The organism is Clostridium boliviensis (genome assembly GCF_033342255.1).
Classification (GTDB): Bacteria; Bacillota; Clostridia; order Lachnospirales; family Lachnospiraceae; genus Lacrimispora; species Lacrimispora boliviensis.
Window position 1 is genome coordinate 1 of record NZ_JAWONS010000002.1, and the last position, 57671, is coordinate 57671.

General features: G+C 44.4%; 47 protein-coding genes and 1 riboswitch (1 of these 48 running past the window's edge). Of the genes, 11 read left to right on the top strand and 36 right to left on the bottom strand.

Annotation, left to right across the window (positions count from 1 at the left end):
* The 9 genes from RZO55_RS00010 to ssnA all read right to left on the bottom strand — a co-directional run.
* On the bottom strand, window positions 1-933 hold a 933-nt coding region (locus RZO55_RS00010; protein WP_318062252.1), incomplete at its 3' end, for a sensor domain-containing diguanylate cyclase.
* A 146-nt stretch (window positions 934-1079) separates the two neighbouring features.
* On the bottom strand, window positions 1080-1646 hold the full coding sequence (locus RZO55_RS00015; RefSeq protein WP_318062253.1) for a nucleotidyltransferase family protein: 567 nt from the start codon (window positions 1644-1646) through the stop codon (window positions 1080-1082).
* A complete protein-coding gene (yqeB, locus tag RZO55_RS00020) occupies window positions 1643-2458 on the bottom strand; it encodes a selenium-dependent molybdenum cofactor biosynthesis protein YqeB (protein WP_318062254.1) in 816 nt (271 codons plus the stop codon). Before yqeB ends, RZO55_RS00015 begins: the two co-directional genes overlap by 4 nt.
* A gap of 1 nt (window position 2459) precedes the next feature.
* The gene (locus RZO55_RS00025) at window positions 2460-3494 is read right to left on the bottom strand and encodes a molybdopterin-binding protein (RefSeq protein WP_318062255.1); all 1035 of its coding nucleotides are present in this window, start codon (window positions 3492-3494) and stop codon (window positions 2460-2462) included.
* Window positions 3491-4327, bottom strand: a complete 837-nt coding sequence (gene yqeC / locus RZO55_RS00030) for a selenium cofactor biosynthesis protein YqeC (RefSeq protein ID WP_318062256.1) — start codon at window positions 4325-4327, stop codon at window positions 3491-3493. The genes RZO55_RS00025 and yqeC overlap by 4 nt, the downstream gene beginning before the upstream one ends.
* Entirely contained in the window at window positions 4318-5748 is a 1431-nt protein-coding gene (hydA, locus tag RZO55_RS00035) for a dihydropyrimidinase (RefSeq protein ID WP_369293184.1), read from the bottom strand. The genes yqeC and hydA overlap by 10 nt, the downstream gene beginning before the upstream one ends.
* 96 nt (window positions 5749-5844) lie before the next feature.
* On the bottom strand, window positions 5845-8412 hold the full coding sequence (gene xdh, locus RZO55_RS00040; protein ID WP_318062318.1) for a selenium-dependent xanthine dehydrogenase: 2568 nt from the start codon (window positions 8410-8412) through the stop codon (window positions 5845-5847).
* Between the two features lie 16 nt (window positions 8413-8428).
* The gene (gene ygfK, locus RZO55_RS00045; RefSeq protein WP_318062257.1) at window positions 8429-11419 is read right to left on the bottom strand and encodes a putative selenate reductase subunit YgfK; all 2991 of its coding nucleotides are present in this window, start codon (window positions 11417-11419) and stop codon (window positions 8429-8431) included.
* A gap of 18 nt (window positions 11420-11437) precedes the next feature.
* Window positions 11438-12772, bottom strand: a complete 1335-nt coding sequence (gene ssnA / locus RZO55_RS00050; RefSeq protein WP_318062258.1) for a putative aminohydrolase SsnA — start codon at window positions 12770-12772, stop codon at window positions 11438-11440.
* A 320-nt stretch (window positions 12773-13092) separates the two neighbouring features.
* Between ssnA and RZO55_RS00055 the strand changes: the two genes are divergently transcribed.
* From RZO55_RS00055 to RZO55_RS00080, 6 genes are read left to right on the top strand one after another with little or no spacing between them, the layout of a single operon-like run.
* A complete protein-coding gene (locus tag RZO55_RS00055; RefSeq protein ID WP_318062259.1) occupies window positions 13093-13743 on the top strand; it encodes a helix-turn-helix transcriptional regulator in 651 nt (216 codons plus the stop codon).
* A gap of 57 nt (window positions 13744-13800) precedes the next feature.
* On the top strand, window positions 13801-15006 hold the full coding sequence (gene dpaL / locus RZO55_RS00060; protein ID WP_318062260.1) for a diaminopropionate ammonia-lyase: 1206 nt from the start codon (window positions 13801-13803) through the stop codon (window positions 15004-15006).
* A gap of 26 nt (window positions 15007-15032) precedes the next feature.
* Window positions 15033-16346, top strand: a complete 1314-nt coding sequence (locus RZO55_RS00065; RefSeq protein ID WP_318062261.1) for a YgeY family selenium metabolism-linked hydrolase — start codon at window positions 15033-15035, stop codon at window positions 16344-16346.
* 27 nt (window positions 16347-16373) lie between these two features.
* Complete coding sequence (ygeW, locus tag RZO55_RS00070) at window positions 16374-17570, top strand: knotted carbamoyltransferase YgeW (RefSeq protein ID WP_318062262.1); 1197 nt, start codon at window positions 16374-16376, stop codon at window positions 17568-17570.
* Window positions 17571-17587: 17 nt separating this feature from the next.
* Complete coding sequence (gene arcC / locus RZO55_RS00075) at window positions 17588-18532, top strand: carbamate kinase (protein WP_318062263.1); 945 nt, start codon at window positions 17588-17590, stop codon at window positions 18530-18532.
* A 23-nt stretch (window positions 18533-18555) separates the two neighbouring features.
* Window positions 18556-19881, top strand: a complete 1326-nt coding sequence (locus RZO55_RS00080) for a uracil-xanthine permease family protein (RefSeq protein WP_318062264.1) — start codon at window positions 18556-18558, stop codon at window positions 19879-19881.
* A 176-nt stretch (window positions 19882-20057) separates the two neighbouring features.
* Here the strand turns inward: RZO55_RS00080 and RZO55_RS00085 are convergent, their stop codons facing one another.
* The 7 genes from RZO55_RS00085 to addB all read right to left on the bottom strand — a co-directional run bounded on the left by RZO55_RS00085 (window position 20058) and on the right by addB (window position 32700).
* Window positions 20058-21425 carry an NCS2 family permease gene (locus RZO55_RS00085; RefSeq protein ID WP_318062265.1) on the bottom strand — a complete coding sequence of 456 codons (1368 nt, stop codon included), beginning with the start codon at window positions 21423-21425 and terminating at the stop codon, window positions 20058-20060.
* A gap of 22 nt (window positions 21426-21447) precedes the next feature.
* Window positions 21448-22728 carry an amidohydrolase family protein gene (locus tag RZO55_RS00090; protein ID WP_318062266.1) on the bottom strand — a complete coding sequence of 427 codons (1281 nt, stop codon included), beginning with the start codon at window positions 22726-22728 and terminating at the stop codon, window positions 21448-21450.
* Window positions 22729-22862: 134 nt separating this feature from the next.
* Window positions 22863-22958: riboswitch (purine riboswitch) on the bottom strand.
* 148 nt (window positions 22959-23106) lie between these two features.
* Window positions 23107-23343, bottom strand: coding sequence for a putative Se/S carrier protein (locus RZO55_RS00095; protein WP_318062267.1), 237 nt, complete (start codon window positions 23341-23343; stop codon window positions 23107-23109).
* Window positions 23340-24500 carry an aminotransferase class V-fold PLP-dependent enzyme gene (locus RZO55_RS00100; RefSeq protein ID WP_318062268.1) on the bottom strand — a complete coding sequence of 387 codons (1161 nt, stop codon included), beginning with the start codon at window positions 24498-24500 and terminating at the stop codon, window positions 23340-23342. Before RZO55_RS00100 ends, RZO55_RS00095 begins: the two co-directional genes overlap by 4 nt.
* Complete coding sequence (gene selD / locus RZO55_RS00105) at window positions 24497-25552, bottom strand: selenide, water dikinase SelD (protein ID WP_318062269.1); 1056 nt, start codon at window positions 25550-25552, stop codon at window positions 24497-24499. Before selD ends, RZO55_RS00100 begins: the two co-directional genes overlap by 4 nt.
* Window positions 25553-25577: 25 nt before the next feature.
* Entirely contained in the window at window positions 25578-29273 is a 3696-nt protein-coding gene (gene addA / locus RZO55_RS00110; protein ID WP_318062270.1) for a helicase-exonuclease AddAB subunit AddA, read from the bottom strand.
* Window positions 29233-32700 (bottom strand): helicase-exonuclease AddAB subunit AddB, encoded by a 3468-nt coding sequence (addB, locus tag RZO55_RS00115; protein WP_318062271.1) that lies wholly within the window; start codon window positions 32698-32700, stop codon window positions 29233-29235. The genes addA and addB overlap by 41 nt, the downstream gene beginning before the upstream one ends.
* Window positions 32701-32838: 138 nt before the next feature.
* On the opposite strand from addB, the gene RZO55_RS00120 reads away from it, so the two are divergent.
* Window positions 32839-33279: an FMN-binding protein gene (locus RZO55_RS00120; RefSeq protein ID WP_318062272.1), complete on the top strand. Its 441-nt coding sequence runs from the start codon at window positions 32839-32841 to the stop codon at window positions 33277-33279.
* Window positions 33280-33354: 75 nt separating this feature from the next.
* The gene (locus RZO55_RS00125) at window positions 33355-34737 is read left to right on the top strand and encodes an MATE family efflux transporter (RefSeq protein ID WP_318062273.1); all 1383 of its coding nucleotides are present in this window, start codon (window positions 33355-33357) and stop codon (window positions 34735-34737) included.
* Between the two features lie 134 nt (window positions 34738-34871).
* Here RZO55_RS00125 and RZO55_RS00130 read toward each other — a convergent pair whose 3' ends face one another.
* Together RZO55_RS00130 and RZO55_RS00135 are read right to left on the bottom strand one after the other, a co-directional pair.
* On the bottom strand, window positions 34872-35129 hold the full coding sequence (locus RZO55_RS00130) for an HPr family phosphocarrier protein (protein ID WP_318062274.1): 258 nt from the start codon (window positions 35127-35129) through the stop codon (window positions 34872-34874).
* Window positions 35130-35142: 13 nt separating this feature from the next.
* Window positions 35143-35328, bottom strand: a complete 186-nt coding sequence (locus tag RZO55_RS00135; RefSeq protein ID WP_318062275.1) for a hypothetical protein — start codon at window positions 35326-35328, stop codon at window positions 35143-35145.
* A 380-nt stretch (window positions 35329-35708) separates the two neighbouring features.
* Between RZO55_RS00135 and RZO55_RS00140 the strand changes: the two genes are divergently transcribed.
* Window positions 35709-36626 carry a calcium/sodium antiporter gene (locus RZO55_RS00140; RefSeq protein ID WP_318062276.1) on the top strand — a complete coding sequence of 306 codons (918 nt, stop codon included), beginning with the start codon at window positions 35709-35711 and terminating at the stop codon, window positions 36624-36626.
* A gap of 3 nt (window positions 36627-36629) precedes the next feature.
* Here RZO55_RS00140 and RZO55_RS00145 read toward each other — a convergent pair whose 3' ends face one another.
* Window positions 36630-37502 (bottom strand): YitT family protein, encoded by an 873-nt coding sequence (locus RZO55_RS00145; protein ID WP_318062277.1) that lies wholly within the window; start codon window positions 37500-37502, stop codon window positions 36630-36632.
* 421 nt (window positions 37503-37923) lie between these two features.
* On the opposite strand from RZO55_RS00145, the gene RZO55_RS00150 reads away from it, so the two are divergent.
* Window positions 37924-39333, top strand: a complete 1410-nt coding sequence (locus tag RZO55_RS00150; RefSeq protein WP_318062278.1) for a spore germination protein — start codon at window positions 37924-37926, stop codon at window positions 39331-39333.
* A gap of 42 nt (window positions 39334-39375) precedes the next feature.
* Here the strand turns inward: RZO55_RS00150 and guaB are convergent, their stop codons facing one another.
* The 7 genes from guaB to RZO55_RS00185 all read right to left on the bottom strand — a co-directional run bounded on the left by guaB (window position 39376) and on the right by RZO55_RS00185 (window position 48122).
* The gene (gene guaB, locus RZO55_RS00155; RefSeq protein ID WP_318062279.1) at window positions 39376-40830 is read right to left on the bottom strand and encodes an IMP dehydrogenase; all 1455 of its coding nucleotides are present in this window, start codon (window positions 40828-40830) and stop codon (window positions 39376-39378) included.
* A 287-nt stretch (window positions 40831-41117) separates the two neighbouring features.
* Window positions 41118-42770, bottom strand: a complete 1653-nt coding sequence (treC, locus tag RZO55_RS00160; protein ID WP_318062280.1) for an alpha,alpha-phosphotrehalase — start codon at window positions 42768-42770, stop codon at window positions 41118-41120.
* Window positions 42771-44180, bottom strand: a complete 1410-nt coding sequence (gene treP, locus RZO55_RS00165; RefSeq protein WP_318062281.1) for a PTS system trehalose-specific EIIBC component — start codon at window positions 44178-44180, stop codon at window positions 42771-42773.
* A gap of 143 nt (window positions 44181-44323) precedes the next feature.
* Window positions 44324-45037 (bottom strand): trehalose operon repressor, encoded by a 714-nt coding sequence (gene treR / locus RZO55_RS00170; protein ID WP_318062282.1) that lies wholly within the window; start codon window positions 45035-45037, stop codon window positions 44324-44326.
* A gap of 526 nt (window positions 45038-45563) precedes the next feature.
* Complete coding sequence (locus RZO55_RS00175; protein WP_318062283.1) at window positions 45564-46073, bottom strand: DUF6106 family protein; 510 nt, start codon at window positions 46071-46073, stop codon at window positions 45564-45566.
* A gap of 52 nt (window positions 46074-46125) precedes the next feature.
* Window positions 46126-47745: a chaperonin GroEL gene (gene groL, locus RZO55_RS00180; protein ID WP_318062284.1), complete on the bottom strand. Its 1620-nt coding sequence runs from the start codon at window positions 47743-47745 to the stop codon at window positions 46126-46128.
* Between the two features lie 86 nt (window positions 47746-47831).
* The gene (locus RZO55_RS00185) at window positions 47832-48122 is read right to left on the bottom strand and encodes a co-chaperone GroES (protein ID WP_097005136.1); all 291 of its coding nucleotides are present in this window, start codon (window positions 48120-48122) and stop codon (window positions 47832-47834) included.
* Between the two features lie 265 nt (window positions 48123-48387).
* On the opposite strand from RZO55_RS00185, the gene RZO55_RS00190 reads away from it, so the two are divergent.
* Complete coding sequence (locus tag RZO55_RS00190) at window positions 48388-48924, top strand: hypothetical protein (RefSeq protein WP_318062285.1); 537 nt, start codon at window positions 48388-48390, stop codon at window positions 48922-48924.
* Window positions 48925-48996: 72 nt separating this feature from the next.
* On the opposite strand, the gene bioB is transcribed toward RZO55_RS00190, so the two are convergent.
* The 10 genes from bioB to pdxR all read right to left on the bottom strand — a co-directional run.
* Entirely contained in the window at window positions 48997-49953 is a 957-nt protein-coding gene (gene bioB / locus RZO55_RS00195) for a biotin synthase BioB (RefSeq protein WP_318062286.1), read from the bottom strand.
* A gap of 27 nt (window positions 49954-49980) precedes the next feature.
* The gene (locus RZO55_RS00200; RefSeq protein WP_318062287.1) at window positions 49981-50520 is read right to left on the bottom strand and encodes a biotin transporter BioY; all 540 of its coding nucleotides are present in this window, start codon (window positions 50518-50520) and stop codon (window positions 49981-49983) included.
* Between the two features lie 114 nt (window positions 50521-50634).
* Window positions 50635-51462: a rhamnulose-1-phosphate aldolase gene (gene rhaD, locus RZO55_RS00205; protein WP_318062288.1), complete on the bottom strand. Its 828-nt coding sequence runs from the start codon at window positions 51460-51462 to the stop codon at window positions 50635-50637.
* 12 nt (window positions 51463-51474) lie between these two features.
* On the bottom strand, window positions 51475-52725 hold the full coding sequence (locus tag RZO55_RS00210; RefSeq protein ID WP_318062289.1) for an L-rhamnose isomerase: 1251 nt from the start codon (window positions 52723-52725) through the stop codon (window positions 51475-51477).
* A gap of 24 nt (window positions 52726-52749) precedes the next feature.
* Window positions 52750-53064 carry an L-rhamnose mutarotase gene (rhaM, locus tag RZO55_RS00215; protein ID WP_318062290.1) on the bottom strand — a complete coding sequence of 105 codons (315 nt, stop codon included), beginning with the start codon at window positions 53062-53064 and terminating at the stop codon, window positions 52750-52752.
* 25 nt (window positions 53065-53089) lie between these two features.
* Window positions 53090-54520: a rhamnulokinase gene (gene rhaB, locus RZO55_RS00220; protein ID WP_318062291.1), complete on the bottom strand. Its 1431-nt coding sequence runs from the start codon at window positions 54518-54520 to the stop codon at window positions 53090-53092.
* A gap of 266 nt (window positions 54521-54786) precedes the next feature.
* On the bottom strand, window positions 54787-55020 hold the full coding sequence (locus RZO55_RS00225) for a hypothetical protein (protein ID WP_318062292.1): 234 nt from the start codon (window positions 55018-55020) through the stop codon (window positions 54787-54789).
* 176 nt (window positions 55021-55196) lie between these two features.
* Window positions 55197-56186, bottom strand: a complete 990-nt coding sequence (locus RZO55_RS00230) for an AraC family transcriptional regulator (protein ID WP_318062293.1) — start codon at window positions 56184-56186, stop codon at window positions 55197-55199.
* Window positions 56183-57046 carry an MORN repeat-containing protein gene (locus tag RZO55_RS00235; RefSeq protein ID WP_318062294.1) on the bottom strand — a complete coding sequence of 288 codons (864 nt, stop codon included), beginning with the start codon at window positions 57044-57046 and terminating at the stop codon, window positions 56183-56185. The genes RZO55_RS00230 and RZO55_RS00235 overlap by 4 nt, the downstream gene beginning before the upstream one ends.
* A protein-coding gene (gene pdxR / locus RZO55_RS00240) for a MocR-like pyridoxine biosynthesis transcription factor PdxR (protein ID WP_318062295.1) crosses the window boundary here: on the bottom strand, window positions 57043-57671 show its final stretch. 814 nt of this gene lie beyond the right edge of the window; the window shows 629 of its 1443 coding nt (coding positions 815-1443); its start codon lies beyond the right edge, outside the window; it ends in the stop codon at window positions 57043-57045. The genes RZO55_RS00235 and pdxR overlap by 4 nt, the downstream gene beginning before the upstream one ends.

Sequence of the window (57671 nt, forward strand, 5' to 3'; positions counted from 1 at the left end):
ATCCTGGCTGCGGGTATTGCTCCGGAGTACAGCTGCAGCTTTTCTTATGTATTCATCTCCTGCCGAATGACCAAATGAATCATTGATCAGCTTCAGCCCGTTAATATCTGCCATGGTAATCACCAGGGGATAGTTATACTCCTGATCCAGAAGCCTCAGCTGTTCTTCAAAATATCTTCTGTTATACAGACCTGTAAGGGGATCATGATAGCTTAAATAATTCAGTCTCTGCTGCGCCAGTCTTCGCTCTGTTATATTATTAATTATCAGGGCAAGCTGGAATTGCCCCGGACAGAATACAATCACTTCATAGTATACATTCATCCTGTGCTGAAAACGTTCATAGCGGGCAGGTTCACCGGTTTTTACAGTCTTTACAAGCAGTTCCCATATGTCCGGCTCCAGATTGTCATGTATCTCACAAAAATATCTTCCAAGAACAGATTCTTCCTGGTCACACGCCAGTTCCTCATAGTATGGGTTTACATCAATGAGCTTATAGTGCCTGATATCGGTTTCATCCTCTCCCTTAAAGAGAGCCATTCCAAGCTGCATATGGGCAATGATTGTCCGGTATTTCTCTTCACTTTCCAACAGCTTCTGATCATAAAGGCCGATCTTTTCGTATTGCGTCTTCAATTCTTCATAACTTCTGCCCAGTTCTTCTTCAGCCAGACCTGCTTTATTTAAGAGTCTGATTATCAAATAATATAAAAATATGGTTGTACATAATACAAACATGACTCCCTTCATCATACTAAAAAGCATGACTGTGCGGAAATTACTGACAACAGCAGGAACCAATCTGTCAGAACTTAATATCCAGAACAAACTCAGCAGGAAATAAATGACACAGATCCTGATCCCTTCCTGCTTCAATTCCTTTCTGCTTTTACTTAACACAAGGAAATGTTCACTCAGCCTTTTCCACATAGCGCCCCTCCTTTGATGATTTTATTATACACGATTTTCATTATTCTGGAAACTAATAAGTGATTTTTTTCTATCATTGGATGAAATTGGAAATAAAAAAACACAGCCTTAAAAAGCCATGTCTTCCTACTTAAATATTCCCTGTTTTACCGGGGTCTGATATCTATATCCTGTAACTCTGCAGGGTCTGCTGCCTCTAAAAGAAACACATCAGACATATGGGCTCTTATAATTCTTTTTCCGCCTTTGTCACCCTTTAGTTCCATCAATTCCTTACGATACCTGCTGGAAAATAAGGCAGGATTGCCTAATTCTCCTTCGCAGCTTAAACAGGCAAGCCCTTTTTTGCTACCTTTAAATCCGCGCACCAGAGATTCTATGGTAGAGGAATGTAAATAAGGCTGATCACAGACTGCAAACAAAAAATCCGTGTCTTCATTTTCCAGTTCCTTTAAAGCCAGATGAATGGAATGTGAAATACCAAGTTTACTGTCTTTGTTTACAATGATTTTATATCCGGAATCCTTCATGTAATCCATTATCTCATCATACTGGGTCACAATCAGTTTTCTGGTAAACAAACCACCCGGAAGCTGATCAATTTCTTCTATAATACAGCGGTACATAGGCTTTCCATTCATTTCATAAAGCAGCTTATTGCCGTTAAACCGCAAGCTGTCTCCTGCTGCCAGAAGAATCAGTGTCATATTCATTGCGAAACCCTTTCTTTCTCAGTAAAACTCTTCTTTCTGAGGCTTAATACAGCCTCTAATACGCCTCCCCCTATAGCTGATGCCTTATCTGATATGGTATAACAGTATTGTGTCACCCCTCTGGGATCAATATCTCCTGATTTCATTCCGCTAAAGACAGTCACTCCATCCTGAAGCAGTCCTCTTACAACTCCCCCCACTTCAGCCAACACCGATAAATCATCCACATATCCAACCACATCATTTTGTTTTACAACTGTTCCAATGGTAACTGCAGGGTGAAATATCCCGTTTTTTACCGCACGGATAATCCGTTCCTTATCATAACCGCCTATAATTCCGGGAACTCCTGAATTGGGAAATGCACTTCCCTTCCAGATGCATCTGCCCAGGTCATGGCCCCGTTTTGTCTCTACCACTGCATGACAATCCACTCCTGCAGTAAAACCAGGTCCAACTCCTATGACAATGTCTGCATCCTTAATTCTTGTTCCCAGATTTTTTTTCGCTATGATGGCGTCTACTACTGCATCCGGATTTAATTCCTTACGGATGCGGCATTCTTCATCAATCACCACAGCCACCTGGTCCTTTGACCAGGTTTTCTCTATATCTTCCATGCTGGTGCATAACACACCGGTAACATTTTCCACCTCAACGCTGTTTTCGTAAACAGCTCTGGAAAATGCCACAGTCCGTCTTACTGTGGTCGGCACCGGAAGTTCCGTCATTACTACTGAAAATCCGCAGCGGTGCAGACGGCAGGCAATTCCGGAAGCCAGATCACCGGCACCTTTAATCAATATTTTCATCCTACCAGCCCTTCCCAAATCCGCAGTTTGGATAATGGCATTCCTCACAGGAAAGGCATAACCCTCCTTTTCCAAGCTTATCCAGTTCTTCCTTTGTTACCGGATCGTCTGCCATCAGGCGCGGCAAGACTAAATCAAATACCGTTCGTCTGGCATACATCACACAACCCGGAAGTCCTGCTACTGGTATGTTCTTACCGTCTTTCCGGTAATAGGATAGAAGAAACATGGCTCCAGGCAGGACAGGGGCACCATAGGACACCACTTCAGCCCCTGTGTTTCGGATTGCCAGAGGAGTTTTATCGTCCGGATCCACACTCATACCTCCGCTGACCAGGACCATATCCGCTCCCTGACTGATAAAATCAAGAATCGCTTCTGTAGTATGTTCCGGATTGTCATCAGTCACTGTCTGCCCTATAATCTCTCCTCCAAATTCTTCTGCTTTGGCTCTTAATACGGGACCGAAGGCATCTTTGACCTTTCCGCAGTATACCTCACTGCCGGTTGTTACAATACCGATTTTTTTATTATTATAGGGAAGAATGGCAAATATTTTTTTCCCGCTGCAAAGACTTTTGACTGAATCCATCTTATACTTCTTTATTACAAGTGGAATTACTCTGGTTCCGCACAGCTTATCCCCTGGTTCCACTGGTGTATTGGGATGTCTGGAAGCAATCATCATGTCTCCGGCACTGTTTACCACATCAAGCAGCCTGGTATCTATTTTCAATAATCCCCGTATTGTGGATTTTAATTCGATTTTCCCCTCTTTTACATCTCCTTTGTCCATGTGGTCATTTCTGCATAATTCACACAATATTTCAGCCGCCTCATTCTCATGATACATGGTATCATCCTTCTCCCAGACATATAGGTGCTCCTTCCCCATTGACAGCAGAACAGGGATGTCATCCTCTGTTACTACATGCCCCTTTCTAAATCTTGCCTCCTTTGACACTCCTGGTATAATCTGGGTCATATCATGGCAAAGAACATGCCCCGCTGCGTCTTTCGTTTTGATTTCCTTCATCTTGTCAGCCCCTTTCTGGTTCCCGTGTATTCGTTGCCATTCGTATGGAAACTGGTTACCGCACAGTATTGTGCCCATTGTTTCCCCATTGCTTCTGCTGCTTCCTGGGCATGTGACAGCCGTATTTCGCTATCTGCCTGATTGAAAAGAATGCGGTACTCCATGGATTCTGCTCCCTTCCGGGTTCCGTTTATGCTGGTCAGAATCTGGGAAACGGCATCCGGAGTAATCCGGTCTTCCATTGTCCGGCTGCCAAAAATGCAGGGAGCCAGTTCATAACGAAAGCACGCTTCCTCCCAGGGCTCACCGATACAGGTAAGCCCAACACAGCCGATTACTGCATAAGTATTTTTTGGTAAAACCGGCTCTCCTGTCCGCGGAATCTTAATTGGATGACATTTTGCGCCATCTGCCTCTACAAGAAGTACGTCACAAAGTTGAACCAGCTTTTCCAGTTCCGCCAGTTCCATTCCTTTTAGCTTCCCCTCTCTGGCGTGCTGGCCGGTCACCAGAGTCCAGCCGGAAGGAGAAGAAAAATGTTCCTTATTTACGGCAAGAAAATCACTGACTGTTTTATAATCAGCCGCCTCTGCCACGACCCTGTCAACTGGCCTGTAAATATGTGTGCTGGTGGTGACAATCACTCTTTTTCCACAGCCCGCTAATTCCTCTGCAAGAGAAAACATGGCAGTTGTCTTGCCTCCGCCTCCTGTAAAAGCTATGATTTCCGGTTCTTTTATAGAAAGGCTGAGTGCTTCCCACAGTGAGTTCTTCTTTTTTAGTTTTATTTTACCATCTGACTCTTCAAACGCATATACGCTTTTTAATTCCATTGTGCCAGCCCCATATGCTTGTTTCTTGCCACATAAGAGCCTGTCTTTTCCACCAGAACTTTTCCATTCTCTGCAGCCAGACGGCCTTTTAAGAATACAAGCTCTGCTTTTCCCTCAACGGTTATTCCCTCAAATGGACAGTAGTCCACATGTGCAACCTGATTGTCAACTGACATCGTCCACCTGGACTCCGGATTCCATACCACGATATCTGCATCACTTCCTGGAGCTATGACGCCTTTTTCTGGATAGACCCCGTAAAGCTTTGCCGGATTTTCAGAGAGAAGACGGCACATCTGTTCCACAGTCAGTCCATACTTTTTTACCCCGAAGCTGTACATTAAGGCTGGACGTGCCTCCACTCCAGGCATGCCGTTTGGTATCTTTGTAAAGTCCTTACTTCCTGCTGCCTTTTGTGCCAAAGTAAAACTGCAGTGGTCGGTGGATACGGTCTGGATCTGATCCGCCTTTAAAAGCTCCCACAGCCTCTTCCGGTCTGATGCCTTCTTGATTGTAGGAGAAATCACGTACTTACTTCCCTCAAAACCAGGAAGATCATAAACATCATCATTAAAAATCAGATATTGTGGGCAGGTTTCCACATATACCTCCTGCCCTCTTTCTCTTGCATATAAAATCTCTTTGTAACCGGCTTCTGAACTTAAATGTACGATGATAACCGGGCAGTCCGCTACCTGGGCAATCTTTAATAGACGGCCTGCTGCTTCTGCTTCTACCGCCGCTGGTCTTGATTTTTTATGTGCATTAACGGAATAATTCCCCTTTGCTTTTTCTTCCTCCACTAAAGCCTCTATGATTCCCTTGTTTTCACAGTGTACACCAGCAATTCCCCCAGCCTCTTTTAAACGCTTTAAAATCTGGTAAATCTTTTTATCCGCCATATACATCTCGTCATAAGTCATATACAGCTTAAAGGAAGTCACACCTTCAGAAATAATGGTGTCAAGCTCTTCGTTTACAGAATGGTTCCAGTCCGATATGGCAAGGTGAAACCCATAATCACAGGATGCATTGCCATCCGCTTTTTTATGCCAGTTATTCAAAGCCTGATGGAGACTTTCTCCCTGGTACTGAGTGGCAAAATCGATGATCATGGTGGTTCCTCCGGCTAAAGCCGCTTTGGTTCCTGACTTAAAATCATCAGCAGTTACAGTCCCTGCAACATGAAGATCAAAATGAGTATGGGCATCAATAAATCCCGGGAATAAAAGCCTGCCGGAAACATCGATGATCTTGGCATCCGCCTCATCAATCTTCTGTTCCACTGCCAGAATTTTTCCATCCTCCATGAGAACATCTGCTGCTGCAGTCTTACTTCCTGAAACTACGGTTCCACCTTTTAACAACGTCTTCACAGCACATCCACTTCCTTTCTGATAATCCGGTATTTCTGTCTGCATACCGGTCTATACAATCTATTTTCCCCTGTTCCCCGTTTCTTGTCAATCCTAAAAAGACGCAGAGAAAATAATTTCTTCTCCTGCGCCTTTTTACGGTCATTTTTTCTTTTTCCGATACGCCGTCTCTTCCAGGGGGAGGGTGGTACGGAATACACCATCATGCTTATAATAAGCGCCCTGGACAGCTGGTGCAGTGGGAATAGAGGTAATCTCTCCGATTCCAATTGCCCCATAAGCAAGGGGATCGTGATTTCGTTCGACAATTATACTTTGGACATCCGGTGTCTTATCTGCACGAAACAGTCCCAGTGTTCCGAACCTTGCAAGGGGTGTACCATGATCCAGCGGAAATTCCTCTGTCAGAGCGTATCCCAGTGACATGATCACGCCCCCCTCAATCTGTCCCTCTACAGACAGCGGATTAATGGCCTTTCCCACATCATGGGCTGCAATCACCTGCTCCACTGTGCCATCTTCCTTTAAACAGACTACCTGGGTGGCGAAACCGTATGCCACATGGGATACCGGATTCTTTTTATCGCTTCCCATAGGATCTGTGGCAGCCAGATATTCCCCAAAATATTCTTTTCCGTTTAAAGAAGACAACTGGTTTCCTGCCTTTAAATCCTGAAGAATCAGACCGCATGCACGTCTGGCTGCTTCCCCGGTTACCAGAGTCTGGCGGGAGCCGGAGGTGGTTCCGGAATCAGGTGCCAAATTAGTTTCAGCCGCCACATAAACAACCTGATCTCCAGTAATGTCAAGGGTTTCACACACAATCTGCTCCAGTACGGTACCAAGTCCCTGACCGATGCAGGAGGCTCCTGACCGGATATGAACCATGCTATCTTCAATGGTAAGCCTGCATCTTCCCCAGTCAGGAAGCCCCACTCCCACTCCGGCATTTTTCATGGCACAGGCAATTCCTGCATAAGGGTGGCTTTCATAATGATCCTTTACTGCAAGCAAGGTTTCCACAAGAGCCGTTCCTTCTGCAGCGATCTGACCGTTTGGAAGCTCCTGCCCAGGCCTGATCGCGTTGCGGTAACGGATTTCCCATGGGCTGATCCCAACTTTTTCCGCCAGCAGATTCAAATTACATTCAATTGCAAAGCAGCTTTGTGTGACTCCGAATCCGCGAAACGCTCCTGCAGGCGGATTGTTGGTATAGACGGCTGTCCCTTCAATGTCAATGTTCTGATAATGGTAGGGTCCTGCCGCATGGGTGCAAAGCCGCTGGAGAACAGGTCCTCCCAGAGAAGCGTAAGCTCCGGTATCCGTTACGACTACTGCCGTCATACCAGTCAGATTGCCATTCTCATCACAGGCAGTGGTAAATTCCATGGAAGCAGGGTGGCGTTTTGGATGAACCATGATGCTTTCTTTCCTCGTCAGCTTTACCTTAACAGGTCTTTTGGTATGATAGGACAAAAGAGCCGCATGATGCTGAACGGACATATCCTCTTTTCCGCCAAATCCCCCTCCTACCAGTTTATTGATGACATGAACCTTTGAAAGCTCAAAACCCAGCATTCCGGCACATTCCTTTTGCGTATCATAGGTTCCCTGATCGGAGGAATAGATAACAGCATCTTCCTCTTCCCTGTCCACGATGGCTATTGCACACTCCGGTTCCAGGAATGCATGCTCTGTAAACGGAGTCTCATAATGCATGGTTACAGAATATGCGGAATTTTCTATGGCTTTTTTCGCATCTCCTCTTATCAGATGTTCATGGGCTAAAATATTACCCGTATCATGAACCAGAGGTGCATCCGGCTTTAAAGCTTCTTCTGGAGAAAAAACTCCCGGAAGTTCCTCGTATTCAATTCGGATCAACTTCTTCGCTTCTTCCAGTATCTCAGGAGTATCGGCCGCTACAAGACAGACTGCATCTCCCACATATCTGGTTATCTCACCTTCCGCGATCATGGTATCCCAGTCCTTTTTTAGATGTCCCACTTTATTCTTTCCCGGAACATCCTTAGCGGTTAAGACTGCGCGGACTCCAGGCAGAGCTTTGGCTCTTGAACTGTCTATAGAAAGAATCCTTGCCCTGGGATATCTGCTTCGCACCGCACTTCCGTAGATTAAGCCTTCCACTTCCATATCATCTACGTACTCCCCGTAGCCCAGCACTTTTTCCGGCACATCCAGGCGATGAACCCGCTGACCCACAGACTTTACTTCAGGAGCTTTTAAATCCCTGACGTCTTCCCGAAACAGCCTGGCTGCAAGAAGAATGGCATCAATAATCTTCTTATATCCGGTACAGCGGCAGATATTCCCCCGCACTGCAAAGGCGGCCTCTTTCCTTGTTGGATCAGGATTTTCATCAATGAGGGCCTTTGCACAGATTACCATGCCGGGAATGCAAAAGCCGCACTGAACAGCCCCCGCTGACCCAAAGGCATAAACAAATACTTCCTTTTCTCTGTCAGACAGTCCTTCTACCGTCACAACAGATTTCCCCTCCATTCTGGCAGCTTTCTGAACACAGGCTTTTACAGCCTTTCCGTCTATTAAGACCGTACATGTTCCGCAGGCACCTTCGCTGCATCCGTCTTTTACAGACTTAAGCCCCAGATCAATTCTTAAAACGTCAATCAGCTTCCTTTCTTCCGGTACTGTTACAATCTCTCCGTTTACCAGGAAACGAACCATTGCTTCACCCACTTTCTTATCTTAACAGATAATCGTAGTCATTTATAACGGTTTCCACAATCTTTAAAAGCCCTTCAGGAACTGCATCAACCGCTTCCCCTTTTTTCCCCGTATACAGACTTCCCATATATTTAAGAAGGAATGCACCGGTTTTTCTGTCAATCACGGTAAATCCCTGATTCTTACTGTGATTTAAATCAGCTTCATTGGCAAACAGAGTGAATTTATCAATATACGGGGCGCTGTCATATGGACAAAAGCTTCTGCAGTTTCCGCATTCATTGCATAAATAATCCACATGAAGGATCTGATGCTTTGTCAGTCCCGGAACCATAAGTGCCAGATTAGCGCGGTTCGGACAGACCTCTGCGCAGTTTTCGCAGATGCTTTTACAACCAAGGCACCTGGTATTTTCTTCCTGATCATCAAGTGTTTCTTTTAAGATACCTCTTTTATCGTAGAGTTTATCAGGATCAGCTGGCAGGTTATCAAAATCCCTGGCAGCTTTCTTCCCCAGAATGGCTTCTGCCGTCATTCTGGCATCTCTGATAGCTTCTACCACAGTTCCCGGACCAAAAAGCCCATCGCCTATTGCATATACTCCGGATACGCTTGTTTCTAACGTCTCCTCATTCACAAGAACTCTTCCCCTGCCTGTTAATTCAATGCCGTTCTTTAAGTAAAACTCTTTTGGAATTCCTTCGCCAACTGCCGCTATGACCGTATCTGCAGGTATGGAAACAGTCTCAGTTGTTTCTATAACAGCCCTTCTTCCGCTTTCGTCTGCAGCGGCAAGCTTCATCACACTGCAGATCAGCTGTCCGTGAACCAACTCTGCAGGAGATAATAGCTCCATAAATTTTACGCCATCCTGCATGGCAAGCAGCAATTCCTCCTCATCTGCAGGCATGTATCGTTTTGTTCTCCGGTAAATAAGGGAAACCCCTTCTACGCCCTGGGTTCTGACCGCTGCTCTTGCCGTATCCATCGCCGTATTGCCTCCGCCGATTACTGCAACTTTCTTTCCAATATCTACATTTTTATCCTTTTTTCTGTACTCACTCAGAAAATGCAGGGCATTTATGGTTTCGCCTGTCTTCAGATTCAGAACTCCCGGCTCGCTTGCACCTGCTGCCAGAATGATTGAATCAAATCCTTGGTTTTTCAATGCAGACAGATCTGTTATTTCCGTATTCAGCCTTACCTCTGCCCCATACGAGAGACATAATTCAATATCCTTATCAATCACATGCCCTGATATTCTAAAATCAGGAATAACGTTTTTGACCACTCCGCCTAACGAACCGCTTTTTTCAAATATTGTGGCAGGCATACCAGACTTTGTCAGGAAATATGCGGCGGAAAGACCTGCAGGACCGCCTCCGATAATTGCTGTTTTTTTACCAGTCAGGCCGCCTTTTTTAATGGTTTTCCAATAACCTTCAAATCCCTTTTCTGCACAAAGCAGCTTGGCTCCTCTTATATTTACTGGAGATTCGTAATGATTCCTGGTACACATGTTCATACAGTTATGGGCACATATGGAACCGGTTATAAACGGAAGGGGATTTTTCTCTGCAATCACTTCCATGGCCTCTTCGTAATTTCCCTGACCTGACAGTTTTAAGTATGTGGTGATATCCTGATGTATGGGACAGGCCTCCTGACAGGGTGCTGTATAGCAGTCCAGCAAGGGAACTGGTTTTTTCATCTTTCTCTCAGGCAGAAGCTTAAGGGCTTTTGTATAATGTGAATCTGTAACCGAATCTTTCGCCAGTTTTGAGACTTTAGTAACATCCACTCCCTGAAATGAAACGCTGGTCTCCCGCGTCTGTTCTGCCATCTGAAGAAGTCTCTGGTAACCCCCCGGCTTTAAAAGGGTGGTAGCAACTGTAACCGGCCAGATCCCAGCATCTGTAATCTTTTGGATGTTATGATAATCACCGCCGCCGGAAAAGGAGATTCTAAGCGCTCCGTTAAATTCTTTGGAAAGTCTGGCTGCCAGTGCCATAGAAAGAGGGAAAAGAGACCTTCCTGACATGTACATCTCCTGGCTGGGGAGCTCACCATTTTTAACATCAACAGGAAAGGTATTGGTCAGCTTTACGCCAAACTCTGATCCGCGTTCCTTGGCCAGTGCCATAAGCCGCTGCAACATGGGAACCGCATCTTCATACTGAAGATCGTCAAGAAAATGGAACTCACCAAAGGAAACATAGTCATATCCCATCTCGTCCAGAGTATTTCTGGCAAATTCATATCCCAGTAGTGTGGGATTACATTTAATAAAGGTATTCAGTCCCTTTTCTTCTATTAAATACACAGCTATCCGTTCAATCTCCTGAGGCGGACATCCATGTAAGGTAGAAAGGGTAACAGAATTGCAGATCCGTGAAGAGATAGCTTCTATATCCTCTTTTGTCACATGCCGAAACTCCTCCACATGATTCAGAAGATACTGCCTGCAGGACTGAAACGTTTCCGTCTCTCCTGCTTCCATCATACAGTCAATGAAAGAATTGATCTTGGGGGATTTGATTCCCTCCAGATCATATCCCACACTCATATTAAACTGAAATCCATCCATACGGCCTAAACCGTACTCTTTTGCCATAAAAGACAGGATAAACCAGGCTTTGATATACTCCTCCTGTGCCTGGGGAACATAAAGTTCGGTAGACCATTCGCAGTTGTAACACTCATCCTCTGCCCTGATACAGGGTTTTTCTACCGGCAGGTCATCTCCGTCTAATATCTGCACAGTCTTCAGCTCGAAGAATCGGCTTCCTGCATAGTAAGCAGCTGCAATGTTCTGGGCCAGCTGGGTATGGGGACCGGCCGCAGGTCCGATGGGGGTCTCAAGGGTTCTGCCAAAGAGCTCCCTGTTATGTGACTCAGCCGCCAGATAAGGACGGTATACTCCAAAAACCGATTTTTTCTTTTTATGCTCTCCCATCACCCAGTCCATTAACTGCGCAAAGGGCATTGGTGTCATTTTGTCTCCCATAGATATCCTCCTGTCTGTTTATCGTCCGTTGATCCGTGCAGCAAGCCCTTTTGCAGCTTCTCTGCATTCTGCCATAAGCTTCTCTTCATCAATTCCTATAAGGGTTCTGTCTTTCATAAGAACCTTACCGTTACATATGGTGGTTACCACGCTGCGTCCGGTCATGCCAAACAGAATATGGCTGTTTGCATTGTCTGCGTTCATGGGGGTCAGCGGGATATAATCCGTTACAATGACATCAGCAGCTGCACCTTCCTTTAAAACTCCCAGCTGTTTCTTAAAATATCTGCCTGCAATCTTTGCATTTCCTTCAAAAAGCATCTTTGGAACCTCACTCCAGGCTGCATTGGGATCACATAGATGGTGTTTATGAAGCACGTTGGCTGTCTTATAGGACTCCAGCATATCGTGGGTATAACCGTCTGTTCCAAGACCGGTTAAAATCCCACGTTTCACCAGTTCCATCGTGGGAGGACATCCGCAGGCATTGCCCATATTGGATTCCGGATTGTGCACCACCATAGTGTCCGTATCATGAATTAGATCCATCTCATGGGGATTAATATAGATGCAATGTCCCAAAAGTGTCTTCTCTCCGAGAATCCGAAAGTCCATAAGTCGGTCAATAATCCGCTTGCCATACTTATGAAGGCAGTCATGAAGATCCTCAATCCCTTCTGCCACATGTATATGATAGCCTGTCCCGTCCGGTTTATGGGATGCCGCAAATTCCATGGTCTGATCCGATATGGTAAACTGGGCATGCATTCCCATCATGCCTGCAATCATATCCGAATCATCAGAACCAGCGTGTCGGATAAATGCCTCGTTCTCAAGAATTCCTTCTCTCGCTTTTTCCTCTCCTGCGCGGTCGGAGACCTCATAGCATAAGCAGGTTCTGATTCCGGTTTTACCTGCAGCTTCCCCGATCCGGAATAAGGAATCTCTGATCTGCCCGAAGCTGGCATGATGGTCAAATACAGTTGTCACTCCATTCTTAATGGAATCCACATAGGTTGCCATAGCGCTTAAATAGACATCATTCAATGTCAAATTCCGGTCTATGGTCCACCAGAGTCCATCAAGAATCTCCAGAAATCCATGGGGATTATACCCGTCAATGGCTAATCCTCTGGCAAAGGAGCTGTAAATATGCTCATGGGTATTTAAAAAGGATGGCATAATGACCCCACCCCTGGCATCAATGTATTCTGCCTGAGGATATTCCTTTCTAAGTTCACCGGTAGTCAGAATCTTTTTTATCACCCCGTCTTCCATTGCCACTGCTCCGTCTTCCAGAAACGGATTCCCGGGATCTCTTGTGATCATTCTTCCATTACCAATTATCAGCATGATTCCATCTCCTTTTCCATTTTCTAAGATCCGAAAGTAAATTGCTAATTTTCTTATGTATACAAACCTGACAGGATAAATTTTGAAGGCCAATACTTTATTTTCGCAATTTGCTTTCTTTTTATCTTTTTAAGCTTATTTTTTTATGCACATTATACTATAGCTTTCGTTTAAAAACAGTTTATCATTTCACTTTGAGAAATGCAAGTATGATTTACAAAAAAAATTAGTAAACCTAAAAAATTTTTAGAAAACCACTTGTAATTAAAATTTTTTATGCTATGATGAATTTAACAACGAACCTGTAAGGAGGAGGAAAAATGGACTCAAAGCTTCAGTTACTGACACAGATTGCGCAGGGAATGGCAGCCCACTTTGGCAATCAATGCGAAGTGGTGATTCATGACCTGCACAAGGAAAACATGGAAAACTCCATCGTTTTTATTGAAAACGGCCAGGTCAGCAACCGTAAAATCGGAGACGGGCCTTCTGAGATTGTTCTGGAGACTTTAAAAAAGGATCCTGATCTATTAAAAGACCGCCTCTCCTATCTCACAAGAACCGAGGATGGCCGGATACTGAAATCCAGCACCATGTATATCAGGGGAAGCGATCATACCGTTGACTACATCCTTGCATTAAACTATGACATCACCGGACTGCTTACCGTGGAGAATGCGGTTAAATCCCTTATTTCCACCGGTGAAACTGCGGGAGATCACAATAAGGAACCTAAAAAAATCACCCATAATGTCAATGATCTGCTGGACACTTTAATCGATCAGTCTGTTGCTTTAGTTGGAAAACCGGTAGCCTTGATGACGAAGGATGACAAAGTGGCTGCTATTCAGTATCTCAATGACGCAGGCGCATTTCTCATTACAAAATCAGGTGACAAGGTATCCAGCTTTTTCGGTATATCAAAATTCACTTTATACAGCTATATGGATGCAAACAAAGAAAAGGCTTAAGCAGCCTGCAGACGAAACACGATGATTCTATTTTATTATAAAGGAGAATGTGCAGATATGAAACCAATTGAATGGGCTGTAAACACCATGCCAAAAACCGATGACAGACATCTGCCTGTTATGGCGCCTGAGGAGATTTTAAAGGCGAGAAACTTCCACAAGAGTTTCCCCCGGTACAAAGAAACTCCTCTCACAAAGCTCCCCCATATGGCAGACTACCTTGAGTTAGGTGAGATTTACATAAAAGATGAATCTTACCGGTTCGGCTTAAATGCATTTAAGGTTTTAGGCGGCTCTTATGCCATGGCTAAGTATGTGGCAAAGCAGACTGGAAAAGAAGTCTCTGATCTTCCATTTCAGGTGCTGACCTCCGAAGCGTTAAAGGAAGAATTCGGTCAGGCCACCTTTTTTACCGCAACAGACGGCAATCACGGAAGAGGTGTTGCCTGGGCTGCCCGCCAGCTTGGACAGAAGGCAGTTGTCTTTATGCCAAAAGGTACTACATTAAACCGGTTTAACAACATTAAAGCAGAAGGAGCAGATGTAACCATTGAGGAATTCAACTACGACGAATGCGTCCGCATGGCTGCTGATGCGGCTTTAAAGGTGAAGAACGGCGTTGTTGTACAGGATACCGCCTGGGATGGTTACGAGGAAATCCCGGCCTGGATCATGCAGGGGTACGGCACCATGGTCATGGAAGCTGACGAACAGCTTATGGCATACGAGTGCGAAAAACCCACACATGTGTTTGTCCAGGCAGGTGTGGGATCTCTCGCCGGAGCAGTGGTTGGATACTTTAAAAACCGCTATCCTGAGAATCCGCCTGTCTGTGTTGTGGTGGAAGCAGATGTGGCTGCCTGTCTTTATGAAGGCGCCAAAGCCGGAGACGGCAATATCCGGATCGTGGACGGCGATATGCAGACCATTATGGCCGGTCTTGCCTGTGGAGAGCCTAATACGATCTCCTGGGATATTTTAAAGAATCATACCGACACATTTATTTCTGCTCCTGACTGGGCTGCTGCCGAAGGTATGAGAATGCTGGCTGCGCCAATAAAAGGAGATGCTCCTGTTACATCGGGAGAATCAGGTGCTGCACCATTTGGAGTTTTAGCTTCCATTATGAAGGATGACTCCTGTCAGGCCTTAAGAGATCACCTGGGACTTAACAAAGATTCTAAAGTTCTTCTTTTCTCCACAGAAGGAGATACAGATCCTGACCGTTATAAAGCCATTGTCTGGGAAGGAAAAGAACGTTAGCCATTCATAAAAACGGAGGTATTAGCATGGATTACGAAAAAATTAAAGAAGCAGCTAAAAACTATGAAGCAGATATGACAAAATTTCTGCGTGACATCGTAAAATTCCCCGGGGAAAGCTGCGATGAAAAAGCTCACATTGACCGGATTGCACAGGAGATGGAAAAGCTTGAGTTTGACAAAGTACAGATTGATCCCATGGGCAATGTGCTTGGATTTATGGGAACAGGAAAGACACTGATCGGTTTCGATGCCCACATTGATACGGTAGGAATCGGCAATAAGTCCAACTGGAATTTTGATCCTTACGAAGGCTACGAAACCGATACGGAAATCGGAGGAAGAGGTGTCTCCGACCAGTGCGGCGGACTGGTATCCGCTGTCTACGGTGCCAGAATTATGAAGGATCTAGGGCTCTTAAGTGACAAATACACCGTTCTTGTTACCGGTACCGTACAGGAGGAAGACTGCGACGGACTCTGCTGGCAGTACATTATCAATGAAGATAAGATCCGTCCGGAATTTGTAGTATCCACCGAACCCACGGATGGCGGAATCTACCGCGGGCAGAGAGGACGTATGGAAATACGGGTTGATGTAAAGGGAATCTCCTGCCACGGATCTGCACCGGAGCGGGGAGACAATGCGATCTATAAGATGGCTGATATTCTTCAGGATGTCCGTTCTCTTAATGAGAATGATGCAGCAGAGGGCAATGAGATTAAGGGACTTACTAAAATGCTTGAGGAAGCTCATAATACCCAGTGGAAAGAAGCGAACTTTTTAGGCAGAGGGACCATTACCGTCTCAGAGATTTTCTTCACATCACCAAGCCGCTGTGCAGTAGCCGACTCCTGTTCTGTTTCCTTAGACCGCCGTATGACAGCAGGGGAAACCTGGGAAAGCTGTCTGGAGGAGATCCGCAGCCTTCCAAATGTTAAGAAATACGGAGACGATGTCACCGTTTCCATGTATGAGTATTCCCGTCCTTCCTATAAAGACCTTACCTATCCAATCGAATGTTACTTCCCGACCTGGGTCATTCCTGAGGATCATAAAGTAACAAGATCATTGGAAGAAGCTTATAAGTCCTTATACGGGAATACCAGAATCGGTTCTGAGGAGACAGTTTCCATGCGGCTTGCACGTCCTCTTACCGACAAATGGACTTTTTCCACCAACGGTGTTTCCATCATGGGACGTAATCAGATTCCATGCATCGGCTTTGGCCCGGGAGCAGAGGCACAGGCCCATGCGCCGAATGAAAAGACCTGGAAGCAGGACCTTGTCACCTGTGCAGCCGTATATGCCGCACTTCCCACTGTTTACTGCAATGAATAAAACCACTATCAGGAGGCTTACAACATTATGAAAACCTTACAGGATTATATCGACAAACTGAATTCCTTAAATTTCAAGGAGATGTATGAAAATGACTTCTTTTTAACCTGGGAGAAAACGGATGACGAACTGGAAGCAGTCTTTACCGTTGCCGACGCCCTCCGCTTTATGAGAGAAAACAACATCTCTACAAAGGTTTTTGAAAGCGGACTTGGAATCTCCTTATTCCGCGATAACTCCACCCGTACCCGTTTTTCCTTTGCTTCTGCCTGCAACCTTCTGGGACTGGAAGTACAGGATTTAGACGAGGGTAAATCTCAGATCGCCCATGGAGAAACTGTCCGTGAAACTGCCAACATGATCTCCTTTATGGCAGATGTAATCGGCATCCGTGATGATATGTACATCGGAAAAGGCAATGCCTATATGCATCAGGTATCCGATGCGGTAACAGAAGGATATAAGAATGGAATTCTGGAACAGAAGCCGTCACTTGTGAACTTACAGTGTGATATTGACCACCCCACACAGACCATGGCAGACATGCTCCACATTATTCATGAATTCGGCGGAATTGAAAATCTAAAAGGCAAGAAACTGGCCATGACCTGGGCTTACTCTCCTTCTTACGGAAAGCCCTTATCTGTTCCCCAGGGTGTGATCGGATTAATGACACGTATGGGAATGGAAGTGGTACTGGCTCATCCGGAAGGCTATGAGGTCATGCCTGAAGTTTTAGATGTGGCTAAGAGTAATGCAGAAAAATCAGGCGGTTCCTTCCGGGTATCCAATGATATGGCAGATGCTTTTCAAGATGCTGACATCGTTTATCCAAAGAGCTGGGCACCGTTTGCAGCCATGGAAAAGAGAACCGATCTCTATGGCAATGGAGATTTGGACGGAATCAAAGCGCTTGAGAAGGAGCTTCTGGCGCAGAATGCCAATCATAAGGACTGGTGCTGTACAGAAGAACTGATGAAGACTACTAAGGACGGAAAAGCACTCTATCTTCACTGCCTTCCTGCAGATATCAACGATATCAGCTGCAAAGACGGAGAAGTAGAAGCTTCCGTATTTGACCGTTACAGAAATCCACTCTATAAGGAAGCCAGCTATAAGCCATACGTGATTGCTGCCATGATCTTTTTAAGCAAGTTTGAAAATCCCCAGGAGGTATTTAAAAAGCTGGAGGAAAAGAAATCACCGCGTAAGTTCTCAATCTGACCAAGGGGATCACTCATATGGAGAAAAAAAAGAGAATTGTAATTGCCCTGGGCGGTAATGCCCTTGGCAATACCCTGCCAGAGCAGATGGCAGCAGTCAAAAGCACCTCAAAAGCCATCGTGGATCTGATTGAAGAAGGCTGCGAGGTGGTGGTTGCCCATGGAAACGGCCCACAGGTGGGAATGATTAACAATGCCATGAGTGCATTGTGCAGAGAGGACTCCACGCAGCCTAATACCCCTCTTTCCGTCTGTGTCGCCATGAGCCAGGCTTATATCGGTTATGATCTGCAGAATGCACTAAGAGAAGAACTGGTGAACCGGAATATCAGACATATTCCGGTGACCACCATGATCACCCAGATCCGCGTGGACGAGCAGGATCCGGCATTTTTAAATCCCTCCAAGCCAATCGGACATTTTATGACGAAGGAGCAGGCTGATGAGGCCTCAGCCAAATATGGATACCTGATGAAGGAGGATGCCGGCAGAGGTTACCGCCGTGTGGTCGCCTCTCCAAAGCCGCAGGATATCATCGAAATAGAGGCCATACGATCTCTTGTAGACGGCGGACAGCTGGTGATTGCATGCGGAGGCGGAGGAATTCCGGTTACCTTAAATGGCAATCACTTAAAGGGCGCCAGTGCTGTCATTGATAAGGACTTTGCCAGTGAACTCCTGGCCGAGAAATTGGACGCAGATCACCTGATTATATTGACAGCCGTGGAAAAAATCGCCTTAAACTATGGCACACAGGACGAAACATGGCTGAGTGACATCACTGCCAAACAGGCACATCAGTTCATACGTGAAGGTCACTTTGCACCTGGATCCATGCTTCCCAAGGTGGAGGCTGCCGTGAAATTTGCCGAATCGGGGAAAGGCCGGACTGCCCTGATAACACTGCTGGAAAAAGCAAAAGAAGGAATACTTGGAAACACTGGAACCCATATTCATCAGTAAACTAATAAAGGAGTATCAATGCCATGAGTCAATCAGACAGACAGTATGCATCTATCTTTGAACTCGAAGGCATCCCCAGATTTTCTCACACAATCCCCCTTGCAGTACAGCACCTGGTTGCAATGATCGTCGGCTGTGTCACACCACCCATCATTGTAGCAAACGTCGCAGGACTGGAAAACTCAGACCGGGTCATCCTGATTCAGGCTGCCCTGGTAGTTTCCGCCCTGTCCACTCTCCTCCAGCTTTTTCCCATAGGGAAAAAGAACGGATTCCGTCTCGGTTCTGCCCTCCCTGTTATCCTGGGCATCAGTTTCGCATACGTTCCCAGTATGCAGTCCATTGCTGCAGATTATGGAATCTCTGCAATTCTGGGGGCTCAGATCGTCGGCGGTATCGTAGCATTTCTGGTAGGATTTTCTGTTATGCGGATCCGGAAATTTTTTCCCCCACTCATTACCGGAACTGTCGTATTTACCATTGGACTCTCCCTCTACCCTACTGCCATCAACTATATGGCCGGCGGAGTCTCAAGCCCCTCCTACGGATCCTGGCAAAATTGGACCATTGCTTTCCTTACACTGACTGTGGTCACCTTACTGAACCACTTTGGAAAGGGTATCTATAAGCTGGCTTCCATTCTCATTGGCATCATGGTGGGATATGTGGCAGCACTGCTTTTTGGTATGGTTAATTTTTCCAACATTGCATCTGCTTCCTTATTTTACATACCAAAGCCTCTGCATTTTGGCATTACCTTTGAACCCTCTTCCTGCATTGCAATCGGACTCTTATTCGCTATTAATTCGGTTCAGGCAATTGGTGACTTTACCGCTACCACCAGCGGTTCTATAAACAGAGAGCCAACCAATAAGGAACTACAGGGCGCAATCATGGGCTATGGAGTATCAAATATTTTTGGCGCTTTTTTAGGAGGACTTCCCACAGCGACCTACAGCCAGAACGTGGGTATCGTAACCACCACAAAAGTTGTCAACCGTTATGTTATGGGTTTAACTGCAGCCTTCTTACTGGCTGCAGGCCTGATACCCAAATTTTCAGCCCTGCTTACCACCATTCCCCAATGTGTGTTAGGAGGCGCAACCGTATCTGTCTTTGCCTCCATTGCAATGACAGGTATGAAACTGGTAACCTCCGAAGAAATGAATTACCGTAATTCCTCAATCGTAGGACTTGCTGCAGCCCTTGGCATGGGAATCTCCCAGGCTACGGCGGCGCTTTCCACATTTCCTGCCTGGGTAGTCACCATCTTTGGACGTTCTCCTGTGGTTGTGGCAACTCTGGTCGCTATCTTATTAAATATTATTTTACCGAAAAATGGGAAATAATTTCACTAATGAGAGATTCCCTATCTTTTATGGGTGACATTTGCAGGATATTTAAATCTGGCCATTGTGCTTTTGAATTAATTTTTCTATGGAAACAACGAAAAACGGCGGTGACATGGTTCACTCAGGCAATTCCTGCCTGGTGGGACCATGTCACCGCCGTTTTCGTCAATCTATCAGATCAGTATATATTTCAGCACAAAGAGTACTGCTAAAACATACATAAGAATACTGATTTTCTTTTTCTTCGCGCTGCCTGTAACAACGTTAATAAATACATAAGAGATAACACCCATTGCAATACCTTCAGAAATGCTGTACATAAACGGCATGGCAATAATTGCAATGTAGCATGGAAGTGCCTCTGTAAAATCGTTAAAATCAATTTTCGTAATCGATGTCATCATTAAAAATCCAACAACGATCAAAGCCGGAGCTGTTGCAAAAGAAGGAATCGCAAGAAAGATCGGGGATAAAAACAGGGATAAACCGAATAGTATAGCTGCTACCACTGCTGTTAATCCGGTTCTTCCGCCTTCTGCCACGCCTGCAGCGCTTTCCACGAAAGTTGTAGTTGTGGATGTACCAAATAATGCTCCTAAAGAAGTACCTACTGCATCTGCCATCAGTGCACCCTTAATCTGGGGAAGCTTCCCATCCTTATCAAGCATGTCTGCTTTGGAGGCAACACCGATTAATGTTCCCAGTGTATCAAACATATCAACAAACAGAAATGCAAACATGACTACCAGAAAATCCACTGATAAAATTCTGGAAAAATCCAGCTTTAAAAATGTGGGCGCCATGCTTGGAATTCCAAATCCTTTTGAAAAATCCGGGAATACACTGAACATTCCAAGTTCCGGATTGGGCTGGTAAAGACCAACTGCCTGGCAGATCATACCAAGAACCCAGGTTGCCAGAATTCCCCACAGGATGTTTCCTTTTACATTCTTTACAACCAGTACTGCAGTAATGAGGATACCGATAATCGCAAGTAAAACAGTGATTCCTACAGAATTGAAGGTTCCGTCAGTCAGGGAAGTCTTAAAAGAATACATGGTTACAAGAGTCGCTCCGTCAACCACTACTTTTGCATTCTGAAGACCGATAAATGCAATAAATAAACCGATACCAGCTGATACTGCATGTTTTAAATTCATTGGAATTGCATTAAATATCGCCTCACGGACATTGGTCAGTGAAAGCAGAATAAAGATAATACCTTCGACGAATACGGCTGCCAGAGCCATCTCCCAGGAATAACCCATATTCAGAACTACGGTATATGCAAAATAAGCATTTAATCCCATTCCTGGTGCCAGTACAAATGGATAATTTGCAAGACCCGCCATTAAAAGTGTTGCAACCAGGGATGCCAGCGCTGTGGCCGTAAAGACTGCACCGCTGTCCATTCCGGCTGCCCCGAGAACGCTTGGGTTTACAGCCAGTATATAAGCCATCGTCATAAAGGTTGTAATTCCGGCTATAATCTCTGTTTTTAAATCTGTGTGATGTTCAGATAAATGAAATATTCGTTCCATACTTCCTACCTCCTTAGGTGCTCTAAAAAATTCGTTTCCCATCCACATACTTCCCCGCGATGTGCCTGTCATCCGACAGGTAGATAAAACGTTCCAGCCGTTCCCTCGTACTTAGCGGCTGGGGATGACTTAAAGTGCTGTCATCTAAAATCAGAGCATCAAACTCATAACCTTCCAGAAAGCTGCCTGCCTTTCCAAAGAAAGAGCCTCCTCCCAGAGTTCCCAGATAGAATGCCTCCTCAATCGTGACAGGTTTCAATGAAGAATCCACAAGACGCCACCGCAGCTTTGATACAGATATGGCATCTGCCATAGCGCGGAATATGGACTCACCGCTTCCTCCTGCTACATCCGTGCCTAAGCCTGCGTTTAATTTCAGGTCTAAATAGGTACGCATCGGTGCAATACCAGAAGCCAGATTGGTGTTGGACTGGGGACAATGTGCAATATAGACTCCCCGCTTTTTTATCAGTTCAATCTCCTGTTCAGACGAAAAGACACAATGAGCCATTACTGTCTTTTCCTCCCCACCGAACATGCCGAACTGATCATAAGCTTCTCCGTAACACCCGGTACTGGGACATAAACGTTTCACCCATTCAACCTCACTTATATTCTCCGATAAATGAGACTGAACCGGCAGTTTATATTTTCTTTTCAGTCTTCCCAGCCGTTCCATGAGATCATCAGTACAGGACGGAATAAATCTGGGTGTCAGAATCGGAGTTACATTCTGATACTTTCCTCTTGTCTTAGAAAGCCAGAGGATTGTTTCCGCCTCTGACGCCTGCGCACCTGATTCGCATAAATAATCCGGTGAATTCCGGTCCATATTAACCTTACCAACCATCGTCTTTAAACCGGTCTCTTCCATGAGATCCATTAACAGTTCCGTGGCCGGCCCGTGGATGGTGGCAAATATACAAGCTCTTGTCGTCCCACTTCTCTTCATTGCTTCTGCAAATATCTGGTAGGCCTTTTTTGCATATTCCAGATCGCCATATTTGGCTTCCTCCGGAAACGTATTGGTATTCAGCCAGTCTAACAGCTCTAAATCCATGGAAAGACCGCGGAAAGAATATTGCGGTGCATGAATATGAAGATCAATCAGTCCCGGAATAATCAGCTTATCGTTACAGTCAATCAGCAAAAAATCCTGAAACTGCTGAGGTATGCTGTGAAATACCCCGGCGCACTTTCCATTCTGGCATATTAAAAAACCCTGCTCCACCGTTCTTAACGTATGGGCATCCTCACTATAACAAATGTTTCCCTTTAGTATAAAATTTTTATCACTGGTCATAGAACCTCCTGCTTCGCACATACAAAAATACGGCAGTTAAATTGCAATGTTCCTAAAAACCAAGCAATAAAAAACCACCGTCTCCTTTGTCGCTCCAAACGTGAACACAAACAGCGCAGCTAAAAAAGCCGCCTGCCCGTCACGAGGAAACTTATAGACAACTATTACGGTAGTTGGTAGAAACACTCATCCAATTATGAGCATATATAAGTTTCTTTGAATACTGATACTTAACATATTTTGTGACCTCTGACAGGTTGACTATAACATATTGTAAAACTATTTGTCAACGCTATTTTTATTTCAAATCATTTGTCATTATATGCTGTCATTTTAACATATATGATATATTTTTCTGATTATTTTTCGTTTGTACTCCTAAATCAGATATTCCCCTGCAGATTCCCACTTGAGACCTTCCTGTTCCATCCATTGCAGGATATCTCCTTCCCAATGAACAGGCATGACCCAGGAAAGTCCGCAGCCTGCTTTAATCTCTCCCGGTACCGGAATGATTCTTCCAGGGATTTTTTCTTTTATACAGGCCGTCTCCATGGCAATCGCTTCTGTAACCGTATGAAAAGTCACTACGGTTTTTAACTCTTTTGGCCTCATATTGTCTCCTGTTCCCAGCTGCTCAGTTCTCTGACTGCCGCCACTGCCTGATCGATTTCTTCTTCCGTATTAAAGTGAGACATGGAAAAACGCACAGCACCCTGTTTGACGGTTCCCAGTGCCTGGTGCATCAGAGGAGCACAGTGAGCTCCTGCTCTGGCATAAATACCATAAGTAACTGCCAGTTCATCTGCCACCTCACCAGAATCCAGGTTTCCAATATTAAGAGCTATAACGGGGGCCCTCTGCTCCAGACTCTTTTTTGAGAAATCTCCGTAGACGGTAACGGCTGGAATATCCTTTACTCCCTCATAAAACCGTCTCATCAAAGACTGCTCCCGATTCCGGATCAGCTCCAGACCTGTCCGGCTGATATAGAGCAGGGCTGCGTGAAGTCCCGCAATGCCATGACAGTTTAATGTACCGGCTTCCAGACGTTCCGGCATCTGCTCCGGCTGTGTCCGCAGGAAGCTTTGCATCCCGCTTCCTCCAACAATCAGAGGCTCTATATCAAGTCCTTTCCTGATGCAGATTCCACCGGTTCCCTGAGGACCTAACAATCCTTTGTGCCCTGTGAAGCAGACCACATCTATTCCCATCTCCTTCATATCAATGTCAAACACTCCGGCAGTCTGAGAAGCATCCAGCAGGAAAAGAAGTCCATGCTTTCTGCAGATATCGCCTATGGTCTTTAAATCATTGATATTTCCAGTTAAGTTAGAGGCATGTGTGCATACCACTGCTTTCGTATTGTTTCTGACTGCAGCAGCAATCTCTTCATAATGAATACAGCCATATTGATCTGCAGGCAGAATAGTCAGTTCCATTCCCCGGTCCTCCATGCGGTAAAGAGGACGAAGTACAGAATTATGCTCCAACATTGTGGTGATCACATGGTCACCCGGACGAAATATTCCTTCGATTGCCAGATTTAAACTCTCCGTGGAATTGGCAGTAAATGCCACCTGTCCCGGACCGTCTCCATGAAGCAGCTGGGAAATCAGACTCCGGGTATCGTAAATCATTCTGGCAGCATCAAGAGATGCCCCGTAAATCCCTCTTCCGGGATTGCCCATATGAAGCATGGCATCGGCTACCGCCAGTCTTACTTCCTCAGGTTTTTGCAGGGAAGTGGCTGCATTATCCAGATAGATCATAAGTGATTCACCAGTTTTACTGCTTTTTCCTGTCTATTTGTAACTCTTCCTATTATGCGGCAGACAGTTTCCATACCTGCCTGAGGAAACATTTCCATAATCCGCTCCCCGTCTTCCCTGGAAACGCTGATTAAAAGCCCTCCTGAAGTCTGGGGATCGCAGAAGATATCAATCATACATTCCTCCGTATCACCGTAATCCACCCGGTCACTGGTATAGGAGCGGTTTTTATATGCTCCTTCCGGCACCAGCCCCATTCTCGCAAGTTCCACGGCTTCTTTCTGTACCGGAAGATCACTTACTGAAATTTCCAGTGTTACACCGCTTCCCTCAGCCATCTCAACCGAATGGCCTGCCAGACCAAACCCTGTCACATCGGTACAGCTGTGAACCTCAAACTGCTCCGCGACCTGCTTGGCCCTGCGGTTTAATGAAGTCATAACTCTTATAACTTCCTCTCTTGCCTCACTGGAAGCAAGATCAGCCTTTACCGCAGTATTAACGATTCCGGTTCCGAGGGGTTTGGTCAGAATTAAAACATCTCCCGGCCTGGCTTCGCAGTTTTTAAAAATCTTATCCGGATGGACAAAACCTGTTACACTTAGCCCGTACTTCGGTTCTTCATCCTGAATGGAATGCCCCCCTGCCAGTACGGCACCTGCTTCCAGAACCTTTGACGCTCCACCCTCCAATATCCTTCCCAGAATCCCAGGATTTAAGCAGTTCGGCCAGGCCACGATATTCAGCGCGATTTTCGGTTCTCCTCCCATGGCATAAATATCACTGAGTGCATTGGCAGCCGCAATCTGGCCAAATATATAGGGATCATCTACGACCGGTGTAAAAAAATCAAGCGTCTGAATCAGTGCCAGTTCCTCATTTACTTTATAAATCGCACCATCATCCGAGGTTTCAATCCCCACCAGAAGACTGGGATCCTGAAATTTCGGTAAATGTTCCAGAATACCGGCCAGGGTTCCGGGACCGATCTTAGCGGCACAGCCGGCTGTTTTCGTCATTTGAGTTAATCTTACTTCATTGTCAGGTATCATATCTTACCATCTCCTTCTTAAGATTTTATGATCCGCTTATTACGACTTCTTTTTTCAGAGCGAAGGAATAAATGATCATCTCTTTCACCTTTTTACCAGTGATCTGCTCCAGAGCACGCCTGTAATACTCCATCTGTATTCCATAACGGTCAAAAAGAATGGATTCTTCCCCTTCGTTTAAAAAGTCTGTCTTATAATCCACCAGGACAAGCTGTCCCTCCTCTTCCATATAGGCGTCTATAATTCCCTGTATCAGTATACGTTCATCGGAATCAGCCACATCCATCTCCCTGGCCGGTATCCCAATTACAAACTGCTGTTCCCTCTTTAACAGGCCTCTCTCCTGAGCTGCTGCCAGCCGCCTTCCTAATGGAGAGTTAATAAATGTCAAAATCCGGGGTTCTGAAAGCAGGGCAAAGCTTTCCCCGCTTAGCCGTCCGTCTTCTTTTAATTTCTCCAGTGCAGATGATAAATCCATTGCAGTCTTCACCTTTGAAAAATCCAAAAGTTCCAGGGCACGGTGGTAAGCTGTACCGCGCCGGACACCACCAGTTTTTTCTTCTTTTATTTCCTCTCGTAAAAATGCAGGGATTGTCGGAAGAAAATCACTCTCTTCTTCATCAACAAACTGCCCCTGCTTTTTCAGTTCAGAAACAGTAAGCTTGGTGTGAAGTCTTATATCCTCCTGATAAGGATACCGGTAGGTTAGTGCCTCCTTTAAACCTCGTTCAAAATCCTGGTCATAGCTTTTTCTTGTATCCAGCCGGAGAAAGCTTTCTTTCGTCAGTTTCTTACTTACCTGCCGTTTCATCTCTCCCATAATAAGGCCGGAAACAGTCAGCTCCTTCATAATGATATTCCCTGTATCCTGTCCTTCCTCTGACAGGATGCCGTCAGGAGAATATCTACCCGAAACACTCATCAGCAGCCAGTCCAGATAAGAATCTGCCCCTGAAAGAATGGAAAATGGAATCTGACCCTGCGCCCTCATAACAGATGCGTAACGGTCCAGCTTTTTATCCAGGTAACGGTCCAGTCCGGTCATAATCAGCTTTTCTTTGGCCCTTGTCATAGCGACATAGAGTACCCGCAGCTCTTCTCCAAGTGCGCTTAACTCTGTCTTTCTCTTTAGAACATGTTTCTTTAAGGTGGGCGCCTTGATCCGCTTTTCCAGATCCATATAATCAGTCCCAATCCCCAGATCCGGATCAATGAGCAGCTTTCCATAGGCATCCTGCTTATTAAATTTTTTCCCCATTCCAGCCAGAAATACAATGGGAAATTCCAATCCCTTGCTCTTATGGATGCTCATGACGCGTACCGTATTTTCTTCTCCCAGAATTGATGCTTCCCCAAAATCCGTATCGTATTTTTTCAGATTTTCAATATAACGGATAAAATGGAACAGCCCTCTGTAGCTGGTCTGTTCATAAGCTGCCGCCTTTTCAACCAGCATGGAAAGATTGGCACGCCGCACCTCCCCTCCTGGCATGGCAGAAACATAGTCGTAATAACCGGTTCCCTCATATATGTCATAGAGAAGCTCATGAATGGATAAATATGCTGCTTTTTCCCTGAATAGAGACAATGTTTCGGAGAATGCGGAGAGTTTCCCAAACAAGGCAGGAGCGTCTTCATCCTCCGCTTGTTCATACTCCTTTAAATAATGCTGCCACGCACCATAAATCCCTCGATCCTGACCTTTTTTTGCTGCATTTTTCCACACAGCCATGAGATGAGCCATCTCCTTATCCGTAATTCCTGCAATCGGGGACTTAAGTACGGCAGCTAACGGAATATCCTGTATGGGATTATCAATGATATTCAGCAGGGAAAGAACGATCTCCACTTCTGCAGCTGAAAAGTATCCTGTTTTCCGTTCTGCATGGGCTGGAATTCCCTCGTTCATCATAATATTGACAATTTCCTCCGCCCATCCGCTTAAGCTTCTTAATAAGATAACAATGTCGCAATACTGACAGATTCTGTATCCACCTGTACCATTTAAATTCTTATCCCAGACAAGAAGGCCTGAATCCGGATCTGTCAGATCCCTTATTTTGGAGGCAATAACCTTTGCCTCTGCTTCCCTGGCGGTATAATCCGCACGATCTTCATCGAGCTGCTTTAACTGATCGGAAGAACCATGTATGAGCAGGAGTTCTGTCTTCTCTCCCACTCGGCCATCCCACTGGGAAAACACAGCGCCCGGATGAAGCGCCGTCTCCTTTGTATACCGGATATTTCCCAGATTTTTTGTCATGATCTGATAAAAAACTTCATTAATGCTGGTTAATACCGATTCTCTGCTTCGGAAATTCTGGTGCAGCTCTATCTTCTGATAACTTCCTTCCTCGCTGGAATATCTCTGATACTTATCAAGAAACAGCTGGGGTCTTGCCAGACGGAACTGGTAGATGCTCTGCTTCACATCTCCTACCATAAAAACATTGGGGCTTCCAAACCGCTCTCTGGAAATGCTGTTGATCAGCGCTTCCTGCACCTCATTGCTGTCCTGGTATTCATCCACCAGGATCTCCTCAAACTGCCGGCAAAATTCATCCGCCGCCTGAGTTGGAATTCTTACCCCGTCCTCTTCTTTTAATAGAATCTGAAGGGCATAATGCTCCAGATCGTTAAAATCCACCAGATTGCGTTCTTTCTTTTTCTCCTGATATCTGCGGGAATATTCTTCTGCCAGGTGAAGGAGCATGAAAACAGCTTCTTTCGTCCCTTCCATATCCGCTCCCACTTCCTCTGGAGACTCAAAGCAGTATAAGTCACAAAGCTTTCCAAGACCCTTTTTTACCCGGTCCCTGACTGCGGTTACAGCCGCCTTTTTTTCCTGGTCAATGTCTTTGCTTCGTATGGAGGCGAGTCTGGCAAATGATACCTCCTTTAACCGGCAGTTCAACTGCTCATACTCCTTCGCTTCCAGCAGCGATTTTAACATGGCAGTATCGTTAGAAAGCATGGGAAGGTATGCCTCCAGCCCGTTCTCTTCCTGGCAGATCTCCATGGCAGCTTCTGTCTGAATCAACAACTCTTCCAGTAAAAGCGAAGCATCCTCCATCAAAAACCGCATCCAGGCAGTATCCTTCATATGTTTCATATCACAGGATTCAAGTTCATTTCTGCAGTTATTAAGCCATTCCTTGGGCCAGGGATTACTTTGGGAAAAACGGTATACCTGCATGATGAAATCTTCAATTCCACGGTCCGTCTTGCCGGTGGCATACGTCTCCACAAAACATTCGAAAGAAGGATCCTTTGATTCATAGAACTCCTCCAGCATCTCCTTCATCACATCTCCCCGAAGGAGAATCAATTCCCCTTCATCTCCCACACGGAAAGCAGGATCAATGTCTAACCGGCTGTAATATTCTCTGATAATCCCCAGACAAAAGCTGTCTATGGTGGTAATCTGGGCGTAGGGAATCATGGCCGCCTGCATCTGAAGATGATCGTTATCCGGCTGTTCCATCAGCTTCTCATCCACCGCCTTTAAAACACGCTCCCGCATCTCATCTGCAGCAGCCTTTGTAAACGTCATGACCAGAAGCTGATCTATTTTAAGGAGATGCTCTCCCTGCGTAATCATTTGTATAATGCGTTCCACCAGAACAGCCGTTTTACCGCTTCCCGCTGCTGCCGATACCAGGAGATTTCTGTTCCTGCTTTCAATGACTGCTTTCTGTTCCTCTGTCCAGGTGATTGCCATGTTCCTCTCCTTCCTCCGCTTCTCCTTCAATAACCGGCCATATCTCCTCGGATTTTAAGGCCTTAAACTTTTTAAATCCATACCCTTCCGTCTTTAGATCAAACCCGCAGACAGCATGATAGGGACAGTAATCACAAGCAGTTCTATTGCTTTGTTTATAGGGATTTACATCGATCACACCATCTAAGATCTCCCGTCCTTCTGTTTTCAGTTTTTCCTGAACGTACTGCCTTAAGGCGGAAAAACGGTTTCCTCCTGCTACCGATGACCGCGCCTCCTGAATGATTCCATTCTTCATGGCAACCGGTATTACATCCGATTCCGTCTCAATCTCATGATCCAGATGAGCGATTGCATTTAAATCTGTATTAACAAGCCCATTCATACGAAGCTGTTTTAAAATCCGGCCTGATATCTCCTCCTCAGTCATCTCACCGTCTTTGTCCACAACCGGATCGTTGATATTGTAATAGAAAATACCTGCCGGAACAACCTGCTTATCCGGTCTTTTTCTCTCTTCTATCTCAAGTGCCGCATCCATGTAGACCACCAGCTGCAGCTGCAGACCATAGTAAAGGGAAGTTAAATCAAATGCCGTGCTTCCGGATTTGTAGTCGATGATCTTAACATAGACTGCCTCCTCATCCTCACATAAATCCATACGGTCGATCCGGCCCCTTAAATGAACGGCTTCATCCTTTGATAAAGGAAGTCTCATTGCTTTTAAATGATCGTCTGCAGAAAAGGAAACTTCGAATCCAACAGGGGTGAAATCCCCTTTTTTCAACTGCTCCGTCAGTGCCCAGACCGTTCTGTCCGTGATCCGTTCCACCTTTCCTGCAAGGTATGCATTTCTTGCAGAGCTTTTTAAGACCGTATTTCCATATTCCTCCGTTACTTTCGTTACACATTCGTGCACCATCGCCTGACGCTCTTCTTCTGTCAGTGTTTTAAAATCCCTGCCTTCTTCCTTCATCCGCCCAAACCATAAATCAATGGAATCATGAAAGAGATTCCCGATATCCATGGCTGCCAGCTCATATTCCTGACGTTCCATCAGTTCCAGACCGTAATTTAAGAAATGGGCATAAGCACAGGACGCATACTGTTCCATCCTGGTCACGCTTCCGTTGATGACGGGTCCGTAAAGAGCTTTTGCAGCCGCTTTTCCAATTCCCTTCTGCTGGTATACATAAAAAGCGGCTTCAATCAGACGGGTTCCTTCCTCTCTGTATTCTGGAGATGACAAAAACGCTTTTAACAGTTCCAGAAGCCGGTTGTCCCCTCCTCCTGTTCCATACTCTCTCATACCGGCTGCAAGCCGGCTCTTTGCTTCACGTAAGTTTAAGGGCACGCCTCCTTCACCGGGAGCCGATTCCTTTAAATCGGGAAACAGCTTCTTCAGTTCTCCGATTAATGTGGAGGGACGCCTGCTCTTTCCGCTGCCGTCCATGGCTGAGTAGGATAACACCAGCTCTTTCTCCGGTTTGGTAAGTGCTAAGTACAAATAAAACCTCTGGCGGAAACCTTCTTCCATGGAAGTGGGGGCCAGCTCTATGGAATGATCAGATAAGAATTCTCTTTCTCTGTCCGTAAATAAGCTGCTTTTCTCCTTCTTAACCGGAACCAGTCCGTCGTTTACTCCCACAAAATAAAGAACCTTAATATGATCCAGACGGGTTCGTGTAATATCACCCACGACAACCCGGTCCACGGCTGCCGGTATCACACCTACTTTAATCTCAGCAAAACCAGCATCTAAAATCTCCCCATATTCTCTCCTGCTGACATGCTCATCTCCAAGCAGTCCTGCCAGACGGTCAAACAAATCCATTACCAGTCCATAAACCTGGCCGTATTCCTTTGAAAGAGCAAATTCTCCCATCTCCTGAAACTTTTTTTCGAAATCCAGCATCTTCTCTTCAATGCCTGTCTCCATTAAAAGCGCAGTCACTGCGGCAGTCATGGTCTTTACCGTGGAGTCTTCTCTTTTAAATTCTTCCCGCAGACATTTAAGAGGGCCCATTATCGCCTCCTTAAACTGATTTAATTCCACAAGATTTAACTCTCTGGCACCCTTATACCACCCCTCAAAGGGAGCTTCCCACCGTTTAAAACCCCGGATCCCCATGGCTATGACATAATTCTCCAGTCTGTCTGCCTGGTCCATATGTTCCGGGGATACAATCAGCCCGGTTCTTAAATAACGGAACACGGATTCATAAGAAAAATCCTTCTGAACAATCTCAATTGCTGCGCGGATGAGCTCGACCATAGGATTCTTTAAGATGCTTTTCTTATCATCTAAAAAGAAAGGCACACGGCTTAACTGAAACTGATGAATGATCTCATTGGCATAGCTGGATAAATCCCCGGTTATTACCGCCATATCCCTGTATCGAAGCCCGTTCTTTCTTATATTTTCTTCCATAGAGCGGATCACAAATGCGACCTCTTCCGACGGATTTCGTGTCTGATAGAGATGAATGGATTCCGGCTGCCCGTTTAAGGTTTTACCTGTATAGCGGTAAAGATTCTGCTCCAGAAAATCCAGATAGCAGGCAGCGTCTTTTTCTTCTTTCATAAAGCGGACTGCAGGGTGGTCCGTAAGCAGAATGTCTTTTTCCCGGCTGATACCTGTGAATTTTGCCAGATCGTTTAGTTTCTTAATCATCAGGCGGCTCATATAAAACAGCTCCTGGACTCCGGTTTTTCTGCTCATATTCTCCCCAGGATCCATGGTCACGGTTATTACAACCTTCTTGCTGTAACGGAAAAACAGTTCTAAAATACGATACTGAACCGGAGTAAATCCGGTATATCCATCTAATGCAATGACACTGTTTTTGATCAGCTCAGACCTGGGAAGCTGATTGCAGAGCACATCTAAAATCTCCTCTGATGTGATAAATTTACCTTCAATATATTCCTTAAATCCCTCGTAAACGACAGTAATATCCGACAGTTTCTGAGCCAGCACAGGGCTTAAACTGTCCGGAATCTTCTCCGTCAGCATCTGAGGAGTAATACCGTACTGGTACAACTCTGAGAGCATGGACTTTAACTGGGAGATAAACCCTGCCTTTGATAAATGCTCTTTATAAAAAACCAGACTTTTTTTCTTGTCTGCAGATACCTTTCTAAGCACCATGGATTTCCCCATATCGTCAAGAATCTGGGGATTTATAATTGCAAGCTCTTCAAAGATCCGGTAGGCAAGACGCTTAAAGCTGACTATATCAATATTCATTACTCCGAAGTTCGGATGCAGGGAGACAATCTCCTTCTGGGTCTGCATGGTAAACTGCTCCGGTACAATGGCAAAAAAATGGGTATCCGGTTCTTTCGCAGACTGCCGGATCAGTTCCGTATAGAGGCGGCGGGTTTTGCCGGAACCGGATCCGCCCAATATAAATTGAAGGGACATACTTTTCTTCCTTTCCCTAAACACATGTTTGTTTATTATCTTAGCACAGATTTCCTGTTACAACAATGAAATCTTAGGAATGAAATCCCCCAACCCCTTCATACATTATAACAAAACTGTACGGAGGGCTTCTGTCTTATGAGCTCAAAAACAAAAATTGTTGTTTTACGAATGAAAGAGATCATCTATACTGCGATCTTCGTTGGCCTTGGAATCCTCCTCATAACCCTGTTTTTAGTCATGTTCCGCCCGAAGAAGGATACTGTCCCCACTTCCGGCGATCCTGTGCTCTATGTACCGGGTGTATATTCCTCTGCCATTACGCTGAATAGCCAGGATATCAATGTTGAGGTCACAGTAGATTCTAAGAAAATCACTTCCGTTACACTGGTACCTTTAAGCGAGGCGGTTACCACAATGTATCCTCTTATGCAGCCCGCCATGGATAATTTATCTCCGCAGATTGTAAAGAACCAGTCCACCAAAAACATCTCCTACTCGTCTGAGTCCCGCTACACCAGCAGCGTGCTGTTAAAAGCAGTGGATCAGGCACTTACAAAAGCTCATAAAACCGAATAAGACAGGGATTGTCTTTTTTTAATCCAGACGGTATAATGATGAACGATTACATAATTACATAAACGAGGAATTTTTATGAAAAAGAATACGAGATATAAAGACGAAGGGACGTCGAATCAGATTACAGAGGGAGTGATATGGAAACAGCTTCTTCTGTTTTTCTTTCCAATTTTATTTGGAACATTTTTTCAGCAGCTTTATAATACCGCCGATGCCGTTATTGTAGGCAGATTTGTAGGGAAAGAAGCACTGGCTGCCGTAGGAGGTCCTACCGGAACTATCATAAATCTATTTGTCGGGTTCTTCATAGGGCTTTCCTCCGGCGCAGGAGTCATTATCTCCCAGTACTTTGGAGCTGGACAGAAACGTCAGCTGAGCCATGCGGTTCATACTGCCATGGCCTTTTCTGCTGTCTGTGGCTTTTTCATCATGATAATCGGAATCTTACTGGCTCCCTTTGCGTTAGAGGCCATGGATACACCGGCTGACATCCTTCCCTATGGTGTGTTATACATGCGGATCTACTTTCTTGGAGTCATCCCTAATCTTGTTTACAATATGGGGGCTGGTATTCTAAGGGCAATCGGGGACTCCAGGCGCCCTCTTTATTTTTTGATTGCCAGCTGCTTTACCAACATCATTCTGGACATCCTCCTGGTGGTTTACTTTGATATGGGTGTTATGGGTGCGGCCATTGCCACCATACTCTCCCAGCTTCTCAGCGCTATCCTGGTTCTGATTGTCCTAATGCGGTCCAGACAGGCCTACCGGCTGATGCTTTCTTCTTTAAAACTGGACCGGGATATGCTGATGCGGATTATAAGGATCGGATTTCCTGCAGGACTTCAATCTGTCATGTACACTTCGTCAAATATCATTATTCAGTCAAGTGTGAACGTACTGGGAACCGATACGGTAGCTGCCTGGACCGCGTACGGTAAGATTGACACACTGTTCTGGATGATGATCAGCGCATTCGGTATCTCCATTACTACATTTGTGGGACAAAATTACGGTGCTAAGAAATCAGACCGGGTATACAAGGGAATCCGGGTATGTCTTGGCATGTGCGTTCTTTCATCCATTGTACTCAGCTTCCTGCTTTATACATTCGGAAGCCTGGTATTTCTCCTTTTTACAACAGATCAGGCAGTGATTGCAAAAGGTACCCAGATCCTGCGTTATCTGGTTCCTGCTTTTATCACTTACGTCTGCGTAGAGATATACTCCGGTGCTCTTCGCGGAGCTGGTGACTGCTGGATTCCGATGATCCTTACCAGTCTTGGAGTCTGCGTCCTAAGAATTGTATGGATTTGTACTGCCGTGCCGATTCATCCGGTTATTGAAACCGTGGTATTTTGCTATCCCCTGACGTGGACGGTCACCTCCATACTGTTCCTGATATACTTTCACTGGTTCAGCAAGTTAAAGAGAAGCAGACTGAAAGGAAATTATTAAAAGTTATGGATCAGGTGTAAACCAGAAATTTCTCACATAGAAAACAGACGCAAACTCTTATATTCATGTGCATCATCTGCGCACCAGTCAGAGTTTGCGCCTGCTTCTATTAAACATAAATAATTCTCCATACTTTATAAATTTTCTCTGCAAAATGCTTCTAATTTTATTGCAGCTGTCTCTTCATCATTACCTTCAATCAAAAAAGTTACTTTTTCCCCGCATCTGACTCCCAGCGCCATTAATGCCATAAGCCTTTTAATATCCGCTGTCTGACCATTTCTCTCTATTATGACTGAACTTTCAAAAACAGAGATTTCCTTAACAAGCATGCCGGCAGCTCTTGCATGAATTCCCATCCGTTCTGTTATGATATATTCAAATTTTTTCATCTCTGGCTCCTCTCTAGTTAAAACAGCCAACTACAACTTCTATAAAATCAATATAAGCATCACTCTCCAAAACTTTTACTGCATTTGGTTTATCGATCAATAATACAATTAAATTATCATAAACATCGTGAAAGATTGCTCTTTCTTCCCTGTTGATGGCAAACATCATTACAATACTGACCTGATTATCATTCCACATAATCGGTTTTTTCTCAGAATGACTCTTAACTTTTTCATTTCTTAGTTCCTCCTTTCTACTGGTTAAGTCAATTATAGCTGACTGCCCATCCGGTTTCGAATAAATATTTGCACCTTAACTGTGCAAATATTTACTTGTTATGTGGCAGTAATACTTGACAATCTCATACATGTTAAGTATACTAAAACCGATAAAAGGGAGTAGCTTACACCTCAAAGTGTTTTGCGTATACGTCAGTCACGTTTCCGCCTGATTTCAGGCATGAAACCGGTACGCATATAATAAGCGAGACTTTTGTTGCATATTGCATGCAATGAAAGTCTCGCTTTTTGTTTCAGGAACAGCTGCTGTTAATACAAAAAAAGGAAAGAGGTAACAATATGATGTACTTATGGTTAATTTTGGGTTTTGTACTGCTGATCAAAGGAGCCGATTATTTTGTGGAGGCCAGTTCATCCATCGCAAGAACGTTAAGGGTTCCCAGTATCATCATCGGTCTTACAATTGTCGCCTTTGGCACCAGCGCTCCTGAACTGGCAGTCAGTACCACTGCCGCACTGTCGGGAAGCAATGATATTGCAATCGGAAATGTAATCGGATCCAATATTTTTAATCTTTTAGTCGTCCTCGGGGCCTGTGGTGCTATACGTCCATTTGGCGTCCGGCTCCGCTGGGATTACGGTGCCAGCGTAGGTATCACCGCAATTTTATTTCTATTGATGTTTTTCCATCTTGACATTTCAAGAATGGATGGGATCATACTTCTCTGCCTGTTTTCCGTATTCGTCGGTCTTACCATACGTGACGCAATTACAAACCGGACACCTGCACAAGAAGAAGGAGACGCCCCCCATCCACTCTGGCTTTCTGCAATCTTTATTGTGGGAGGGCTTGCCGCCATCGTCTGGGGTGGTAATCTGGTTGTGGAAAATGCCAGTAAAATCGCCGCTTCCTTTGGTCTCAGCCAGACCCTCATCGGGCTTACCATTGTAGCTATGGGAACCTCACTGCCGGAACTTGTAACCTCCATTGTTGCCTCCAGAAAAGGGGAGAACGGGCTGGCACTTGGCAATGTTATTGGCTCTAATATTTTTAATATCCTGATGGTGTTAGGAGTTTCTTCTGCAATCAGCCCGATCAAAATTAATCCCTTATCCCTTTATGATACCGCGTTTCTGATCGGTGCAAGCCTGATCATCTGGCTGTGGTGCAAAAGTAAGCAGGAGCTGAACCGGGTGGAAAGTATATTTATGATTCTATTATACGGTGTATATATGATTTATATTATGATGCGGTAAGAATCACTCCATGGGAGCGCGATAAAATTTTCCATAAAACTCCTGGGTTTTAAACATGTTTACGATCACCTGATCATCTACTTCATGAAACAGCGCTATGATATCAGCCACTTCATAGGAAGACACTACGGTATGAAGAAGATACATCTTCTTCCTGCTGTAGCCTCCCACCGCATCCACGCAGGAAATGCCATGACGGAAAGCCTTTACATATTTTCCGGCAAGCTCGGGACCCTTTGCTGTTGTAACCTGGAGTGTAACACGTTCATAACGGTGATGGAAGGTGGATACCACCTTCGTTCCTACAAACTGAAATAAAATGGAATATCCGGCATAATCCCAGCCAAATATAGCACCAAATACACATAGCAGAATTACATTTCCCACAAACACCTGAGTCCAGATGGAGCTGCCTGTTTTATTGGAAACATAAAGAGCAATAAAATCTGTACCGCCTGTGGATGCATTCCCGCGAAGTGCAAGTACAATCGCGAACCCGTAAAGTACGCCGCCATAGATTACATTTAAGATACTGTCTTCAAAAATCGGTCTAAAATGAAAGATTCTTAAAAAGGCACTGGATAGCAATACCTGAAGCAGGGAAAAAAACGTAAATCGTCTGCTGATGCTCTTGCTGCATGCCCATGCTACTGGAAGATTTAATATTACCATTCCCAGAGAAGTAGATATAGTAAATCCAAACATTGATGTTACACGGTCTATTAAAATAGCGACTCCTGTAAATCCTCCAGATAATAAACCTGCCGGTTTGATGAATGCCTGTATGACATAAGTCTGCAATAAAGCCGATCCAATCACTGCTACTGAAGTCATGATATTGCGGACCCGCTTATCTCTCCTTAGATATTTCAACATAGAATTCCTCCTTATCACTTCTCCTATTATATGTAAGATCTTCTTCTCTATCAATCCTTTAAAAAAAATTAGAGGACTGCCCTTCCCCCACAGAAGGCAATCCTCCGTCACGATCTTAAACCGTCACACTATGTAGTTTTGCATTTTGGCATCCCCATGCCAAAATACCGCACGCAAGGCACCCCTTGTGCTTCTCACATGGTCGATAATACCATCTTTTCGCTCATAAGTCAATATTTTTAGTGTATTTTGCCAAAAAACAACAGGAATCGACCAAAAATCCCTCCATATTTTCCAATAAAAATTATACAAAATGCCCTTGATACCCATGCAGATTTAATAAAACATATTTTTCACAAAAATGCACATACTTTTCCTATTGCCAAATTGCTGTTATTACCAATGCAAGGAGATTACTACCATGGAATTTACAAGGAATCTATCGGATAATATGAATTATCTAAACAAGAAACTGGATGTAGACGTGAACTTTGATCTGGTTTACCGTACCTTCCATATTGCAGACAAAGAAGCATGTCTTTACTATGTGGAAGGTTTTACAAAAAGTGATGTATGGCAGAAGTTAATGGAGGATTTTGCTCCTATCACGGCAGAAGACCTTCCTGCCAATGCCCATGATTTTTCAAAAAAGAAGCTGCCTTACAGTCAGGTCGGTCTGGTAGCAGATGACGAAACAATGATAAAGATGCTGCTTGCAGGTATTTCCTGCCTGTTTATTGATGGTTATGATAAGTGCTTTACTCTCGACTGCAGAAGCTATCCGGCAAGAAGCGTATCGGAGCCGGAAAAAGACAAGGTATTACGTGGTTCCAGAGACGGGTTTGTTGAAACCCTCACCTTTAACACCGCTCTGATCCGGAGAAGAATCCGGGATCCCAAGCTTACGGTAGAAATCATGAATGCAGGAGAAAGTTCCCATACAGACATTGCCATCTGCTATTTTAAAGGGCGGGTGGACGAAAGCCTTCTTACCATGATAAAAGAGCGGATCATGAAACTGAAAGTTGACGCTCTTACCATGAACCAGGAAAGCCTTGCGGAATGTATTTACCCACACAAATGGTACAACCCTTTTCCAAAATTTAAATATTCCGAACGTCCGGATACTGCAGCTGCATCCCTGCTGGAAGGGAATATCATAATCTTGGTAGATAACTCTCCTTCTGCCATGATACTGCCTTCTTCCGTATTTGATATTATCGAGGAAGCCGATGATTATTATTTTCCGCCTGTCACTGGAACCTATCTGCGGCTGTCACGTATGATCATTTCTGTCCTGACTATATATTTAACCCCTCTGTGGCTGCTGTTTATGCAGAACCCGGAAATGATCCCCAACTGGCTTCGTTTTATCCGCTTATCGGAAGAACCACAGGTCCCTCTGATCTTCCAGCTTCTCATTCTGGAATTTGCCATTGATGGTCTTAGGCTGGCAGCTGTCAATACTCCCAGCATGCTGACCACTCCCTTAAGTGTGATCGCCGGTATTGTCATGGGAGAATATTCTGTAAAATCCGGCTGGTTTAACAGTGAAACCATGTTATATATGGCCTTCGTAACTGTGGCAAATTACTCTCAGTCCAGCTTCGAACTGGGCTATGCATTTAAGTTCATCCGTATGATACTTTTGGTTTTAACAGCCTTTTTCAATGTATGGGGCTTTATAATCGGCTTTATCCTGTCCCTGTGCGCCATTGTATTTAATAAGACCATTGCAGGCAAAAGTTATATCTATCCTCTCATACCGTTTCATGTCTCAGAATTGAAAAAAAGATTCTTTCGGGGCCGCCTTCCCCACAGAGAAAAATAGGGATGTTAAAAAGCAGACGGAACCAGGTCCGTCTGCTTTTTACTATTCGTCTATGCTGTAGTTTGGTGCTTCTTTCGTAATATGAATGTCATGGGGATGGCTTTCTTTTAAGGAAGCAGCTGTTATTTTAACAAATCTGCCGGTTTCCTGAAGAGTACCAATATCCTTTGCCCCACAGTATCCCATACCGGAGCGGAGACCGCCCAGCATCTGGAATACGGTGTCTTCCACCAAGCCTTTATATGCCACACGGCCTTCCACACCTTCGGGAACCAGCTTTTTCGCATCTGACTGGAAATAGCGGTCCTTGCTGCCGTTCTCCATGGCAGCGATGGAACCCATGCCCCGGTATACCTTATATTTTCTTCCCTGATACAGTTCAAAGGTTCCAGGACTTTCATCACAGCCTGCAAACATGCTTCCCATCATACAGACGCTTCCGCCTGCTGCAATCGCCTTTGTTAAATCTCCTGAATATTTGATTCCTCCGTCTGCAATGACAGGAACACCATATTCTTTTGCAACGCTGTAGCAGTCCATAACAGCTGTAATCTGAGGCACACCGATTCCAGCAACCACACGGGTGGTACAGATGGAGCCAGGTCCGATTCCTACCTTTACGGCATCAACACCTGCATCAATCAGAGCCTTTGTAGCATCACCGGTAGCTACGTTTCCGGCAACTACAGACAGATTGGGATAGTTTTCCTTAATCATTCTGACACAGCGGATTACATTCTCTGAATGGCCATGAGCGGAGTCAAGAACTACCACATCCACTTTTGCTTCCACAAGAGCTTTTACACGGTCAAGAACGTTGGCAGTAATACCAACTGCAGCTCCGCACAGAAGTCTGCCCTGTCCATCCTTTGCAGATAACGGATATTTAATCTGCTTCTCAATATCCTTGATGGTAATCAGACCCTTTAAGTTAAATTCTCCGTCCACGATGGGAAGCTTTTCCACTCTTGCTTTTGCAAGAATCTTCTTTGCCTCCATAAGAGTGATTCCTTCTCTGGCTGTCACCAGATTCTTAGTTGTCATGCACTCTTTAATCTTTCTGCTAAAGTCCTCTTCAAACTTTAAATCACGGTTGGTGATAATTCCGACTAATCTTTTTCCCTCTGTAATCGGTACACCCGAGATACGGAACTTTGCCATTAATTCATCCGCATCTTTTAATGTATGTTCCGGGGAAAGATAGAATGGGTCCGTTATGACGCCGTTTTCTGACCTCTTAACCTTATCAACCTCTTCTGCCTGCTCTTCAATCGACATGTTCTTGTGAATAATGCCGATGCCACCCTGTCTTGCCATGGCAATCGCCATGCGGTGTTCGGTTACGGTGTCCATTCCTGCACTCATTAATGGAATGTTCAGCTTGATGGTTTTTGTAAGGTTGGTCGATAAATCAACCTGATTCGGTATTACATCTGAATAGGCCGGAACTAACAGCACATCATCAAATGTAATGCCTTCGCCAATAATTGTACCCATTATTTTCCTCTCCTTCGCTTAATTTTTATACTTTTTAAAATAAACATTTTTGCTTATTAGTTAAATAGTTTAGCAAACTTTGCTTTGGTTGTCAACGGACATTTTCCCGTTTTTTTCCGTGCTCTGTGGACATTAATAATGAACATTTCTAATAAATAATTACTTAGCTGCTCTGTTTTCCTATGGTCTGTGTTCTGACGCACAAAAAAGACCGGCAAGAATTCACTTCTGCTGATTACAGCGATGAATTCTGTTCGATCTTTCCTGCAATACTACTTAAAAATGCATCAACGGGAGACGTAGAGTATAACCGCTCCAAAGGGCTTAAGCGCCACTTTGTTCCCGAAGATTTTTACACTTTCATAATTGGACAACAATACCTCCCAGTCATCCAGGACCTCATTTTGCTTCACCAACTGCTCCTGTCTGGTAAAGTTGGCAAATACCAGCAGCTTTTCTCCATTTAAGACTCTTTTATAAGACATAATCCCCTGATTATCCACAAAAACCGGTTCATAGCTCCCGTCGCTGATAACGTCATACTGCTTTCTCATTTCCACCAGCTTCTGATAATAGGCAAAGATGGAATCAGGATCGGCAAGGCTATCTTTCACATTGATTTCTCTGCAGTTTTCGTTGACAGCCAGCCACGGCGTTCCGGAAGTAAATCCGCCATTTACCTCTCCGTCCCACTGCATAGGGGTCCTGGCATTATCCCTGGACCGTTCCTTAAGGATCCGGTAGATATCCTCTTCCTTTTGCCCCTGCTCCTTTAGAATATCAAAATAGTTCAGGCTCTCGATATCCCGGTACTGGGAAATATCCGTGAAATTGGCATTTGTCATGCCGATTTCCTCTCCCTGGTAAATAAAGGGTGTTCCCCTCATCCCGTGAATCACCGTACCCAGCATCTTGGCTGACTGCTTCCTGTAGATTCCATCGTCACCGAACCTGGATACCGCTCTCGGCTGATCGTGGTTGCACCAGAACACTGCATTCCACCCGTTTCCCCCGGCAATGCCACCCTGCCATGTGTGAAAGATCTTTTTCAGACGTTCAAAGTCATAGGGCATTAAGGACCATTTATCCCCATTCTTATAATCCACTTTCAGGTGATGGAAGTTAAAGCACATTTTCAGCTGCTTTTCCTCCGGGTTTGTATAATGGATACAATGGTCAATGGTGGTGGAAGACATTTCACCTACTGTGACCACATCCTCCGCATCAAGCCCTGTATCCTCCACGATTTCCCTAATGAATTCATGGATCTGTGGACCGTCCGTGTAAAAACGGCGGCCATCCCCCTCCTCATCGTCTTCAAAGACAGTTGGCTTGGAAACCAAATTGATGACATCGAACCGAAAGCCGCGGATTCCCTTCTCTTTCCAGAAACGGATGACATTTTTTATTTCTTCCCGCACGTCCCGGTTCTCCCAGTTTAAGTCCGCCTGGGTTACATCAAATAAGTGCAGATAATACTTTCCCAGCTCTTTTACGTATTCCCATGCATTTCCGCCAAACTTGGACTGCCAGTTAGTCGGCGGACTTCCCGCCGTGCCATCCTTAAAAAAATAGTAATCCTGATATTTCATCTCGCCGGCAAGAGCCCTCAAAAACCATTTATGCCTTGTTGAAGTGTGGTTGAAAACCATGTCAAGCATGAGACTCATATCCCGGTCTTTTGCTTCAGAGATTAGCCGCTCCAGATCCTCCATGGATCCGAATAAGGGATCGATCCGAAAGTAATCCTCAATATCATAGCCGTTATCATTCTGGGGCGATACAAAAAAAGGAGTGAGCCAGAGGTAATCCACACCCAGCTTTTTTAAATAATCCAGCTTTTCAATAATGCCCTTTAAATCCCCCGTTCCGTTTCCATCTGTATCCATAAAGGATTTGGGATAAATCTGATACACACATGATTTCTTAAAATTCTGCATTTACCGGATTCCTTTCTTTTTGCCTACAGTGACAGTCAGTCCAAATGGTACTGCAATGGCAATCAGCATGCAGAGGGCGAATATTCCCATATACTGAGGCTGTATGGACAGGATTCCAGGAATGCCGCCAACTCCTATGGAATTAGCCATAACGTTCATTCCAACGGATACGGTTGCCGCAATGGCAGAGCCGATCATAGCCGAAAGGAAGGGGAATCCCCTCTTTAAGTTCACGCCGAACATGGCTGGTTCTGTAACTCCTAAATAACAGGAGATGCAGGCTGGAATAGAAATCTGCTTCGACTCCTCATCCTTTTTCTGTAAATAGATCATGCCAAGTACTGCAGAGCCCTGCGCAATGTTGGATAAAGCGATCATCGGCCACAACATGGTTCCTCCGAACTCAGCCATGAGCTGGAGATCGATGGCATTTGTCATGTGGTGAAGCCCTGTGATGACAAGGGGCGCATATACGAAGCCGAATAAGGTGGCAAACAGCCAGCGGAAGCTGGAAGTAAGCCCTGCATAAACCACCTTTGATATGGCGGAGCCAATGGCCCAGCCGATGGGGCCTACTACCGCATGAGCGGCGATGACGGCCAGAAGCAGGGAACAGAAAGGAACAACAATCATGGATACGGCCTGAGGAGTGATCTTCTTAAAGAACCTCTCCAGATAAACCAGCACAAAGCCTGCCAATATTGCCGGAATGACCTGAGCCTGATAACCGATCATCCTCATTTTTACAAAGCCGAAATCCCAAACCGGAATTTCTATGCCCGGCGCCATGGCATAGGCGTTCAAAAGCTGGGGAGATACTAAGGTGAGACCGAGCACGATTCCCAGAATCTGGGTGGTTCCCATCTTTCTCGTTACGGACCATGTGATACCAACCGGAAGAAAATGGAAGATAGCCTCGCCTAAAAGCCAGAGGAAGCTGTATACGCCGGACCAGAACTGGGAAACGGCCACAAGAGTCTCTGTCCCGTCGTTCATGAATTTAATTTCACCGATGATGTTCCGAAAGCCCAGGATCAGACCACCTACGATAATGGCCGGAATCAGTGGAGCAAATATTTCTGCTATATCTGCTACTGCTCTCTGCAACACGTTCATGTTGCCCTTTGCTTCCTTTTTCACTTCGTCCTTTGATACACCTTCAATTCCTGAAATTGCTGCAAATTCATTGTAAAAAGTCTGTACGTCGTTTCCAATGATGACCTGAAACTGTCCAGCCTGTGTGAATGTGCCCTTGACGCTTTTTAATGCTTCAATCTTTTGCGGATCAGCCTTTGACGGATCTGACAGCACGAAACGCATTCTGGTCATACAATGGGTCACGGCCCCTATATTTCCCTTTCCTCCGACGAGGTCCAAAAGCTGCCTGGAATCATTTTCATATTTCCCCATATCCATACTCCTTTTCCATATGTTTTTAAATTGGTTGCAACTTATATGTTATTATTGTATTTTCAATATAACATATACGTATATCTTTGTCAACTTATATGAGAAAATATATTTTCATCCCTGCCTTTGCATGCAGGCCCTTTTTAAAGCTTCCTCCGGGCAAAATCAACGAACTTAAACTTATCCGGCCTGTGACGGGATTCGGTGAACTGAAACAGGGTGGAATCCTCCAGGTACGTATAACTCTTCACCACAACGATCATGTTGTAGCTTCCCATATCCAGCAGGCGGTAATCCTCGTCTGTAGCCATGTGGATCGTGATCTCCTTCATGGCGAATCCGATTTTCAGCCCAAGCTCCTTTTCCAGATATTCATAAACAGAATCCTGTGCCGCCCTGAGAGGCAGATTTTCCACCACCCTCCGTGAAAAATAATCCTTGTCAATGATAATCTTCTCGCCCTCGATCTCCCTGACCCTCTCCAGCACAAAGGCCTCGTCATCCGGTCCGATCTGCAGGGCCGCCATCAGCTTTTTATCTCCTTTAACAATTTCTAAATTTTCCACAATGGTTTTGGGCCTGGAAGCAGAAAAACGGTAGATTTCCTTAAAGCTTGCAATTTCCGACACAGGGAAATTGAACTTGTTCTTGTCCAGAACCTCCGCCGCCTTTCCTCTGGCTTTTTGAATATAACCGTCCTGGACCAGAAGTTCCAGAGCCTTGCGCACTGTATCCCTTGAAGCACCGTAAACCTCCATTAACTCCCCTTCCGCCGGAAGCTTATCTCCCGGCTCATATTCCCGCCTGTCAATTTTATCCAGAAGCAGCTTATAAAGATGCCTGTATTTACTTTCCATAATTCTTTAACCTCCATTTTATCAGGTTTATTTTATATTTCTGATAAGTATTGATTTTATTGTAACATATACGTATATGTCAGTCAAACAAAACACATATTTAAACTTCACAGAACAGTTCTCGCTATTTCCAGAATTGATTCTTACGGCAGCAATTTCGTTACCTTCCATTACAGTCGTCAGGAACAAGAAAAACCAGTATTCTTATTTTTGTGGGGCATAGGCAGGGACCTATCTGCTGTTATGCCCCAAAATAGTATGAAGGGTTTTTAAAATTGAAGAAATGGGGCATAGGCAGGAAAAAGATTTTATCTATGACCCGCAAATTAATAAAGGCGGGGCATAGACAAAGAGCCAACTGCTTATATGCCCAAAATAGGGATAGAGATGGTCTGAAACTGGGAAAAACGGGGTAGAGGAGTGAAAAAAAGTCATCTATACCCCATTTTATAATAGTAATAAATATTCAGAGGTGCAAGCAAAAAAAGAATCAGGCGGTCTGATGAAAACCGTCTGATTCCTGTTATTATAATTGTGTAACTACTTTACGCGGAGCTATCATTTTCATACAGTGAAGCAGTTTATCATTTGGTTCAAAAATAATCTTTGTCCTCTCTGAACCGGAGTGGCTGATCAGTGTATAAGTTTTAGCTCCCGGGATACGGGAAGAATAATCCAGTACTTTCATGTTGCCTGTTTCGTGATCTTTTGCTTCTGTAGAACCGGTGGGCGCTACAATCTGGATTCCCTCCATTGATCCTTCCCAGGCTTTCTTACGCTTGCTTTTGCCGTAAATTCTGTCTATGGACAATGTATTTGTCACAAACAGATACTCATATTCCACTTCACTGTTACGGAATACAACGTAGGTAGCAGCTCCGGCAGCGAACAATATGATCACACCAAAGATCCCGAAAACCGGAGAGATGGATAAGAAAAATGCAATCACACATAATATCCCCATCACGATCTTCAGTAACATGGTATAAGCCGGAGACTTCCTCTTTACAAGCCATTCTGCATACATTTCATTCATAATAATACTGGATCCTTTCTCATACCTGCAGGATGTCTCTTCTGTATGAATCTTACATCATATCCATTCCGCCCGGAGCCGGAACTGCAGGTGTCTTTTCCTTAATATTAGCAACTACGGACTCAGTTGTCAATAAGGTAGATGCAACACTGGTAGCATTCTGAAGTGCACTTCTTGTTACCTTAGTAGGATCTAAGATACCTGCATCAACCATGTCAACGTAAGCTTCTTTGTATGCGTCAAAGCCTGTGCCTACTTTTGCTTCTTTTACTTTACTGATGATAACGCTTCCTTCCATTCCTGCATTAGCAACAATGTGGTATAACGGAGATTCCAGTGCTTTTAAGATAATCTTACCGCCTGTCTTCTCATCGCCTTCCAGTTTGCTTACCAGACCTTCAATTTCAGTAATTGCGTGGATATAAGCAGAACCGCCGCCTGCAATCACGCCTTCCTCTACTGCTGCTCTGGCTGCAGATAATGCATCTTCCATACGAAGCTTTGCTTCCTTCATCTCAGTCTCAGTTGCAGCACCTACACGGATAACTGCTACGCCGCCGGATAATTTAGCAAGTCTTTCCTGTAATTTTTCTTTATCAAAATCAGAGGTAGTTTCTTCAATCTGGCTCTTAATCTGACCGATTCTTGCATCAATAGCAGCTTTGTCTCCAGCACCGTCAACGATAACAGTGTTCTCTTTCTGGATCTTCACTGATTTCGCACGGCCTAACTGATCAAGAGTTGCGCTCTTTAATTCATAGCCCAGTTCTTCAGAGATTACAGTACCGCCAGTTAAAACTGCGATATCCTGTAACATCTCTTTTCTTCTGTCGCCATAGCCAGGAGCTTTTACACCAACTACATTAAAGGTTCCTCTTAATTTGTTAACAATGAGAGTTGTTAATGCTTCGCCTTCAATATCTTCTGCAATGATAAGAAGTCTCGCGCCGGACTGAACAACCTGCTCTAATACTGGAAGAATTTCCTGAATGCTGGAAATCTTCTTGTCAGTAATAAGAATGTATGGATCGTCAAGATTTGCTTCCATCTTCTCCATATCGGTGCACATGTAAGCGGAAACGTATCCTCTGTCAAACTGCATACCTTCTACAAGATCCAGCTCGGTCTTCATGGTTTTGGATTCTTCAATAGTGATAACGCCGTTGTTGGAAACCTTCTCCATAGCGTCAGCTACCATCTCTCCCACTTCATCATCAGCTGCAGAAATTGCTGCAACTCTTGCGATAGATGCTTTTCCTTTGATCGGCTCGCTCATCTTTGCGATTGCTTCAACAGCAGCCTCTGTTGCTTTCTTCATACCCTTTCTTAATACGATTGGGTTTGCTCCGGCTGCCAAGTTCTTCATACCTTCATTAATCATAGCCTGAGCCAGTACAGTTGCAGTTGTAGTACCGTCACCAGCAACATCATTGGTCTTAGTTGCAACTTCTTTTACAAGCTGAGCACCCATATTCTCAAAGGCATCTTCCAGTTCGATCTCTTTTGCAATGGTAACACCATCGTTGGTGATTAACGGAGCTCCGAATGATTTATCAAGTACTACGTTTCTTCCTTTCGGACCTAATGTTACACGAACGGTATCTGCTAACTGATTCACTCCTGATTCAAGTGCTTTTCTGGCTTCTACGCCATATTTAATCTGCTTTGCCATGATTCATTCCTCCAGTTTAAACTTTATTTTGTGATCTAATATAAGGAAATCACACCTTTTTATCAAAATACGCTGTAATACGTTACTTATTCAATTACTGCCAGAATATCACTCTGCTTTACAATTACATACTTCTCATCGTCTTCTCCGGTTTCAATCTCTGTTCCTGAATATTTGGAGAAGATTACTTTATCGCCTGTCTTAACCTGCATGGAAACTTCCTTACCGTCTACAAGACCACCAGGTCCTACTGCGATGACTTCCGCCTGCTGCGGCTTTTCTTTTGCCTGACCCGGCAGAACAATACCGGACTTTGTTGTTTCCTCTGCAACCAACGGTTTTAACACAACTTTGTCAAATAATGGTACTAATTTCATTGCAATTCCTCCTCATAACCTTCTTATTATTTCTTTCTTATGGCCTTTAGAAAGAAGTTATTTTTTATTCACATAATATGTTATATCACTCATTATTAGCACTGTCAATAGTTGAGTGCTAACTTTATATTTTTTTTACATATTTACCATATTTAAACGGATTGCGCCGTTACTTACATAGTTTATAGAAATTTTCTTATTATATACCTTTATTTTTTCTTGGGATCGTATTACAATAGGTAGGAGAATGAAAGGAGTGTTTTAAATGGCAAAAAGAGGTAATGGTTTTGGGAAATTCGTGGCACTTGCCACTATCGCCGGTGCTGTTGCCGCCGGCATCTCTTATTTTACAAAATACAAATCCTTCCACAAGGAGCTGGAAGAAAACTTCCATGATTTCGAAGATGACGGGAATGATGACATTTCCAAAATTGACAGCACGATGAACCGCAGCTATGTTTCTCTTCACGCGAATAAAGATGAACTGAAGACGGCTGCCTCTGATATTGCAGACGCAGCAAAAGACGCAGCGAATGCGGCGAAAAACATGATGAAGGATGCAGCTTCTATTGTTAGTGATACAGCCAGGGAAGCAGCTTCTGCAGTGGCTGATACAGCCAAGGATATGTTTGATTCTACAATGGAAAAGGAAGATACTGAAGAAGATTCTGACATCACAGAAGACGGCGGTCTGGATTATTCCGCTTCTGAATCAGGACAACCAGCTGCAGATGCGGCACCAGAAGCCACCACCGGATCTTCTGATGATACCACCACAATCGTGGAAGAAGAATTACAATAAATTTTCTGCATTATGCAGGCAAAGGAGTATATCTTGAGGACGGCCCAGGAATGTACTCCTTTTTTAATTTCATTAAGATTCAATACAATACTCAAACCCGGCTTCCTGAATCATTTTTATAGTACTGTCAATGCTCTCTCCGCCTGCGGTTAAATAACCGGAGGCAAATACAGAATCAACTGCATAAAACATCCATTTTTCTTTTCCTTTTAAATACAGTTCCCTTCCCGCCGCGCACCGGATATCTGATTTGGGATTTAAAAGTCTGGCAAGGCAAAGAACTTTTAAACAGTATTCAGAAGTAAGAGCAGATGTACTCTGATTCTCCATTGCTGTACCTTTTATGGGAATCAGGAAATTAATCGGAACTGCTTTTGGACTTATCGTCTGAATCTCAAACAACATGTCCACTACATCTTCCGGACTCTCTCCGAGTCCCACAATTCCGCCGCAGCACAGTTCAAATCCCATCTCTTTAAGCATCTTAATATTAGAGATCCGCTGCTCATAGGTATGGGTTGTGCAGATATTCGGATAATAATTTCTGCCTGTATTCAAGTTGTGGTTGATTCTGTCCACACCCGCTTCCTTTAAGACTTGTGCCTGCTCTCTGGTGAGAAATCCAATGGAACAGCAGACCGGAGTATCTGTTTCCTTTTTAAGCCTTTTAATCTCTTTAGCAAATGCCAGAATCTCTTCATCAGAAAAACGGATACCACTCAGACCAATGCAGTGGCGTGCCAGTTTCCTGTCTTTTACCATGTAACCGTCTTTTACAAGCTTATCATAATTAATCATCTGATACGTATCAATATCTGCCTTTGACTGACCGGACTGGGCACAATAAGCACAGTTCTGTGAACAGTTTCCGCTGCGTGCATTGGTCAGAAGATGAATATCAACCATGTTCCCTTTATGCTTTTTTCTCAGCTTATATGCAGCTTCAAGAAGCTTTGGAAGCTCTTGATCCGGCATGAGGAGAATGGAAAGCGCATCCTCTTTTGAAAGATTATCATATGTATCTGTCATTACAGACCTCCTTTTTATCATGACTTACTACTGCAGCATTCTCTGGACCACCGAATATAACCGGCGCACTAAAACAACGACGAGGCATGTCTTTAATAAATCCCCGGGCAAAAACGGAACCACACAAAGCCCAAGTGCTGCCGAGAAAGAGGTATGCGTTATAAAAGTAAACCAAATGGTCCCAAATACGTAGGTAACCAGAAAGCCGGACAATATGGATACCACAAGTGCCTGAACGGTCCGTTTTCCAAATCGCTCCAAAATCCGGCCGGTCACGTAAGCAGATACAATATAGCCGATAATATAGCCTCCTGTCGGACCGGCAATCCTGCCTAGTCCGCCATGAAATCCAGAAAAAACCGGGAGCCCCGCCGCTCCCAGCAGTACGAAAATAAGCTGACTGAGAGCGCCCAGTCCTGATCCAAGCAAACCGGCAGCTAAAAAGGTGGATATATGAGCCAGATTAACAGGAACAGGTCCGATGGGTATTGATATTTGAGACAGAATAGCGGTGAGGGCTGCAAATAAAGCACATAATGTTAAATCTTTTGTTTTTAAATGTTTCATGAAAAATCCCCCTGTATAAAGATGTTATTTTTCATCATTATACAAAGGGATTTTCGAAATGTCAACCATATAGTGTGATTTGGTTAACAATTCATTTTTCCATATTTAACATACCTATTTTTCGTAAAGAAACTCTTCCGGCAGAGTGACTTTAAAATCTCTGGCAAGATCCCTGAAATTATCAGGAGTGATTGTCTGCAGCTTATCAGGACGGATCGATAAAACCTTTACAAGAATCTCCGCAGATTTTTCAACTGTATGCATTAACCCAAAGGTTAAGTCAAAGTCTTCTCCTGAAGCAAAGAGTCCATGATGAGCCCATACTGCAACATCATATTTCTTCATCAGTTCGCTGGTTGCAACTGCAATATCACGACCGCCTGGTACCATCCAGCCGACAACGCCTACTCCGCCAGGGAAAACAACCGGACATTCCGTAGCCATCTCCCACAATTCACGTGTAAACACACCATCCTCTAAAGGGAGAACAAACGTCAATGCAATAACATTGGCCGGATGCGCATGGTAAATCACACGGTGAAGTCCGCTGGTTGCGTTCTTCTTCACTTCATGATTCATTAAATGGGAGGGCAGCTCACTTGTGGGGCGTCCGCCGTTTACCAGTCCCCAGCAGATTCTGTAATTTTCTCCAGCTTCGTCCAGCTCTATGATACAGGTATTGGCAGCCGGATCCAGAATTACATTACGAAAATATTTTCCGCTTCCTGTTACCATAAAATATTCTCCTGCCAGATCCTTAACTGCGGTTCCGATTGGCTGCCAGGGAGTACTTCTGTTTAATTCTTCTTTTACAGACTCCACTTCTTCCGGCTTGATCCGGTAACTTAAATTTCCTCCGTTTCTCTCGTGCCAGTTCTGATTAAAACCATCGTCACACATACGGATAAAGCCTTTTACAAATTCTGCATCTAATATCTTCATGTTTTTTCTCCTCTATTTACGGTTTGCCAGTACTTCTTTTTCATAAGCAGTTATCTGAGGAAACCAGTCTTCTTTTGCAGGTACTCCGTTTAACTCACAGAAATAGTTCCATACATCGCCGATTGGATAGAGCTTTAACTCTTCCTGAAGCATCATAAGCTCTGTAAAGTTACGGGATTCCTGTAAGGCAGCCAGCTTCTCATTGGGAAGCAGAAGTGCATTTAAAAGAGCTTTCTGCATGTTTCTCATTCCAACTACCCAGGCGCTTAAACGGTTGATGCTGGCGTCAAAGAAATCCAGAGCCAAAAGGACGCGGTCTGCTCCGCCCCGCACAATCTCTTTTGCAATCTCTTTCGTCTCATCGTCAAACAATACCACATGATCACTGTCCCAGCGAACTGATCTGGTTACATGAAGAGCCACCTTATCAAAAAACAACAGCATGGAAGAGATCTTATCGGAAATCACTTCTGTTGGATGATAGTGCCCGCTGTCCAGGAGACAGAGAATATCGTTCTTTGATGCGTAATTCATGTAGAATTCATGAGATCCCACCGTACAGCTTTCCATTCCGATACCAAATACCTTAGATTCCACTGCAACATATACCTTAGACTTATCGTAATCCATGGAGAGGATCTGGTCAAGGGAATCCTTTAGCCTTGCTCTTGGTGATGTGCGGTCAGCGGGAACATCCTTAAATCCGTCCGGTATCCAGATATTCATGGTGCAGGGAGTATTTAACTCTTCAGCAAAATACTGGGAAATACGGATGCATGCCTGTACATGGCGGATCCAGAATTCCCTTATCTGGGGATCTTCACTGGATAAGGTCGCGGACTCTGCCTTCGGGTGTGAGAATAAGGTAGGGTTAAAATCAATGCCGATCCCCCGTTCCTTTGCAAATTCCACCCATTTTGCAAAATGCTTCGGCTCAAGTTCATCCCGGTCAACCCATTCTCCCTTTTCAAAAATTCCATAGCTTGCATGAAGATTAATTCTGTGTTTTCCAGGAATCAGGCTAAGCGCCTTGTCCATGTCTTCCATCAGTTCTTTGGGACCTCGTGCCCGTCCGGGATAATTTCCGGTAGTCTGGATTCCGCCTGATAATGCTCCTGCTCCGTCAAATCCGGTAACGTCATCCCCCTGCCAGCAGTGCATGGAAACAGGAATCTGTTTCAGTGCAAGAAGTGCCTGGTCCGTATCAACACCCACCGCTTTATAACTTTCCCTTGCCGCCTCATACTTTTCTTTGATTGTCATAGTTTTTTCTCCCTTTCTTTTTTCTCAGTCTAAATGAAATACCGGTTTTAACCCGTCTGAAACAGGGCTGTTATCCGGGTTGGTTTTCATAATATCCGCCATATAGCCCCACCATTTCCGGTTAATTGGTGTATCTGCAGATCTGGCCCATTTGTCCTCATCTTCTATTTCAATATATCCATAAAGCACATTGGTTTCTTCATCTAAAAATATGGAATAATTATGGCCGCCGTATTCATGAATCATCTCTTTCATTTCCGGCCATAGCAGATTATGGCGTATTTCATATTCTTCAGCCATTCCTTCATTCAGATACATCTTAAATGATTTTCTGATCATAGTTCCTTCTCCTTTACAAAGCCGGTCACACCGGTTTATATTCTTTCACAGCAAATGACTGGTAAACTGATTCTCTTGCTTCTTTTAAATCCTTAAATTCCCCATAAGCAATCATCTGTGCCAGCAAATTTCCGATAGCTGTTGCTTCTCCTGGCCCGGCAAAAACAGTTTTACCCGTTTGTTTTGCAGTCAATTCATTTAAGTAGGCTGCATTGGAACCGCCGCCGACTACGTGAAGGTTTGTGTATGTTTTACCTGTAATGGATTCCAGTTCTGCTGCCGTTTCTTTATAGCATACTGCAAGACTGTTATAAATCACAGCAGCAATCTCTCCGGCACTTTCAGGAACAGGCATTTCTTTGCTTCTGCAGAAATCCACAACTGCTTTTATCATACTTTCCGGCGCCAGAAAACTGCTGTCATTGCAGTCAACCAAGGAAGAAATCGTCTCTTTTGATGCCAGATCACACAACTCACCAAAGGAATATGTTTCTCCTCTTTCTGCCAGTTCTTTTTTCACGGACTGAATCATCCAAAGACCCATGATGTTCTTTAAATACCGATAACGGTAATCGTATCCGCCTTCATTGGTAAAATTAGCCTCCATGCTTTCCTCTGAACAGTCCGCAGCCAGAAGTTCGGTTCCCATTAAAGACCATGTACCTGAACTGATATAGAGAATATCCTCCTGAGAATCATCCTTCTCAGGAACTTTAGGAACAGCCATGACTGCAGAACCGGTATCATGTGTGGCAGGTAATACCACCGAACAGGAAAATCCTACCTCTTTTGCAATATCTTCTGTAAACTGCCCTACTCTGGTTCCAGGCATGGAAAGGGGAACAAACAGCTTTTCCGGATAAGAAAGCATGCGGATCAGTTCATAATCCCAGTTCTCCGTCACAGGACTGACCAGCTGGGTGGTGGTAGCATTGGTATATTCCTGCTTTTTTACTCCAGTTAAAAGAAAGTTAAAATAATCGGGAATCATAAGGAAAGTTTTGGCTCTCTCCATCAACTCCGGTTCCTTCTCCTTAACCGCCATAAGCTGATAAACCGTATTAAAAATCTGCTTCTGGATTCCGGTTCGTTTGTATAGATCATTCTGGGAAATAATTTTATATACTGCTTCATCCATACCCGATGTCCTATCATCCCGGTATCCTGCTGCCCTTCCAAGTATGCTGTCATTCTCATCAAGAAGAACAAAATCCACTGCCCAGGTATCAATTCCCATACTGACCGGTATCTTCCCCAGTTTTGCGCACTGTTTCAGTCCTTCTTTTATTTCTGCAAACAAGGAGGCTACATCCCAGGATAAGTGCCCCTGTTCCTGCTTCATTCCATTTTCAAAACGGTAAATCTCCTCCAGAACAATCCTGCCTTCCTTTACCAATCCAAGTATATGACGGCCACTGGAAGCGCCTATGTCCACAGCAAGAAAATAGTTCTCCATCACACCACACTCCTTTCGTTATTATTGCCCATGTACTTTGGGCATAAAGGGATACCCGCAGGGTGTTTCATTATTATTGCCCATGCTTTTTTGGCATAAAGGGATACCCGCAGGGTGTTTCATTATTATTGCCCATGCTTTTTGGGCATAAAGGGATACCCTCATCTCTTCTTCTATCATAACGGATATTCCAATAAAAAATAAGGACGCTGTTTAATAAAAACTGCGTCCTTATTTGCATATTCCAGCCGACTATTATCTATTCCTTAATCAGTTTTGGAAGAAATAAGTAATTCTTTTAAATCCATAATTGACATCTCATGCTCGTCCAGTATTGTGGATACTTCCTTAAACTGTTCCAGTTTTATTTTATCCTGTATATCTTTTTCCTTTTCATCTAATGTAACAAGACAATCCTTATATTGCTGAATGGATTCCTGCACTTCCTTTAATTCTTCCTGAAGTTTTTCCAGTGCTGTTTTTCTAACTCCTCTTGGCATATTGGTCCTCTCCTTTACAAATGTTTTTTTATTACCATATATAACCAAGTATATGCAGAAATGTTTTTTATTATTACAGAAATATAACTTTTTAATTCATAAACTTTGTTTTCTTTTCTTCACTTTTAATGCTGTGATTAAAGTTTTAAATCGAAACCAAGAACAGTCCAAAATCCCTATCTCTTCCCATCTGAAAATGGCACAACCAAGTTCTTATCCCTGTATTCTTTTGGAGACATGCCATAGTAATTACGAAAAATACGATGAAAATAGCTGGTATTATCATAACCTACCGCAATTGATATATCCGTAATGGAAAGTCTGGTATTAAGTAGAAGAAAAGATGCCTGATTCAGCCTTTTAATCTGTATCAGTTCCTTAAAAGTCCGGCCAGTCAGACGTTTTACCGCCCTGCTCAGCCAGTATATGTTGTAGTTTAATCTGGCTGCAAGTTCCGTCAGTTCTCCATCCTTATAGTTTTCATCAATAAACTTTAAAACCTGGAACGTCAGCTTCTGGTCAAAGCTTTCTGTGGTATGACTGATCTTGTCCGTAAAATGCATCAGCTGGAGAAACAAAAGCCCCATGGTAACCTGATTGATGCTTCTTTTATTAGGCTGGTCATTGAGCAGAGTCCAGACCATATTCTCCACCAGATTCTGCACAGGAAGAACGTCTGCCACCTGAAAATGCAGGTAACTTGCATAACGGGGATCAAAACACAAACTCCCCACCAGAAAATCTCTTAAAAGGTTTTTCTCCTCCCCCATCATCTGAAATGCCGTATCAAAAAACTCAGGAAGAATAATAAAATTAACTGCAATATCTCTTTGTCCTGCCGGAAGGATTTCCTGTGCTGCATGCTGGTTTAAAAATAGCAGCTCCCCTGTCTTTAAAACCACCTCTTCCCCGTCAATGCGGTGTGTGGTTTCTCCCTGACACATATAAATTACTTCTATATAATTGTGTTTATGTTTTGGAAAATGTACAAATCTGGTATGAGGTCTGATGCGTATCATCTTCCCATGTTCCAGCATTTTCTTACTGTCAATCACCAGTTCCCGTCCCTCTGTATAACGTTTCCGGTCAATTTCCGTCCGGCCGTTTATAATTTCCCGTTCCTCATCGGTGATGACTGCCAGACGATCGATTATCTCCTGATTCACTGCTTAATGCCTCCTCGTTTTTTGCCGGTGAACAGGATTAAGTTTTTCCATCTCGCCTCACCTGTTGCAAGTTCGCTCAGTGTATAGGCGTGGTCCTTTTCGCCGTTGGCCAGAAGTTTATAGATTACCTTCCCATTTTCATCAGTTCCTTTAATCCACCGGTCGTTTAATACGATCACCCCGTCAGAAACCGGAAACTTCCAGACAGCCGTCTCTCCCTGCCTGTTGGTACTGGAATATGTGATGTCTCCCTGCATGATATCTTCCTGAAACATTCCGCTTTTTGAAGTTTTCACAGTAATATCTTCTTTCACACCATCATAATAACGGTAACCGCATTCTCCGCTGCCGTTCATCGTCCCGTTCTTCCAGGTTCCATAAGAATAGTCATATCGTTTACCTTCTTCCAGCTGAAGAACCGATATCGCACAAGCAGTTCCCTCTGGTACTCCATCTTTAAAATCTCCATAAAATACAACTGCCGGCTTTAAGAAAACAATTCCTGTACCATCTGTTATCTCACGTTTCATTTCTCCCTCAGAATACATACAGGGAAATTCATGAAAGGATTCTCCATTGGTCTCTACCAGCCTTGCTGCGCCTTCCAAATCTCCATCTTTAAAACAGCCCTCAAGCCCTTTTAAATACTCCAGGTCAGCCTCAGTCAGAGAAACCAGCACATCCGCTGTTTCCACAACTTCCCGTTTTTTCGCCGGTGCATCCTGGACCTTTATCTGTGAAAGCTTCGTCTCCTTACTCTTTGCTTCCTTACTGTTTCTTAGAGTTCCCGCAATGCTTAGGAGAAACATCAGAACGAATACCAGGGCAATGGTTACTCCGATCCTGTAATTTTCTTTCACAACATCCCCTCCTTACTGCCGTTAACTGACCAGGCTTCTTTTAAAAGAGCAATTCCTGTCTGTATCTGTGTCTCTGTCAGATTAGCGAACCCAATTATGACGGTTGGCGGGTATTTATTATGCTCCTTGTGAATAAAGTACCCTGACAGACCATATACCTTAACGTTTTTCGCTTCTGCTTTTGCCACCAGCTCTTCCTCGCTTCTTCCCTTCCTGTCAGTTAGCAGCAGATGAAGTCCTGCGTGTTCCCCTTCAATTGTAAACTGGTCTTCAAAGGACTTTAAACCTGCAGTCAGCAGATCATGCTTGGCTTTGTAAACTGCTCTCATCCGGTTTAAATGACGCTCATAATGACCTTCAGACATAAACTGGTAAAGAATATTCTGGTCAATTCTGGAAACGGTGGAAGCATAGAAACTGATCCGTTTCTGATAAATCCGGCAAAGCGGTCTGGGTAATACCACATAACTGACACGAATGGCAGGAGCAATAGATTTAGAGAAGGTTCCGCAGTAGATAACCCGGTCCCTGTCATCCATACCCTGCAGGGCTGGAATTGGTTTTCCTTTATACCTGAACTCACTGTCATAATCATCTTCAATTAAATACCGGTCCTCCCGCTCAT

Excerpts from the sequence above, each read along its gene's own strand:
- RZO55_RS00085 (WP_318062265.1), bottom strand. The coding sequence starts at position 21,425 with ATGGAACGAATATTTCATTTATCTGAACATCACACAGATTTAAAAACA.
- yqeC (WP_318062256.1), bottom strand. The coding sequence starts at position 4,327 with ATGGAATTAAAAAGCGTATATGCGTTTGAAGAGTCAGATGGTAAAATA.
- RZO55_RS00025 (WP_318062255.1), bottom strand. The coding sequence starts at position 3,494 with ATGAAGGAAATCAAAACGAAAGACGCAGCGGGGCATGTTCTTTGCCAT.
- treC (WP_318062280.1), bottom strand. The coding sequence starts at position 42,770 with ATGCAGAATTTTAAGAAATCATGTGTGTATCAGATTTATCCCAAATCC.
- hydA (WP_369293184.1), bottom strand. The coding sequence starts at position 5,748 with ATGCAGACAGAAATACCGGATTATCAGAAAGGAAGTGGATGTGCTGTG.
- RZO55_RS00140 (WP_318062276.1), top strand. The coding sequence starts at position 35,709 with ATGATGTACTTATGGTTAATTTTGGGTTTTGTACTGCTGATCAAAGGA.
- RZO55_RS00175 (WP_318062283.1), bottom strand. The coding sequence starts at position 46,073 with ATGAATGAAATGTATGCAGAATGGCTTGTAAAGAGGAAGTCTCCGGCT.
- treP (WP_318062281.1), bottom strand. The coding sequence starts at position 44,180 with ATGGGGAAATATGAAAATGATTCCAGGCAGCTTTTGGACCTCGTCGGA.
- RZO55_RS00200 (WP_318062287.1), bottom strand. The coding sequence starts at position 50,520 with ATGAAACATTTAAAAACAAAAGATTTAACATTATGTGCTTTATTTGCA.
- RZO55_RS00120 (WP_318062272.1), top strand. The coding sequence starts at position 32,839 with ATGAGCTCAAAAACAAAAATTGTTGTTTTACGAATGAAAGAGATCATC.
- RZO55_RS00210 (WP_318062289.1), bottom strand. The coding sequence starts at position 52,725 with ATGACAATCAAAGAAAAGTATGAGGCGGCAAGGGAAAGTTATAAAGCG.
- RZO55_RS00090 (WP_318062266.1), bottom strand. The coding sequence starts at position 22,728 with ATGACCAGTGATAAAAATTTTATACTAAAGGGAAACATTTGTTATAGT.
- dpaL (WP_318062260.1), top strand. The coding sequence starts at position 13,801 with ATGAAACCAATTGAATGGGCTGTAAACACCATGCCAAAAACCGATGAC.
- RZO55_RS00190 (WP_318062285.1), top strand. The coding sequence starts at position 48,388 with ATGGCAAAAAGAGGTAATGGTTTTGGGAAATTCGTGGCACTTGCCACT.
- bioB (WP_318062286.1), bottom strand. The coding sequence starts at position 49,953 with ATGACAGATACATATGATAATCTTTCAAAAGAGGATGCGCTTTCCATT.
- RZO55_RS00095 (WP_318062267.1), bottom strand. The coding sequence starts at position 23,343 with ATGAGGCCAAAAGAGTTAAAAACCGTAGTGACTTTTCATACGGTTACA.
- ssnA (WP_318062258.1), bottom strand. The coding sequence starts at position 12,772 with ATGCTGATAATTGGTAATGGAAGAATGATCACAAGAGATCCCGGGAAT.
- selD (WP_318062269.1), bottom strand. The coding sequence starts at position 25,552 with ATGATACCTGACAATGAAGTAAGATTAACTCAAATGACGAAAACAGCC.
- RZO55_RS00145 (WP_318062277.1), bottom strand. The coding sequence starts at position 37,502 with ATGTTGAAATATCTAAGGAGAGATAAGCGGGTCCGCAATATCATGACT.
- RZO55_RS00015 (WP_318062253.1), bottom strand. The coding sequence starts at position 1,646 with ATGAATATGACACTGATTCTTCTGGCAGCAGGAGACAGCTTGCGGTTT.
- RZO55_RS00185 (WP_097005136.1), bottom strand. The coding sequence starts at position 48,122 with ATGAAATTAGTACCATTATTTGACAAAGTTGTGTTAAAACCGTTGGTT.
- RZO55_RS00225 (WP_318062292.1), bottom strand. The coding sequence starts at position 55,020 with ATGCCAAGAGGAGTTAGAAAAACAGCACTGGAAAAACTTCAGGAAGAA.
- xdh (WP_318062318.1), bottom strand. The coding sequence starts at position 8,412 with ATGGTTCGTTTCCTGGTAAACGGAGAGATTGTAACAGTACCGGAAGAA.
- RZO55_RS00150 (WP_318062278.1), top strand. The coding sequence starts at position 37,924 with ATGGAATTTACAAGGAATCTATCGGATAATATGAATTATCTAAACAAG.
- RZO55_RS00055 (WP_318062259.1), top strand. The coding sequence starts at position 13,093 with ATGGACTCAAAGCTTCAGTTACTGACACAGATTGCGCAGGGAATGGCA.
- addA (WP_318062270.1), bottom strand. The coding sequence starts at position 29,273 with ATGGCAATCACCTGGACAGAGGAACAGAAAGCAGTCATTGAAAGCAGG.
- RZO55_RS00125 (WP_318062273.1), top strand. The coding sequence starts at position 33,355 with ATGAAAAAGAATACGAGATATAAAGACGAAGGGACGTCGAATCAGATT.
- groL (WP_318062284.1), bottom strand. The coding sequence starts at position 47,745 with ATGGCAAAGCAGATTAAATATGGCGTAGAAGCCAGAAAAGCACTTGAA.
- RZO55_RS00135 (WP_318062275.1), bottom strand. The coding sequence starts at position 35,328 with ATGTGGAATGATAATCAGGTCAGTATTGTAATGATGTTTGCCATCAAC.
- addB (WP_318062271.1), bottom strand. The coding sequence starts at position 32,700 with ATGTCCCTTCAATTTATATTGGGCGGATCCGGTTCCGGCAAAACCCGC.
- rhaM (WP_318062290.1), bottom strand. The coding sequence starts at position 53,064 with ATGATCAGAAAATCATTTAAGATGTATCTGAATGAAGGAATGGCTGAA.
- rhaB (WP_318062291.1), bottom strand. The coding sequence starts at position 54,520 with ATGGAGAACTATTTTCTTGCTGTGGACATAGGCGCTTCCAGTGGCCGT.
- rhaD (WP_318062288.1), bottom strand. The coding sequence starts at position 51,462 with ATGAAGATATTAGATGCAGAATTTGTAAAAGGCTTTATCCGTATGTGT.
- ygfK (WP_318062257.1), bottom strand. The coding sequence starts at position 11,419 with ATGGGAGACAAAATGACACCAATGCCCTTTGCGCAGTTAATGGACTGG.
- RZO55_RS00065 (WP_318062261.1), top strand. The coding sequence starts at position 15,033 with ATGGATTACGAAAAAATTAAAGAAGCAGCTAAAAACTATGAAGCAGAT.
- RZO55_RS00130 (WP_318062274.1), bottom strand. The coding sequence starts at position 35,129 with ATGAAAAAATTTGAATATATCATAACAGAACGGATGGGAATTCATGCA.
- treR (WP_318062282.1), bottom strand. The coding sequence starts at position 45,037 with ATGGAAAGTAAATACAGGCATCTTTATAAGCTGCTTCTGGATAAAATT.
- arcC (WP_318062263.1), top strand. The coding sequence starts at position 17,588 with ATGGAGAAAAAAAAGAGAATTGTAATTGCCCTGGGCGGTAATGCCCTT.
- guaB (WP_318062279.1), bottom strand. The coding sequence starts at position 40,830 with ATGGGTACAATTATTGGCGAAGGCATTACATTTGATGATGTGCTGTTA.
- RZO55_RS00080 (WP_318062264.1), top strand. The coding sequence starts at position 18,556 with ATGAGTCAATCAGACAGACAGTATGCATCTATCTTTGAACTCGAAGGC.
- RZO55_RS00100 (WP_318062268.1), bottom strand. The coding sequence starts at position 24,500 with ATGATCTATCTGGATAATGCAGCCACTTCCCTGCAAAAACCTGAGGAA.
- ygeW (WP_318062262.1), top strand. The coding sequence starts at position 16,374 with ATGAAAACCTTACAGGATTATATCGACAAACTGAATTCCTTAAATTTC.
- yqeB (WP_318062254.1), bottom strand. The coding sequence starts at position 2,458 with ATGAAAATATTGATTAAAGGTGCCGGTGATCTGGCTTCCGGAATTGCC.